We start from the raw sequence: 53,508 nt of genomic DNA, 5'->3' as shown, positions 1-53,508 counted from the left end.
TGCCTCCCTGCCCCGCCTCCCTGGCCCTGACCTGCGCGAATGATCGTCCAGGGAGGCAGGGAGGCCCGCAGGTCAGCACCCCTGAAACCCCCTCCACGGCGTCCCCGCAAGGGGGTGCCTCCGCCTCCCTGACCCATGCCCGGAAGGGATTCCGCATGCTGCCCGAACATGCCCGCCACACCCGCGCCGAGGCGCCCGTCGTCGTCCACCACCCCGCGCCGATACAGCACGTCCACGCCGCCCCGCTCGTCGCGGTGCAGCCGGGCCACGTCGCCGCCGTGCAGACCATCGTGCTGCCCGACGGACGCGCCGTTACCGGCTACGCGATCAACCCCGTCCACCCCGAGCCGGTCCCGGCCAAGCCGGTCGTCTCCCGGGCCGCGGTGAACATCGCCCTTGGGGGCGTCGGCTTCCTCGCCGTCTGCGGCGGCCTGCTGCTGTTGACGACGTTCATCGCCGCGCTCGCCGCGCTCATCCACCAGCTCGTCATCCTCGCCGCCGTCATCTTCGGCGGCTGGGTCGCCGTGCAGGTGCTCGGAGCCTCGCGCGGCTCGACCACGGTCAACATCCGCAAAGCGATCTTCAAGCGCAACCACTTCCACGGCTGACCTGGAGGTCATCCCTCATGCCGACCACGCCCGATCCGGTCGCCTACCCGCAGGACGCGGCCGAGGCGATCCGCAAGTACAACCACGCCACCTACGCCACCACCACCAACCCGTTCCCGCTCCCGACCCCGGGGGAGGTGTACCGGGCCGTCGCCGCGTTCAAGGCCCTGGCCTACCGGCTGCCGCAGGCGTTCGAGCACACCGGCAACGCCCTGGACACCCTCGCCGACAGCGGCCGCCTCACCGCCACCCACGGCGACGTGAACCACCACATCGCCGCCGCCATCGACGCCCTGACCGAGGCCGAGGATCTCACCCGCGCTCTCGCCGCCGTCCTGGAAAGCGCCCACAGCGCGACCGGGGTGCTCGGCTACCGCGAACCCGACACCGACTCCTAGCTACGCCAAGGGCGGCCCCCGCTCACGCCAATGAATCGGGGCCGCCCTTGTCATCCAGCGCTTCCGACAGGACTGGAGACCTCCAGCATGACCCATGACCCCCGATCCGCGCTGCTGTCCGCAGCACTCGCCGCCGCAGAACGCGGCTGGCACGTCTTCCCCCTGCTCCCTGGCACCAAGCGCCCCGCCCTGCACGGCGAGCGCACCTGCGACCGCACGGGAGCGTGCGCGAGCGGCCACCTGAAGTGGGAGCAGCGCGCCACCACCGACCCGTCCCACATCCGTGCCGCGTGGACGCGAGCGCCGTTCAACATCGGCATCGCCACCGGCCCGGCCGGGCTGCTCGTCGTCGACCTCGACAAGCCCAAGGACAAGAGCAGTGCGGACGCGCCTGACGGCGCGGCAACCTTTGCAGCGCTCTGCGAGCGCGCCGGGCATGCCATCCCCGACACCTACCGGGTGCGGACCGCGAGCGGCGGAAGCCACCTGTACTTCACCGCCCCGCACGGCGTCCGGCTGACCAACACGGCTGGCACCGTGGGCGAGTTGGTCGATACCCGAGCGTGGGGTGGGTACGTCGTTGCGGCGGGCAGCACCACCCCCGCCGGACCCTACGAGGCGCTCAGCGCCCCTCAGGCGGCCCCACTGCCCTCCTGGCTCCAAAGCATCCTGCAACCCACCCCCAAGACGCCTCACGCCCCTTCTACGGCCGTACCGGGGCAATCCAGGGGATACGCGGATGTAGCGCTCGCCAACGAGACCCGCAACGTCGCTGCAGCCCAACAGGGCGGGCGGGAGGCGGCGTTGTTCCGGGCGGCGCGCGCCCTGGGGCGGTTCGTCGCGTGGGGCGACCTCCCCCGGCACACGGTTGAACAGGCTCTTCAGGAGGCGGGGGAGGCGGCCGGTCTGTCCCCGTCCGAGTGCCGCTCGACCCTGCGCAGCGCCCTGAACTGGTCCATCGCCCACAACGCGGTCAGGCGGGATGCGGCATGAGCCCCCGATCCCGCCCCCCACTGAAGAGCATCCCCGCCACACACCAGCCGCAGGACGCCACGCAGCCTGTGGACGCGGCGGCCGTGGGCGAGCCGACAGACGCCGCCCGTCAGGGCGTCGTCACTTCTTGTCGTCCTGACCCGCGCCGTGGCGACGGGCGGTACCCCATCGCGTGGCTGCACATCGTCGCCCCGCGCGGCGCCACCCCCACCGCCACCTCCCGCTGCGCCTGCGGACGCGACCGCTCAGCCGTCGGCCGCGCCCGGGTGCTCGCCCTCATCACCGACCACACCGCCCACCGCGACCTGTGCCCCCTGCGCACCCCCCAGGAAGGAAGGGCCGCCGCATGACCGACCAGCCCATCGACGGCGCCGCACTGCTCGACGAGGTAGAAGCCTTCCACCGCCGCTTCAACGTCTTCCCCACCGAAGCCGCCTACGTCGCCGTCGCCCTGTGGGACGCCCACGCCCACCTGCTCGACTGCTTCGACTCCACCCCCCGCATCGCCTTCCTCAGCCCCGAGCCGGGGTCGGGCAAGACGCGCGCCCTGGAGATCGTGGAAACCCTCGTCCCCCAGCCCATGACCGCCGTCAACGCGTCCGCCGCCGCGCTGTTCCGCTCCGTCTCCTCCGGCAACGGCAAGCCAACGATCCTCTTCGACGAGATCGACACCGTGTTCGGCCCCAAGGCCGGGGACAACGAGGAACTGCGCGGCTTCCTCAACGCCGGACACCGCCGCACCGGGGTCACCTACCGGTGCATCGGCGACGGCGGACAACAGACCGTGCAAGCGTTCCCGTCGTACTGCGCGGTCGCGGTCGCCGGACTCGGCTCACTGCCGGACACGATCCTCAGCCGCTCCGTCATCATCCGCATGCGCCGCCGCGCCCGCAACGAGCGCGTGGAGCCCTTCCGGGCCCGCGTCCACGAGGCGGAGGGGCACAAGCTCCGGGACCGGCTCGCCGCATGGGCCGAGCACGCCCGGGGCTTCGTGATGGGGGCCTGGCCCGAGATGCCCGACGGGGTCACCGACCGGCCGGCGGATGTGTGGGAACCGCTGCTCGCCATCGCCGACGCCATCGGCGGGCACTGGCCCGAGCGGGCCCGCGCCGCCTGCGTCACCCTCGTCACCGCCTCCCGCGCCAACGACAAAGGCAGCATCGGCGTCCGGCTCCTGACCGACCTGCGCGACCACGTCATGACCGGCATCGACCGCCTGCCCACCGTCGCCATCCTGGACCGGCTCAACTCCATGGACGACGCCCCCTGGGCCGACCTCAACGGCAAGCCGCTCGACAACCGGCGCCTGTCCAAGATGCTCGCCGACTACATGACCGGGGACAACGAGCCCATCGCCTCCCGCAACATCAAGACCGGCGCGAGCGTCCTCAAGGGCTACTACACGGCCGATCTCCACGACGCGTGGCAGCGCTACTGCCCCCCGCCCCCGGAAAGTCCGCTACCTCCGCTACCGGGCACCGAAGACGCTGCCTGACCTGCAACAACTCGGTAGCGGCAAGCCGTCGCGCTTGCCGCTACCCATCCGCTACCGCTACCCCATCCGCTACCTCCGACAGGGCCCCTGACCTGCGAGGTAGCGGCGGTAGCGGAAGTAGCGGACTCCTGAGAGGCCCCCACGGACTGCCCGAGGAGACACCCCGGATGAGCACCGCGATCGCTGCCCCCGTCGACCGACTCCTGTACAAGCCCGAAGAGGCTGCCGAAGCACTCGCGATCGGCCGCTCCACCGTCTACGAGCTGATGGCCGATGGCGCCCTGAAGTACATCAAGTTGGGCCGCACGCGCCGGATTCGGCGCAAGGACCTGGAGGCGTACGTGGAGAACCTCTCACCGCTGCCCGCCTGACCGAGCACGTCCCGAGGCGCCCCGAGCACTCCGCTCGGGGCGCCTCCCTCATGGAGAGGTCCACATGAGCCCGCGCAAGGCCAACAACGAATCATCCATCTACTTCGGCGCTGACGGCTGGTGGCACGGCCGCGTCACCATGGGCGTGAAGAACGACGGCAGCCCCGACCGGCGTCACCGCCGCGCCAAGACCGAGTCCGAGATCAAGAGCAAGGTCAGGAAGTTGGAGCGCCAGCGCGACGAGGGCCGCGCGACCAAGGCCGGTCGCGCGCCGACCGTCGCGAAGTGGATGGAGACCTACCTCACCGACATCGCGAGCCTGAAACTCAAGCCCCGCTCCCTGGATGACTACTGGTCCAAGACCCGCAACGACATCATCCCGGGGGTCGGACAGCACCGGATCGACAAGCTTCAGCCCGAGCACCTGGAGCACATGTACCGGGCGATGCTCGATGCCGGACACGCCCCCTCGCACGTCGTGAAGGTCCACCGCATTCTGTCCCGCGCTCTGAAGATCGCTCACCGTCGCCGCATGGTCAGTGAGAACGTCGCCACCCTGGTGGACCCGCCCAGCGTCGATGAGACCGAGGCGAACCCCTTCACTCAGGAGGAGTCCAAGGCGTTCCTTGAGGCGGCGGCGAAGCGCCCCTCCTTCATGCGGTGGATCGTCGGTGTCGGCATGGGCTTCCGGCAGGGCGAGACGCTCGGTTTGCGCTGGCCCTACGTCGACCTCGACGCGGAGCTGTTCCACCCCAAGTGGCAGCTACAGCGCCTCACATGGCGCCACGGCTGCACGGACCCGCACGCGTGCGGGGAACGCCTCCACCGCTTCGAGCCGTGCCCGCCGAACTGCACCACGCACAAGAACTACAAGCGTGGCTGCCCGTCGCCCTGCACCAAGACATGCACGAAGCACGCGAGCGCCTGCCCCAACCGCAAGGAAGGCGGTTTGACCTTCACCCGCCCCAAGACCAAGAAAAGCCAGAACCCCGTACCGATCCCGCCCGTCTTCCTCCCGTTCCTGCACGACCACAAGGCCCGCCAGGACGAGATGCGGGCCGCCGCTGGTGAGCTGTGGGAGGAACACCACGTCGTATTCTCCCGGCCGGACGGCCGCCCGCTCGACCCCCGGCAGGACTACGAGGAGTTCAAGGAGCTGCTGACCGAGGCCGGGATCGACGACCGCCGCCTGTATGACGGGAGCCGCCACACGGCGGGGACGATCCTTAATGAGCTTGGCGTAGACATGCCGACCATCATGGAGATTCTTCGGCACACCCAGATCAGCCAGACCCGCCGCTACGTGAAGGGCCGGTCTCACCTGTCGAAGGACGCAATGCGGCGTATGGGCGAGTTCTTTGTACCCGCGCCGAGCCCCGATCCGGCCCCACATTCCGGCCCGACTGAGACCACAACTGAGACCCCTGGCACCCGAGCGGCCCGCTCCCGCCGCCGTCGCCGCATCCGCTGAACGAGAAAACCCCAGGTCGGAGTCGTTCCGACCTGGGGTTCGGCAGAGCCCCCTGTCGGATTCGAACCGACGACCTACGCATTACAAGTGCGTTGCTCTGGCCATCTGAGCTAAGGAGGCAGCCCGTGCAGTGTAACCAACCCCGTGACCCGGTCCGTCGAATAATTCGGCGAATCCCACAGGCTCCGGAGTACTGACAGACCGGCCGTCCTGCGGGTACGGTCCGATCAGTTCACCCGCGTGGACTACACCACTGCTTCACGCCGCTGCGGCATCCGCCGCACCCGGCCCCGCCTTTACAACGGATCGTCCGGCACGTTCCTGCCGGTGAAGGGGGCTTCACAGCCATGGCATCTGTCACGTTCGACAAGGCGACCCGCGTCTACCCGGGTTCGACCAAGCCCGCCGTCGACGGCCTGGACATCGAGATCGAGGACGGCGAGTTCCTCGTCCTCGTCGGCCCGTCCGGCTGCGGCAAGTCGACCTCCCTGCGCATGCTCGCGGGGCTCGAGGACGTCAACGGCGGAGCCATCCGCATCGGCGACCGCGACGTCACGCACCTTCCGCCGAAGGACCGGGACATCGCCATGGTGTTCCAGAACTACGCGCTCTACCCGCACATGTCGGTCGCCGACAACATGGGCTTCGCGCTCAAGATCGCCGGCGTGAACAAGGCGGAGATCCGGCAGAAGGTCGAGGAGGCCGCGAAGATTCTCGACCTCACCGAGTACCTGGACCGCAAGCCGAAGGCGCTCTCCGGTGGTCAGCGTCAGCGTGTCGCCATGGGCCGCGCCATCGTGCGTGAGCCCCAGGTGTTCCTCATGGACGAGCCGCTGTCGAACCTCGACGCCAAGCTCCGTGTGTCGACCCGTACGCAGATCGCGTCGCTCCAGCGCCGCCTCGGCATCACCACCGTCTACGTCACCCACGACCAGGTCGAGGCCATGACGATGGGTGACCGTGTCGCGGTCCTCAAGGACGGTCTGCTCCAGCAGGTCGACTCGCCGCGCAACATGTACGACCGCCCGGCCAACCTCTTCGTCGCCGGCTTCATCGGCTCCCCCGCCATGAACCTGGTCGAGGTCCCGATCACGGACGGCGGCGTGAAGTTCGGCAACTCGGTCGTGCCGATCAACCGTGAGGCCCTCAAGGCCGCCTCCGACAAGGGCGACACCACCGTCACGGTCGGCGTCCGCCCGGAGCACTTCGACATCGTCGAGCACGGTGGCGAGGCCGCCAAGACCCTCACCAAGGACGCCACCGATGCCCCGGCGGGCCTCGCGGTCTCCGTGAACGTGGTGGAGGAGCTCGGCGCCGACGGTTACGTCTACGGTGCCGCGCAGGTCGGCGGCGAGCACCAGGACCTGGTCGTCCGGGTCAACGGCCGCCAGGTGCCGGAGAAGGGCGCGCAGCTGCACGTCGTGCCGCGTCCGGGCGAGACCCACGTGTTCTCGACCTCAACGGGTGAGCGTCTCTCCGACTGAGACCGGGCTGGACAGCACTACGACGACCGAGGGGCTCCGCGCCGACGCTGCGCGGGGCCCCTCGCGTATGCCCCTGGCGCGTGCAGTGTCGACAAATACCCCGGCAAGTAAGACATATGGGCCAGTGGCGTCAACGCGTAAGCAAAGAAACCTACTTACCCGTCCCTCGGTCGAGTGACGAAATGTCGCCAAATCATCACTGACCGCTACGCTCACTCGCGTGACGCACTCCGCTGACTACACCCAGAAGCCGCGCCGAGCCCGGGGCCAGGGCCCCGCCCGCCGCGCCGCCCGCACGCTCGCGTTCGTCCTGCCGGTGATGCTGGTGCTCTCCGGGACCCTCGCGGTCACCCGAGTCAACTGGTCCGGGAACGACGCGGACTCCATCCTCACGGCTTCCTCACACGATGTCTCCGCCCGCGCCAAGTCGCGCGCCCCGCAGGACGTCCTCCGGGACCGGCTGCTCCAAGAGCTCCAGGAGGACAACCCCGGGATCGCGCTGACCCATCTCCAGCAGGAGGTCGACCGACGCCCGTCCCTCGCCAAGCACTGCATGTCGATCGCGAAGGCCCTGGGCCGCGCCGCGGTGCAGGCCTACGGTCCGGCGCGCGCCCAGTCGTACGCGCGGCCGGTCTGCGACACCTCCTTCGCGTCGGGGGTGGCCGGGTTCCGGGCCTGAACCACCTGCCGTCCGCAGCTCCCGGCGGGCCGTGCGCACGTACAGTTCCGGTCATGACGACCGTTGAACCGTCCGCGCACGGCCCGCATTCTTCTGCCCACCGCCCCACCCAGGCCGTCGTCCTCGCGGGTGGCCAGGGTTCGCGGCTGCGCCCGTACACCGACGACCGGCCGAAGCCGATGGTGGAGATCCCGGGCACGGGGACGCCGATCATCGGGCATCAGCTGGCCTGGCTCGCCGAGGAGGGCGTCACGGACGCCGTCGTCTCCTGCGGGCATCTCGCCGAGGTCCTCCAGGAGTGGCTCACCAAGGCGGACCTGCCCCTGCGCGTCACGACGGTCGTCGAGAAGGAGCCCCTCGGGCGCGGCGGCGGCCTGAAGTTCGCGGCCCGGCACCTGCCGCATCAGGACCGGCCCTGGTACGCGACGAACGGTGACATCTGGACCCGGTTCTCGCTGCGCGACATGGCCGACTTCCACCACGAGCGCGAGGCGACGGCGACGCTCGCCCTCGCCCGTCCCCGTATCCCGTGGGGCGCCGTCGAGACGGACGCGTTCGGCCACATCACGGACTTCGTCGAGGCGCCGCCGTCGCCGTACCTGATCAACGCGGGGCTGTACGTCCTCTCCCCCGAGTTCGCCTCGCTGCTCCCGGACACCGGCGACCACGAGCGCACCACGTTCCCGCGCCTGGCCCGCGCCAAGCGCCTCGCCGGTTTCCCGATCCCGCAGGGCGCGTACTGGCGGGCGATCGACACGGCGAAGGACCTCAGCGAGGCGGCGAAGGAGCTCAAGGCGCTCAGCCGCTGAGAAGGAGTTGCCGATACGTACGAGGAAGGGGCCCCGCACGGTGATCGTGCGGGGCCCCTTCCTCGTAGGGGTGGGGAGGCCCGGTCAGCCGAGCAGGCCGCCCACCAGCCTGCCGCCTCCGCTGCTGCCGCCTTCCTCGGGGCCGCCACCGCCGCCACCGCCGCCACCACCGGAGGAGGACGTGCCGCCGTCCGACGTGGCGCCGCCCTCGCCGCCGATGGTGCCGCCGCTGGTGGCCGGGCCCGCCGTGGTGCTGGCCGGGGGCTGCTGCGGGGTCGTCCGGCGGGGCGGGGCCTGGCCGGCCGTGGCGCCCTGGGTCGGGGTGGTCGTGGTGCCGCTGACCGTGCCGGACTCGCGGGCGGCGCCGGGTGAGCTGGCCGCGCCGGACGGGCTCGCGCTGGTGCCGCCCCGCGCCGGGGAGCTCGACGAGGCCGACGGGGAGGAGTGCGAGTGGCGCTGCTTGGCGCCCGGGGCGGACGGGAGCGGGGAGCCCGGCTGCTCGTTGCGCGGGGCGTCGCCCGGCCCGGGGGCCGTGACGCGGTCGGCGTCGCGGACGGCGCTGCCGAGCAGGGAGCCGACGAGCAGCGTGGAGCCGATGACGAGGGTGGCGATGACGGTGCCGCGGCGCAGCACGTAGCGGCGCAGGTTCCACAGGGCGGTGCGGGGTCCGAGGCGCCGCCAGGCTCCCGCGGCGAGGCGGCCGTCGACCGAGTAGACCGGGGCGCCCGCGATGATCAGCGGGGACCAGGCGGCGAGGTAGATGATGTCGGGCGCGTCGTAGGCGGGGACGGTCTTCCAGCTGACGGTGAGCAGGAGCGCGGCCGAGAGCAGGGCGCCGAGGACGGCGGCGATCCGCTGCCACAGGCCGAGGACGGTGAGCACACCGACGATGACCTGGGCGAAGGCGATGACGAGCCCGGCGCCGACGGGGTGCTGGAGCGCCCAGTCGCGCATGGGTTCGGCGAGCGCCCACGGGTGCAGCGAGTTCAGCCACTTGACCATGGAGCCGCGCTCGCCGCCGTCGAAGTAGACGGGGTCGCAGAGCTTGCCCATGCCCGCGTAGATGGAGATGAAGCCGAGGAAGACGCGGAGGGGGAGGAGGACGACGCCGAGGTTCATCCGGCGGCCGGGGTAGTAGGCGTGCCGGACGGGGCCGTAGCGCCGGGCGGCGGTCGTCTCGTTCGCCGTCTCCTCGTCACCGCGGGAGCCGCCGAAGCCGTCGTTGCCGTCGAACTCCTCGTCCTCGTAGGAGATTTGCTGAAGCTCGCCGGTCTCCTCGAACGCGGCGCCGGACTGGCGCATCTGCGGCAGGATCCGGGTGCCGGGGCCGCCGCCCTGGCGGCCGATGACGACGGGCGTCTCCTCGGTCGCCTCGCCCGCGTACATCTCGTCGCTGAGGTCGCGGTCCATGTCGACGCGGGGGATGACCTGTGTGGCACCACCGTCGTCCGGCTCGCCCACGCGGCGCGCGGACTGCAGCAGGCCGCTGGCGGCGAGGTCCTGGGCGCCGCGCATGACGACGGGGCGGCGCCGGGCGCCGGGCGTGCCTGCGCCGGTGATGACGGGGATACGGGTGGTCGACGCTTCGGCTCCGGCCATCCCCATGGCGCTCAAGTGCCGTGCGATGTGCGGGAGTTGCGTCTGCTGCGCCCTGGGAAGCTGCACGCGGAAACTCGCGTGGTTGACGATGACCTGCGCCGGGTCGCACGGAACCTTCACCATGCTCAGCGCGGGAGCGTCGTCGAATCCCGACGATTGGTCCCCCGAGGGTGTGCGGGGCGTTCTGGTGTCCACACTCATCTAACCGAGTGATGTGTGTTTAGGACACTGCCTTGACCGCACCGAAATGTCCGGGCCCCGTCAAAGCCGCCGAAGCCGGGGCAAAGGGGCGGGGCCCGGAGCGAACGCGCCGGTCAGGCGCGGCGGCGCGACGCCTCGTACAGCACGACACCGGCGGCGACACCGGCGTTCAGCGACTCGGCGCCGCCCGGCATGGGGATGCGGACGCGGTAGTCGCAGGTCTCGCCGACCAGGCGGGACAGGCCCTTGCCCTCGCTGCCGACCACGATGACGACGGGCCCGGAGAGCGCTTCGAGGTCGCCGACCTCGTGGTCGCCGTCGGCGGCGAGGCCCACGATCGCGACGCCCGCCTTCTTGTACTGCTCCAGGGCGCGCGTCAGGTTGGTGGCGCGGGCGACGGGCGTACGGGCGGCGGCACCGGCCGACGTCTTCCACGCACCGGCGGTCATCCCGGCGGCCCGGCGCTCGGGCACGACCACGCCGTGGCCGCCGAACGCGGAGACGGAGCGGACGACGGCGCCGAGGTTGCGCGGGTCGGTGACGCCGTCGAGGGCGACGATCAGCGGGTCCTGGCCCTCGTCGAAGGCGGCGGCGACGAGGTCCTCCGGGTGCGCGTACTCGTACGGCGGGACCTGGAGTACGAGGCCCTGGTGGTTGAGGCCGTTGGTCATGCGGTCCAGCTCGGGGCGGGGGGCCTCCATGAGGTGGATGCCGCCGCGCTCACCGGCGAGCTGGAGCGCCTCGCGCACGCGCTCGTCGTTGTCGATGAACTGCTGGACGTAGAGGGTGGAGGCGGGCACGCCCTCGCGCAGCGCCTCGACGACCGGGTTGCGGCCGACGACCATCTCGGAGGCCGACTTGGAGCGCGGGCCGCCGGTACGGCTGGTGGGGCGGCGGGCGGCCTGCCTGGCCTGGGCGCCCGCGATGCGGTTCTTCTTGTGGCCCTTGCGCGCCTCGGCGGGCGGGGTGGGGCCCTTGCCTTCGAGACCCTTGCGCCGCTGGCCGCCACTGCCGACCTGCGCGCCCTTCTTGCCGGACATGCGGCGGTTGTTGTTGGCGGCCATGACCTACCTGTTCTCTTACGTCAGTGTGTGCGTCTATGCGTGTACTTCTATGAAGTGTGCCGCCCGACGGCGCGGGCGGCACATCCGGGGGGTCAGCGGGGGCCCAGGCTCCAGCGCGGTCCGCTCGGGCTGTCCTCGATGACGAGCCCGGACTGGCCGAGCTGGTCGCGGATGGCGTCGGCGGTGGCCCAGTCCTTGCGGGCGCGGGCCGATTCACGCTGGTCGAGCACGAGGCGGACGAGGGTGTCGACGACGCCGTGCAGGTCCTCGCCCCGGTCGCTCTCGCCCGCCCAGTGCGGGTCGAGCGGGTCGAGGCCGAGGACGCCGAGCATGGCGCGGACCTCGGCGAGGCGGGCCACGGCGGCTTCCTTGTCGTCGGCGGCGAGCGCCGAGTTCCCCTGCCGGACGGCGGTGTGCACGATGGCGAGCGCCTGCGGGACGCCGAGGTCGTCGTCCATGGCCTCGGCGAACGCGGGCGGCACCTCGTCGGCCGGGTCGACGACGCCGCCCGCCTTCTCGGCGACGCGCTGGATGAAGCCTTCGATACGGGCGAACGCGGACTCGGCCTCGCGCAGCGCGTCCTCGCTGTACTCGATGGTCGAGCGGTAGTGCGGGGTGCCCAGGTAGTACCGCAGGACGATGGGCCGCCAGTGCTTGACCATCTCGGAGACGAGCACGCTGTTGCCCAGCGACTTCGACATCTTCTCGCCGGCCATGGTGACCCAGGAGTTGTGCACCCAGTACTTGGCGAACTCGTCGCCGTACGCCTTGGCCTGCGCGATCTCGTTCTCGTGGTGCGGGAAGATCAGGTCGATGCCGCCGCCGTGGATGTCGAAGGCGGAGCCCAGGTACTTGTGGGCCATCGCCGAGCACTCCAGGTGCCAGCCGGGCCGGCCGCGGCCCCACGGGGTCTCCCAGCTGGGCTCGCCCTCCTTGGCCGCCTTCCACATGGCGAAGTCACGGGGGTCGCGCTTGCCGGTGACGCCTTCCTCCGAGGGCTGGCGCAGGTCGTCGATGTCCTGGTTGGACAGCTCCAGGTAGCCGGGGAAGGAGCGGACGTCGAAGTAGACGTTGCCGTCGGCCTCGTAGGCGTGACCGCGCTCGATGAGGCCGCGCATCATCTCGACCATCTCGGTGATGTGGCCGGTGGCGCGCGGCTCGTACGTGGGCGGCAGGCAACCGAGGGCGGTGTAGGCGTCGTTGAACGCCCGCTCGTTCTCGTACCCGATCGACCACCAGGGGCGGTTCTGCTCGGCCGCCTTCTTGATGATCTTGTCGTCGATGTCCGTCACGTTGCGCACAAACGTCACGTCATAGCCGCGGTACGTGAACCAGCGGCGCATGATGTCGAAGTTCAGGCCCGAACGGATGTGGCCGATGTGCGGGGCCGCCTGCACGGTGGCGCCACACAGGTAGATCGAGACGCAGCCCGGCGTGAGCGGGGAGAAGTCACGAGTCTGCCGGGCGCTGGTGTCGTACAGGCGAATAGTCACCCCTCCAGGGTAGTGGGCCCGGAGGGGTGCCATGGGCCCGCTGATGTCACAGGCCGCCTACGACTTTGCGCGCCCGGACCCGTACGACGACCCGCTCGCCGTCCTGGGCGGAGGCCGGGTTGAACTCCGCGTACTTCTTGCCGGTGTACTTGACGGACAGCTCGTCGATGAGCTCCTGGCCGCCCTCGGTGCTGATCTCGGCGGTGCCGCGGATCTCGGCGTACGTGTACGGGTTGTCGGCGGGCTGCACCACGACCGTCACACGGGGGTCGCGGCGCAGGTTCTTCTCCTTGCGGCGGTCGACGGTCGTGGAGAAGAGGACGTCGTCACCGTCGCGCTTGGCCCAGACCGGGGAGACCTGGGGGCTGCCGTCGGGCTGGATCGTGGCGACGTTGATGAAGACCTTGGTGTCGAGCAGCGCCTTGAGCTCGTCGGACAGGTGGGCGGACATGGCCTCACTCCTCTATGGACGGTGACGGGGATCGCGTACCCGATCCTGCGCCAACACCATGCGGCTGGGCGGCATTTACGTGACCGGAGCGCCCTGATGTCACAAGTCGACCGATTCCCGCCGCCGCCAGCGGCACCGCCGCGAGCGCCGTCCACAGGGCGGGGGCAGGCAGCGAGAGGAGCGCGCCCGTGGCCGCGCTGCCGCCCAGGACGGCGAGTCCGGAGACGGAGGAGAGGGCGCCGGTGGCGAGGCCGAGGTGCCGCTCGTCGACGAGATCGGGGACGAGGCCGCGGGCAGCGGGGACGAGCAGCATCTGGCCGAGAGTGAGCAGGACGACGAGGAGCCCGGCGGGGAGGTAGACGTACGCGCCCCGTCCTGGCAGCCAGGCGACCGCCAGGAACCCGACGGCTACGAGGAGGAGCCCGGCGGTGAGCGCGGTACGCGGCGCGAGCCGCCCCGCCGCCCAGCGGGTGACCGGCAGCTGCACCCCGACGACGAGCAGCGAGGACAGCGCGAACAGCGCGCCGACCCCGTCCTGGGAGCCGGTGGCGCGGGTCAGCTCGACGGGGAGGGCGAGGTAGAGCTGGTTGTACGCGATGAGGTAGCCGCTGTAGGCGAGGCAGAGGGCGAGGAAGCGGGGGCGGGTGAGGACCGAGCGGAGGGCTCCGCCGGCCGGGCCGTCGCCCGTCGCCGCCTTGCCGGGTCCCCTGCGGGGCATCGAGCGGGCGTGGAAGATCAGTACGGCCACGAACACGCATGCGCCCGCCAGGCACGCCGCGCGGAAGCCGGCGAACAGCAGGGCCGTGCCGAGCAGCGGGCCGAGGAAGGCGCCCGCCTGGCCCGCGGCCGAGAACAGGCCCAGGATCTGGGCGCGGGGGATGCCGGTGGCGCGTTCGTGCGCGACCGCCTCGCGGGCCGTCTCCGACTCGACGGCCGGGGAGAACAGCGCAGCGGCGAACCCGACCAGGACGACGGCCCCGATGACGGTGGCCGTGCTGTCGGCGAAGGCCAGCCAGGTGAACCCGGCGATGCGTAGCGCGCAGCCCGTCAGCACGACCGGGCGCGGCCCGAAGCGGTCCGTCAGCGCGCCGCCGACCATGAACAGGCCCTGCTGGCTGAAGGTGCGCAGACCCAGGACCAGGCCGACCGCCCATCCGGCCAGGGCGAGGCTGTCGGTCAGGTGGGCGGCCAGGTAGGGCAGGACCGCGTAGAAGCCGATGTTGAAGGCGAGCTGGGTCGTGGTGAGCAGTTGCAGGTAGGGCGGGATGTCGCGGATCCGGAGCCGGTGGGTGCTCACCGGGGACTCGCCGTGACCGGTCCGGTCGGTCGCCGGGCGCGGTTTCGTCGTGGCTGGTCGCGCCGTTCCCCGCGCCCCTGCGGGGCTGACGCCAGCGCCAAGCAGGCGCCCACGCACGCCAGTGCCAGCGCCGGGGCCAGCACCGACCACGGTGCTCGTTCGGCGTACGGGAGGTTCTCCATCAGGAGGCGGCCCCACTCCGGGGCCGGGGGCTGGGTGCCCAGGCCCAGGAAGCTGAGGGAGGCGAGGGCCAGGGTCGTGGGGGCCAGGCGGAGCGTCGCGTGGCGGGCCACCTGCGGGAGGACGCCGGTCAGGACGTGGTGGCGCAGGATGTGCCAGCGGCCGGCGCCGTGGACGAGCGCCGCCTCCACGTGGCCCGACCCCCGTTCCGTCTCGGCGAGGGCCGCCGTGTGCGCGGCCAGCGGCGCCCAGCCGACCGCCGCGACGGCGACGGCCGCGCCGGTCATGCCCGCGCCGAAGACGCCGGTGACCAGGAGCCCGGCGAGGATCGCGGGCATGGCGTTGGCGACCTCGGTCAGGCCCTTGGTCCAGCGGGCGAGGCCGAGCGCGACGCCGACGACGAAGCACGCCGCGCAGACCGCCGCCGCGACGGCCAGGGTCCGCAGGGCGCCGTGCCCGAGCCGGGCGAGCACGTCGCGGCCGAGCGCGTCCGTGCCGAACGGGTGCGCGGCCGTGGGCGGTGCGAGGCGCGCGGCGAGGTCGACGTGGAGGGCGTCCCGGGTGAGCCCCCAGACGATCACCGCGAGGAGTACGGCGGCCAGGGCGCAGGCCGCGTGGAGCCGTGCGCGTCCGCCGCCGGGGGTGCGGGCCAGGCCCGGGAGCGCGCCCGCCTTCAGCGCGGGGCCGAGCAGCCACCGGCGCAGCAGCCCGACCGTCACGGCCGCCGCCACGCCCAGCGCGAGCAGGACGATGAGGCAGCCCTGGAGGAGGGGCAGGTCGAGGTCGAGCGCTGCGGCGACCGCCGTCCCGCCGAGCCCGGGGATGGCGAAGACCGCCTCGACGGCCGCCGCCGCGCCGGTCAGCCCCACGACGGTGAACCCGGCCTGCGGGAGCACGGCGGGCAGGGCGCGGCGCGCCGCGTGCCGGGCGATGCGGGCGCGGGGCATCCCGCTGGCCCGCCAGGTCCGCACCCAGGGTTCGGCGAACGCGGCGGGCAGCGCGTCCTGCGCGAGCCGCCCGAGGACCGCCCCGGCGGGGATGCCGAGCGCGAGCGCGGGCAGTACGGCGGACGCGGGCGACTGCCAGCCCTGCGCGGGGAACCAGCCGAGCCGCACGGCGAACAGCGTGGCGAGGACGGAGGCGAGCAGGAACTCGGGGAGCGTGGCGAGGACCCCGGCGGCGGCCCCGCTCGGCGGCCGGGTCCGGGTCGTCCCGCGCCGCAGCGTCGGCAGGCACAGGGCGACGGCCAGGGCGACGGCGACCACCATCGCGTACGCCATGAGGGAGAGGGAGACCCCGAAGGCGGCGCCCACATCCGCGCCGACGTCGGCGCCGGTCACCCAGGAGGCGCCCAGGTCACCGTGGACGAGGCCGCGTACCCACTGGCCCAGGAACGTGAAGGGGCCTTCGCCGAGCCCCAGCTGGTCCCGCACCTCCGCGAGCTGTCGCGGTGTCGTGGGCGCGTCGCCGTACCGCGCGTGCAGGACGGTGAGCGCCGGGTCGGTGCGGGTCAGCCAGGGCAGCAGCGCGGTGAGCAGGAGCAGGCCGCCCGCCGCTGCCACGCGTCCGGCGACGACGCTCACGTTCCTCATCGCGCGCGGGTCTCCAGACCGACGAACTGTCGCTCGTAGGGGTCGAGGACGACTCCGCGCACCCCGGCGCCGACGCCCTGCAGATGTTCCTCGTGGACGACGGGAACGGCCGCGTCGGTGCGCAGGATCGCGGCCTCCGCGGCGAGTACGGCTCGCTGCCGCGCGGTGCCGTCGAGCGCGGCGGCCTCGCGCACGGCGGCGTCCACGGCCGGATCGCCGAGCTGGGAGATGTTGAAGCTGCCGCCGCTGGTGAAGTCGGAGGCGAGGTACGAGACGGGGTCGCCGGTGTCGAGCGCGGTGGAGCGCGACATCAGGAAGGCGTCGTAGTCGCCGTCGAGCGCCCCGGACTCCAGGCGCGCGTAGTCCTTGACGACGAGCCGCACGTCGAACCCGGCCCGTTCGAGCTGCTGCTCGAGCGCGGCGGCGACCTCGGGCAGCTCGGCCCGGTTGGTGTAGGTGGCGAGGGTGAGGCGCTGCCCGCGCGGCTTCGCCGCCTTCGCGCGCCCGGTGACGGGGAGCTGCTTGCCGTCGGCCCAGGCGAACCCGGGGCCGAGGAGCCCGGTGGCGCGCTCGGCGTAGCCCTCGTAGACGCTCTTGGCCAGCGCGGACGTGTCGGCGCCGGCGCGGACGGCGGCGCGGAGCCCGGGGTCGGCGAGCGGCCCGGTCCGCGTGTTCAGGTACAGGGTGGTGGTGCGCACGGTGGCGACCTTGCGGGCCCGGCCGCCGAGGATGAGCGCCTGCGCGGCGGGGACGAACTCGGCGAGCTCGATCTGTCCTGAGCGCAGCGCGTTGGAGCGGGCGTTGTTGTCGGCGACGAAGGTCACGTCGACCCCGCGCGCCGCCGCCCTGCCGCGCCAGTGCCCGTCGAAGCGGTCGAGGGTGGCGGAGACGGCACCGTCGAGGTGGGTGAGGGTGAACGGCCCGGTGGCGTGCCCGACGGGATCGACCAACCCGTCCTTGGCGGTCTTCTTCCCGTACGCGGCCGGGGAGAAGACCGCCAAGGACGGGTTCGCGAGCCGGGCGGGCAACAGCGGGTCGGCGGTCCTGGTGGTGATCCGCACGGCCCGCTCCCCCAGCGCCCGCACCTCCAGCTCCGTGTCGCTCAGCACACGCGGCTTCACCTTGGCCCGCCCGGCGGCCCGCAGCGCCCCCACGACGGCCTCGGCGGTGACCCGCTCACCGTCCTGGAACCGGGCGTCCCGCAGCGTGAACTCCCAGGTCGTGGCGTTCGTACGAGTCCACTTCGCGGCCAGGGCCGGATGGATGACGCCGTCGGTGTCCATCCGCGTCAGCCCGTCGACGACCGCGAGCCGGCTGAGAAGGAGACCGTCGTCGCCGTACGGGGACAGGCCCTGGGTCGGCGCGAAGGCGAGGTCGACGGCGATCCGGCCGCCGCGCGCGGTGCCGGTGAACGAGCCGCAGGCGCTGGTGAGCCCGGTCCCGGCCGCCGCGAGGAGGAAGCCGCGGCGGCGCATCACCGGGTGACGGCAGCGACGGGCGCGGGCAGCGGCAGTTCGAAGTGGACGATGCCCTGACCGCCGCCGGGCAGCTCCCGCTCGTCGCAGACCTCGTGCGCGAGGGAGCGCCAGAACGGTTCGGCGCCGGGCACGGCCGGGTCGGTGTGCAGGTAGAGCCGCTCGTAGCCGCCCGCCGTGGCGACGAAGCCGGTCAGCTCGCGTACGAGGTCGCGCGCGAGGCCGTTGCGGCGGTGCCCGGGGCGTACGTAGATGCGGCAGAGCTGGGCGGTGGAGCCGGAGGGGAAGCGGTCGGCGACCCAGCGCGGGTTCGGCGGGGAGGCGGGCCCGCGGTCGCGCACCGCGCCGGTGGCGACGATCTCCCCGCTCGCCACGTGCTCGGCGACGAGCAGGGTGCAGCGCTCGGGGCGCAGATAGGCGGTGGCCGGGTCGATGATGTCGGCGTGCCAGCGCGGCACGTACCCGGAGCGCAGGTCGCGGTAGACGGTGTCCAGCATGACGGCGCGGGCTCCGTCCACGTCGCCGTCCCCGGCCGCGCGGATCTCGTACTCACCCATTGCCTGACACTGCCTTCACGACGACCGACACTTGCCGGTCCACTCTAACTGCAAGCAATGTGCAGTAAGGCGGGCAGGGCGCGGGTGACCTGGATCTATGCGGCCCGGGTATACGCGAACCGGGCCTATGCGGCCTGTACTACGCGGCCTGGGTCTACGCGGCCTGGTCCTTCACCACGAGCGCGGTCGCGATCGCCATGAGCCCTTCGTCACGGCCGGGGAACCCGAGCCCGTCGGTGGTCGCTCCCGACACGGAGACCGGCGCCCCGGCCGCCTCGGAGAGCACCTTCTGCGCCTCGTCGCGCCGCTTGCCGATCTTGGGCCGTGGCCCGACGACCTGGACGGCCACGTTCCCGATGACGAAGCCCGCCTCGCGCACGATCCGCGCGGCCTCGGTGAGCAGCGTGAGGCCGCTCGCCCCCGACCACTCGGGGCGCCCGGTGCCGAAGTGCCGGCCGAGGTCGCCGAGCCCGGCGGCCGAGAACAGCGCGTTGCAGGCGGCGTGCGCGACGACATCCGCGTCGGAGTGTCCGGCGAGACCGGGGCCCTGGCCCTCCCACTTCAGCCCGGCGCACCACAGCTCGCGGCCGTCCTCGAAGGCGTGGATGTCGGTCCCGATGCCGACCTGCGGCAGCACCATCCGCGCCTCCTGGGGAAGGGCCCGCTGCTCAGAACCCATCGTTGGCCCTCCTGCGGGCGAGCACGGCCTCGGCGAGCACCAGGTCGAGCGGCCGGGTCACCTTGAACGCCTCTTCGTGGCCGGGCACGAGCACGACCTGGAGGCCGAGCTTCTCGACCATCCCGGCACAGTCGGTGACGTCGTCCGTGACGGTCTCGTGGGCGCGCACGAGCGTCGCGTACTCGAAGCCCTGCGGCGTCTGCACCGCGCGCAGGCGTGCGCGCGGCGGCGTGGCGACGACAGGCTCCGGGGAGCCGTCGGCGGTCGGCGTGACTTCCTTCACCGTGTCGGTGAGGGGCAGCGCCGGGACCACGGCGGGCGCTCCGTCACGCACGGCCTCGATGACCGCGTCGACCGTGTCGACCGGGACGAGCGGCCGGGCCGCGTCGTGCACGAGCACGATGTCGATACCGGCGGGCAGCGCGTCGAGCCCGAGCTTCACGGACTGCTGGCGCGTCTCACCGCCGGGCACGACAAGGAAGTCGGTCCTCCCCCAGCTACCGCTGGGGGGGCCTCCGGGGAGCGCGTGATCGGCGAGCAGCATCTTGACCTCGGCGGCGCCGTCCGGCGGCGCGACGACCACGACGAGGGAGACCGAACGGGACGCCGCCATCGCGCGCACGGCGTGGATCAGCATCGGTGTGCCGTTCAGCGCGCGGAGCGCTTTGGGGGCGCCAGGACCGAGGCGTACGCCCCGCCCGGCGGCCGGGATCACGGCCGCGGTGCGGGCGCCGCCGGCGACGGGACGCGTTTCGTCAGACATCGGTTCCGTTCAGGTTTGTACGCTCGGGGGTGGTGGGTATGGCCACATCGTGTCGGGCGCGACTTCTTGACCGGACCCTTCCGTGACACTGGTCGAGCCAGCTGTCCGGGCCCGGCACACCCACAAGAACATAGACGGGTACGAACATGCCGCAGCGCCCGGCGACACCATCAGGGTCATCGGGCACCACGGCATTGTTCTACGCGACGGCTGTGCCTGATCAGACTGCGCGAAAGGCTCCGCGTGTCAGTCAGGCTGCGCGTATCAGGACGCGAGAACCTCGTCGAGCAGGGCCTCGGCCTTGTCCTCGTTCGTGTTCTCCGCGAGAGCGAGCTCGCTCACCAGGATCTGGCGAGCCTTGGCGAGCATGCGCTTCTCACCCGCGGACAGTCCGCGCTCGCGCTCACGACGCCACAGGTCACGCACGACTTCCGCGACCTTGATGACATCGCCAGAGGCGAGCTTCTCCAGGTTTGCCTTGTAACGGCGCGACCAGTTCGTGGGCTCCTCGGCATACGGCGCGCGCAGTACCTCGAAGACCCGGTCGAGCCCGTCCTGACCGACCACATCACGCACGCCGACGAACTCCGCATTGTCCGCTGGCACACGTACCGTCAGGTCACCCTGGGCGACCTTCAGCACCAAGTAGGTCTTGTCCACGCCTTTGATCTGGCGAGTTTCGATAGCCTCGATCAGCGCGGCCCCGTGATGGGGATAGACCACGGTGTCGCCAACCTTGAACGTCATGTGACAGGTACCCCTTCCGTGGCTATCCAGGGTAACACGGAAACGGCGGGTTCTGAATGGCGTTTTCGCAGGTCAGGGCATATCTCGGGGCTTGACAACAACAACAGGAACGTGCTGCGGAGGGGTAGCGGAGCACGGTATTCGCAGGTCGGAGCGGCTCTCCGGCGGGCCCGAAACGTCGACGTCACAGACGCCGGAACAGGGCCAGGAGGGGAAGAACGTCCCGTTTTGCGTAGTTCGAAGCGCCGAAGATCCGCTACTCCGTTCGGGTTCACGGAGGTCCGTTCGAGCCGAATCCCCTTGAGATCACCGCGATCACGGAAATTGATCTACGTCATCCCGCCGCGATTCCGTGGGATTCCCGCAGTCGGATGATCGTTTTTCCGAACCGCCATGCATTCCTTACCGGAAATCCCCACGCGCGGGGCGCACAAGGGCGCGGGAAACGTTATGTGAAAGGTGAACGGGGCGCGCGAGAGACGGCGGCCGGTGCGGCTGACCGGGGGCGCGTCCGAGGCCCGGGGGCACGTAGGGGCGGGTCGGGTGCGGCGACCTGGGAACGGCTCGGTAGCCTAAGGCCGCTGACAGTCCCTTAGGACGGCTTTACAACTCGTGGATGCCGTCCGCTTCGCCCACGTTCAAGGAGATGCCGCCGCCGTGAGCAGCAGCCTTCGACGCGGCGCCCTCGCCGCCGCCGCCATCGCGTTCTCGATCGCCTCGCTCGCCGCGTGCGGTGCCGGCAACAACGCCCAGACACTCGAGGTCAAGCCGGACAACGCCGCGACCGCCGTCGGTGACATCAAGATCCAGAACGCCACGGTCATCACGCAGCCGGACCGCGACGCCGACGGCCCGGCCGTCGTCACCGCGACGCTCTTCAACAACGGCTCGACCGACCAGACCCTCGACTCCGTCAAGCTGGACGGCGTCGACACCGCCGCCGAGCTGACCGGCGCCAAGGGCGGCTCGAAGATCACGGTCCCGGCCGGTGAGTCGGTCGTCCTCGGCGGCAAGAACAACGCCTCCGCCGAGCTGCCCAACAGCGACGCCGCGGTCCTCGACGGCAACGCGCAGCTGATCACGTTCGGCTTCAGCAAGACCGGTGACGTGAAGCTGCGCGGCTTCGTCGTGCCGGCCGAGAGCTACTTCGAGAAGTGGGGCCCGACGAAGGCGCCCGCCACGCCGAACGAGGGCACGAAGCCGTCCACGTCGGCCTCTTCCTCCGCCTCCTCCTCGGCGGAGACCGGCACCTCGCCGGAGGCGGGCACGGAGGGCACGTCGAACTCCGCGTCCCCGTCGAACTCGGCGGACGGCAGCGGTGCGGCGGACGAGCAGACGGATTCGTCCGGCCACTGAGCCGCCGCACGAACGCACACGGCTGAGGGCGGGCCCCGGGGATCGGGGCCCGCCCTCAGCCGTGTGCGTTCGGCGCTGATGCGGTTTACGGCTCGAACTTGTAGCCGAGGCCGCGGACCGTCACCAGGTAGCGCGGGGCGCCCGGGTCCGGCTCGATCTTGGCGCGCAGCCGCTTCACATGGACGTCCAGGGTCTTGGTGTCGCCGACGTAGTCCGCGCCCCAGACCCGGTCGATGAGCTGCATACGGGTCAGGACGCGGCCCGCGTTGCGCAGCAGCATCTCCAGGAGGTCGAACTCCTTGAGCGGCAGGTCGACCTTGGAGCCGGAGACCGTGACGACGTGCCGGTCCACGTCCATACGGACCGGGCCCGCCTCCAGAGCCTGCGGGGCGACCTCCTCGGGCTCGCCGCGGCGGCGCAGGACGGCGCGGATGCGGGCGACCAGTTCGCGCGAGGAGAAGGGCTTGGTGACATAGTCGTCGGCTCCTATCTCCAGGCCGACGACCTTGTCGATCTCGCTGTCCTTGGCGGTCACCATGATGACCGGCACGTTCGAGCGGCCGCGCAGCTGGCGGCAGACCTCGGTCCCGGGCAGGCCGGGCAGCATCAGGTCGAGCAGTACGAGGTCGGCGCCGTTGCGCTCGAACTCGTCCAGGCCGTCGGGCCCGGTGGCCGCGATGGCGACCTCGAAGCCTTCCTTGCGGAGCATGTAGGACAGGGCGTCGGAGAAGGACTCCTCGTCCTCGACGACGAGCACTCGGGTCACGGAAGGACCTCCGGGGCGGCGGGGATGGTTTCGTAGGCGGTGGTGGTGCGGTCGGACCCGGGTGCGTCGTCTTCGTCGCGTTCGTCCGTCGGACCAGGTGAGGCTGGGTGGGTTCGCTTCTGCGGGGCGCGGGTCGCGACCGCCTCGGGCAGCCGCAGGGTGAACGTGGAGCCCTGCCCCTCCGAGCTCCACACGGTGACCTCCCCGCCGTGCGAGGCGGCCACGTGCTTGACGATGGCGAGGCCGAGGCCGGTGCCGCCGGTGGCGCGGGAGCGGGCCGGGTCGACGCGGTAGAAGCGCTCGAAGATGCGCTCCTTGTCCTTGTCGGATATGCCGATGCCCTGGTCGGTGACGGCGACCTCGATGAGGTCGCCGCCCGGGGCGGCCACCTGACGGGCGGCTATGCCCACGCGCGTGCGCGCGGGTGAGTAGTTGACCGCGTTCTCGACGAGGTTGCCGAGGGCGGCGGCGAGCTGGCCGCGGTTGCCCCAGATCTGCAGGTCGGCGGTGCCGCCGGCGGCCATGGTGATCTGTTTGGTGGCGGCGGGCTGGCGGCAGCGGTCGATGGCCTCGGCGACGAGTTCGTCGACGCGGACCGGTTCGGCGTCCTCGAGCGGGTCGTCGTTCTGCACCCGGGAGAGGTCGATGAGCTCCTGGACGAGGCTGGTCAGGCGGGTCGCCTCGATCTGCATGCGCCCGGCGAACCGCTCGACGGCCTCGGGATCGTCGGAGGCGTCCATGACGGCTTCCGACAGCAGCGAGAGAGCGCCGACCGGCGTCTTCAGCTCATGGCTCACATTGGCGACGAAGTCGCGCCGTACGGCCTCGATGCGCCGGGCCTCGGTCAGGTCCTCGACGAGGAGCAGCACCAGGCGGGAGCCGAGCGGGGCGACGCGCGCGGAGACCGCGAGGGCGTCGCCGCGGCCGGTGCCGCGCCGGGGCAGGTCCAGCTCGACCTGGCGTATCTCGCCGTCGCGCCGGGTGTCGCGGGCCATCTGCAGCATCGGTTCGACGGCGAGCTTCCCGCCGCGTACGAGGCCGAGGGCGTACGCCGCCGAGCTGGCCTTGACCACGCTGTCCGCCTCGTCGAGGACGACGGCGGAGGAGCGCAGGACGGACAGAACGGTGTCGACGCCGGGCGGAAGGACAGGGTCCGTGTGCAGGGAGGTGCGGGTTGGGCGTTTCTGGTCGCGTTCGCTCCAGCGGAACGCCAGCATGGCGATGACACCGGTGCACACTCCGGCGATCGCTGCCGCTGCGGCGACCGCCGCGTTCACGTCCATGTCTTCAACGATATGCGGCCCGAGCGGGTCCTCCACAGCCGTCCGAGTGGTCGCTCGAACACTCGTCGCCCAGAGTTCACCTTGGATACGGGGTCGGTTCACTTGAGGTGCCGGATTCGGACGCGTACGGGCCTGAACGTGGGACCGTGGGGCTGACCCGGCCCCATGGAGAGCCTCACGTACAGAGAGGGAACGTTCGTATGCGTGACGCGTACCACGAGGAACTTGACTCGATCGGCGAGGGCCTGGTCGAGATGGCCCGCCTTGTCGGGTCGGCGATCGGGCGCGCCACCACGGCCATGCTCGACGCCGACCTGAAGCTCGCCGAGAGCGTGATCGCCGCCGATCAGAAGGTCGACGATCTGCAGCACGACCTGGAGGCGCGGGCCATAGCGCTGCTCGCCCGGCAGCAGCCGGTGGCGACCGATCTGCGGATCGTGGTCACCTCGCTGCGGATGAGCGCGGACCTGGAGCGCAGCGGCGACCTCGCCCAGCACGTCGCCAAGCTGGCCCGGCTCCGCTTCCCAGACCATGCCGTCCCCCACGACCTGCACGCCACCATCCTGGAGATGGGCCAGCTGGCGCAGCGCCTCATGGCGAAGGCGGCGGAGGTCATCATCACCAAGGACGTCGACCTGGCGATGCAGCTGGAGCAGGACGACGACGAGATGGACCTGCTGCACCGCACGCTCTTCCAGCACCTCATGGACGAGAAGTGGAAGCACGGCATCGAGACGGCGGTCGACGTGACGCTGCTCGGCCGCTACTACGAGCGGTTCGCGGATCATGCGGTGTCGGTGGCGAAGCGGGTGGTGTATCTGGTGACGGGGGAACACGCGGACGTGCAGTCGTCGTCGGCGGGGTCCTCTGTGGTGACGGCGGTGGAGACGGCCTGAGATCCGGTTGTCTCCGGATGACGGGGCCCCGCAGGCGCGGTTGTGCGGGGCCCCCGATCTACTGGGCCGTGTCTTACCTGTCCTACCTGTCTTACCCGTCCTACCTGTCTGATCCGGGTGGTCGGTCAGCCGCAGCAGCCGCCGCACTGGCAAGGGGCGCCCGACTGGCAGCCACAACCGCAGCCCGAGCCGCAGCCACAGGCCCCGAGCAGCACCAGCCGGGGTGCCGGGCGGGGGGCTGGGGTGGCGGCGGACGCTTCGGGTGTCCGGTCGGGCCTGGGGGACTCGGCAGCCATGGGCTTCCCTCCTGAATGCGAATGCTCAACGGGTCTGTACCTATTGCATGCCCGGAGGGACGGGCGCATCAACGGCGCATACGCGCGCGAAGGTGCAGCGGAAACGCGTTGGCGGTCGCGCGGCCACCGGATCTACGGTGCGACGGTGACTGACGTGATCGTCCTGAACGGCGGCTCCAGCTCTGGCAAGTCGGGAATCGCCCGCTGCCTCCAGTCCGTGCTTCCTGACGCCTGGCTGACTCTGGGCACGGACACCCTGATCGAAGCGATGCCGGCATCGGGAGCAGGCATCGACCTCGCCCCCGACGGCTCGGTGACGGTGGGCCCGGCCTTCCGCGAGCTGGAGCGGGCGTGGATCGCGGGCGTGGCGGCGATGGCTGCGGCCGGGGCGAAGGTGGTGGTGGACGAAGTCTTTCTGGGCGGCGCGGAGTCCCAGTGCCGCTGGCGCACTGCCCTGCACGGCCTGGACGTGCTCTGGGTGGGAGTCCGCTGCGACGCGGAGACGGCGGCGGCCCGAGAGGTGGCCCGGGGCAATCGCATCACCGGCATGGCGGCGCAGCAGGCGGAGCTGGTGCACAAGGGCGTGACGTACGACGTGGTGGTCGACACGACCCGGACGGAGGCGCTGGACTGCGCCCGGGAGATCGCACGCCACGTCCCCTGAACCCCGTCAGTTCGCGTGCGGCCGCCCGTCCCGGACCCACGTCACGACGGTGAGCGCGGCGGTGACGTACATCAGGACACTGAAGGTGGCCACGGACTCGACGTACTGCTCGTATCCGCCCGCCCGCAACTGAAGCGCGAGGGCACCGAGTGCTGTCCCGAGCGCGGCGGTCGCGGTGGCCATGGCGACGAACGGGCCTTTCGTCATCGACACTTCCCCCAAGCAAGAAGACGGTTGGTCCCGAACGAGGTTACATGCAAGGGGCATTGAGCCGCCTGTGGTCTTCGGGCACGGCGCCACATCCGCGTCCTTGCTGATCGGGGCCTCAGTGCTCACGCCTCGAAGTCGTACTCCAGGATGTAGGAGGCGGCGTCCAGCGTCATCTCGTTGATCTCGACGGGGCGGCCCTCGGCCGTGTACGCGGTGCGGCAGACGAGAAAGACCGGTGTCCCAGTGGACATGCTCAGCTGTGTCGCCTCGTCCTTCGAGGGCATCCGTGAGCGGATCTCCTCACGGAAGTGCACCGGCTCGTAGCCGAGTTCAGCGAGCCTGGCGAACGTCCCGCCCGGCCCGGTGTCCTCCTGGGTGATCGCGGTTCCGGCCACCAGGGACGACGGAAGGTAACTCGTCGCCAGCAGTACGGGCTTGCCGTCCAGCACGAAGCGCCGGCGCCTCACGCACACCGTTTCCTCGGCGTCCAGGTCGAGGACGGGGCCGACGTGTTCGGGCGCGACCTCGTCCGACACCCTTACCTGGTCCACCTCCAGGTCACGGTCCTCGATATCCGCCGACCAGATGGAACGGCCGTTGCCCCACTGCTGTTGAGCCAGCCGCTGGATGCCTCGGCGGCGAAGCGGGCGGTATTCCCGGACGAACACACCGGCACCCTTACGGGCTTCGGCGACACCCTCGTCCCGAAGCACACCCAGGGCCTGGCGTGCCGTCATGCGGGCCACGCCGTACGTGGCCATGAGGTCGTTCTCCCCCGGGAGCCGATCACCGGGACCGTACTCGCCCGACTGGACCGCCTCACGCAGAGCGTCCGCGATCCGCTGGTACTTGGGCCGACGGTCGTGGTCGGTGTTGGCCATCCCACGGACCTCCTCTCCTCTCTAGACACCTTAGGCCACGGGTTGGCCGATTGCTCGCTGCGCGTAGCCGCACCGCTCGCCACATCAGAGCCCCTTGCCCTCTCTAGAGATGTACGCCACAGTGGGACATGTCTAGAGAGGCTGCGCAGCGGCCTTCGCTAAGGGACAGGGGTCTGAATGCCATCGTTCGAGCTCGATCCTCCCCGCGCAGAACACCCGTGCCTCGGCGCGATGGCGCTGCACCCTGTCGCGGAATCCGTGCCTCGGGCCCGGCGCTGGTTCCGGAAGTTCATCGCCCCGCACGACGAGGGCTGCCCGGTCGACGACTGCGTTCTCCTGATCTCGGAACTGGTGACCAACGCCGTCGTCCACGGCAGGTCGGACGAGCCCTGGGTCGTCCGGGTGCGGTGGTTCCGCGAAGGGACTTCCCTGCGCGTCGAGGTGCACAACCCGGGACTGCCGGGCAACGTTCAGCTCAGACGCCCCGACGCCGACGACTCGCACGGCCGCGGACTACTCCTGGTCGACGCCATCGCCGACTCATGGCACTCGGGCAGCAGCCGCTTCGGCGGCACGGTGGCCTCCTTCGAGATGGCCGGCGCCTGGCCGTCCTGAGAGCGGCCTCCACAGAAAAAGACCCCTGCCGGCGAAACTCACAGGCAGGGGCTTTAGATGCAGGACTACTTCTTCTTGCCCTGGTTCTTGACCGCCTCGATCGCCGCCGCGGCCGCGTCCGGGTCCAGGTAGGTGCCGCCCGGGTTCACCGGCTTGAACTCCGCGTCCAATTCGTACGAGAGCGGGATGCCCGTCGGGATGTTGAGGCCCGCGATGTCGGCGTCGGAGATGCCGTCCAGGTGCTTGACCAGGGCGCGGAGGCTGTTGCCGTGGGCCGCGATCAGGACCGTGCGGCCGGTGAGCAGGTCCGGGACGATGCTGTCGAACCAGTACGGCAGCATGCGGTGCACGACGTCCTTCAGGCACTCCGTGCGGGGGCGCAGCTCGGGCGGGAGCGTGGCGTAGCGCGCGTCGTGGAACTGGGAGAACTCCGCGTCCTCGGCCAGCGCCGGCGGAGGCGTGTCGTAGGAGCGGCGCCACAGCATGAACTGCTCCTCGCCGAACTCCGCGAGGGTCTGCGCCTTGTCCTTGCCCTGGAGGGCGCCGTAGTGGCGCTCGTTCAGGCGCCACGAACGGTGGACGGGGATCCAGTGGCGGTCGGCGGACTCGAGCGCCAGCTGCGCGGTGCGGATCGCGCGCTTCTGGAGCGAGGTGTGGACCACGTCGGGGAGCAGGCCGGCGTCCTTGAGCAGCTCACCGCCGCGGACCGCCTCCTTCTCGCCCTTCTCGTTCAGATTGACGTCCACCCAGCCGGTGAACAGGTTCTTCGCGTTCCATTCGCTCTCGCCGTGGCGGAGGAGGATCAGCTTGTACGGTGCGTCGGCCATGGTGCCAAGACTAATCGGCCGACTCGGGGCGTGCCGATTGACGGTCCCCGTCAATTGAGTGGCCCGACGAGACACCCCAGTCGTAAGTTGTGTCGTGCTGCCGCACCGCTTACATCGACGCCATTTCGCCCCGGGGGACGCACCTATGTCAATCAGCGCGCTCAGACGTGCCGCCACACAATCCGTCGGCGGCCTCCCCCGCGCCTTCTGGTGGCTGTGGACCAGCACCCTGGTGAACCGGCTCGGGGGGTTCGTTCTTACGTTCCTCGCGCTCTACCTCACCGCTCAGCGCGGGTTCTCCGCCGCTTACGCCGGGCTCGTCGCCTCGCTCATCGGTCTCGGTGGCGTCATCGCCTCCATTCTCGGCGGGGTCCTCGCCGACCGGCTCGGGCGGCGGCCCACCCTGCTGGGGGCGCAGCTCGCGACCGCCGCGACCGTCGCCGTCCTCGCCTTCGTGCGCGACCCCGTCGCCATCGCCGCCACCGGCTTCGCGCTCGGGCTCGCCTCGAACGCGTCCCGGCCCGCCGTCCAGGCGATGATGGCCGACCTCGTCCGGCCCGAGGACCGGGTGCGGGCCTTCTCCCTCAACTACTGGGCCATCAACCTCGGGTTCGCCGTCTCGTCCGTGTACGCGGGGTTCCTCGTCGCCCAGAGCTACACCCTCGGGTTCCTCGTCGAGGCCGCCATGACGCTCGCCTGCGCCCTCGTCGTCTTCGTCAAGGTGAAGGAGACCAAGCCGGACACGACGCGTGGCACCGGCTCATCGGTCTCCTCCGACGCCGCTCCCGCCGTCACCATGGGGACCGTTCTGCGCGACCGGCGGTTCATGCTCATGGTCGGGTTGTCCTTCCTGGTCGCCGTCGTCTTCACGCAGAGTTCGGTGGGGCTGCCGATCGTCATGGGGCAGGAGGGTCTTTCCAGTTCGGACGTCGGGCTCGTCGCCGCGGTCAACGGCGTCATCATCGTCGCGCTCCAGATTCCGCTCACGCGCTTCATCGAACGCCGGGATCCGGGGCGGCTACTGACCGTCTCCTCGCTTCTCATCGGGTTCGGCTTCGCCCTCACCGCCTTCGCCGGGTCCGTCTTCACGTACGCGCTGACCGTCGCCGTGTGGACGCTCGGCGAGATGGTCAACGCGCCGACCCAGTCCGGGCTCGTGGCGAAGCTGGCCCCCGCCGAGGGGCGCGGTCGCTATCAGGGCGTCTATACGACCTCATGGTCCGCGGCGGCGCTCGTCGCCCCGCTCGCCGGTGGCTGGCTCCTCGACTCCGCGGGCGCGGACTGGCTGTGGGCCGCGTGCGCGGCGCTCGGCATCGTCACCTCGGTCGGGTACTGGGTGCTGATGCGCGGCCTGGACGGCGACGGGGAACGGATCGCGGCCGGGCAGGAGGCCGTCGTGGCCGAGCCCGCTGTCGCCGAGTACGTCATCCCCGTCGTCGCGGCACCCGCCGTCGCGGCACCCGCCGTCCCCGCCCCCGCCGAGCCCGCCCCCGCCAACGCCCCCGCTTGACCCGACCCCCCGACGGGTACGGACCCGTACATGTCCGAAGTCGCCAGAACCGACGGCACAGGCACAGACACAGACACAGGGACAGGGACAGGGACAGGGACAGGGACAGGGACAGGGACCGGCACAGGCACCGGCACCGGAAGAACCGACGACCCGCCCCGGACCCTCGTCGCCGGTGTCGAGGTCGACGTGCCCAACAGCATCCCCGCCATCCGCGCCGCGCTCCCCCTCAAGCGCCGTACGGAGTTCGACCGCGCCATCAACGAGGCGGGCGTCGACGAGATCCACTCCGTGATGCGCCACTGGATGCTGGAGGCCGTGCCCGACCCCGAGGCCGACGCGATCCTCGCCCGGCTCGCCCGGGACGAGGCGGAGAGGCGGGGCCCGGCTTGAGCCGTCGTCGCAGGCGCAGCGCCTGCCGCATCGCGTACGCGCCGCCCGCGGACGACACCCTGGCCAAGATGGCGGACGGGGACGCGTTCCGCGCCGAGATGAGCCGCACCCTCGCACACGATCCGTACGGGCACGGGTCCAGCTCGGTCGCCGGTGAACGGGACCGCCGCGAGGCCACGATCGGCGGCGCGATCGTCCTGTACTACGTGTCGGGGACCGTGCTGACCGTGACCGTCGTGCGGATGGTCGCGCTCGGCTGAGGCCCGACAGCGACAGTCATGCGGACGGGCGCTCGATCAAGTGCGTGAAGGCGTCCAGGTTGCGCGTCGGTTCGCCGCGCGACACCCGCCACTCGTACTCCCTGCGGATCGCGCTCGCGAAGCCGAGTTCGAGGAGGGTGTTGAACGCGCCGTCCGCCGCTTCCAGGACCGAGCCGAGCAGGCGGTCCAGCTCGGTCGGGGTGACGGCGGCCAGCGGGAGCTTGCCGGTGAGGTAGATGTCGCCGAGCCGGTCGACCGCGTAACCGACACCGTAGAGGCGGAGATTGCGTTCGAGGAGCCAGCGGTGGACCCCCGCCTCGTTCTCGTCGGGGTGGCGGATGACGAACGCGTTCAGACTCAGACTGTGCCGGCCGACGCGGAGCGAGAGCGTCGTGGAGAGCTTGCGCGTGCCGGGGAGCTTGACCACGTACGAGCCCGGTTCAGGGCTCTCCCACTCCAGCTCGGCGTCCTTGAGCACGGACTCGACGGTCGCCGCGGCGGTGGAGTGGTCAGCCATGGTGCGAGGGTACGTGACGGCGGTGTTCCTGCATGGCCGCCGTGTAGACGTCGGCGGTCTGCGCCGCCGACGTGTCCCAGCCGAAGTGCTGTGCGTGCCGGGCCGCCGCGGCGCCCATCGTGTCCACCAGGTGGGGGTGGTCGGCGAATTCCCGGAGCACGCGCGCGTAGCGGGCAGGTTCGTGGCCGTCGACAAGGAAGCCTGTTTCGTCGTGCCGTACGGCTACGGGCAGGCCGCCTACGGACGCGGCGAGTACGGGCGTCCCGGCGGCCTGCGCCTCTATGGCGACGAGCCCGAACGACTCGTTGTAGGAGGGCATGACGAGGACGGACGCGGCCCGGAACCAGTCCGCGAGCTGGTCCTGGCCGACCGGCGGGTGGAAGCGGACGACGTCCGCGATGCCCAGCCTGGCCGCGAGTTTCTGCAGGGCGGCGGGCTTGGCGAGGCCGCTGCCGCTGGGGCCGCCGACGACCGGGACGACGATCCGCGCGCGCAGTTCGGGCCGCTCGTCGAGGAGTACGGCGACCGCCCTGAGCAGGATGTCGGGGGCCTTGAGCGGCTGGATGCGGCCCGCGAAGAGCGGCACCAGGGCGTCCTGCGGCAGACCGAGGCGGGCACGGGCGGCGGCGCGGCCGTCGCCGGGGCGGAAGCGGTCCAGGTTCACGCCGGGGTGGACGACGGCGACCTTGCCGGGCTCGGCGTCGTAGTGCCGGACCAGTTCGTCGGACTCTTCGGCGGTGTTCGCGACCAGGCGGTCGGCGGCGCGCACGATCTGGGTCTCGCCGATCACGCGCGCGGGAGGCTCGGGGGTGTCGCCCTCGGCGAGCGCCGCGTTCTTGACCTTGGCCATGGTGTGCATGGCGTGCACGAGCGGCACGCCCCAGCGCTCGGCGGCCAGCCAGCCGACATGCCCGGAGAGCCAGTAGTGCGAGTGCACGAGGTCGTAGTAGCCGGGGCGGTGGCCCGCCCACGCCTGCATCACGCCGTGTGTGAAGGCGCAGAGCTGGGCGGGCAGCTCCTCCTTGGCGAGGCCCTCGTAGGGGCCCGCGTCCACGTGGCGGACCAGGACGCCGGGGGCCAGCTCGACCTCGGGGGGCAGGCCGCCGGTGGTGGCCCGCGTGAAGATCTCGACGTCGATGTTGATCGCGGCGAGGCGCTTGGCCAGCTCCACGATGTAGACGTTCATGCCGCCCGCGTCGCCCGTGCCGGGCTGGTGCAGGGGCGAGGTGTGCACACTGAGCATGGCGATCCGGCGGGGGCGCCGGGAGCCGCCGGGGAACCGCAGCCGGGCCGCGGGCGCCCCGGAACCGGACCGGCGGAACCTGGTCACGTACTGGCTCACGTGGCGGGCCCTCCTCGGTGGGGCGTACGAACGGTGGAGCCTGCGGAGCTCCGGGCGCGACTCGGGGAGGGCAGGGGCCCTCGTCCAAGAGCGGCAACACCGGAGGGTCCTCCTCCATTTCCAGTTTGCCGAATCATTACCGTTCGGGTCTCAACCAAAAGCCCTCCTTGCGCAGCGCATACCCTCGTAGCCATGAACCCGCGTACCCCTTCCCGTCCCGTGGGAACGGTGACGCGGGGAACCACCAACCCCAACCGGCTGCGCCGCATGGACCGCTGGATCGCCGCCACGCACGGCGCCGCGTTGCGCCGCGCCGCCGACCCGGTCGCCGTCGACCTGGGCTACGGGGCCGCGCCCTGGACCGCCGTCGAGCTGCTCGCCCGTTTGCGTGAGACCGCGCCCCACGCGCGCGTGGTCGGCATCGAGATCGAACCGGCGCGGGTCGCGGCCGCCAGGCCGTACGAGCGCGAGGGGCTCACCTTCCGCCACGGCGGCTTCGAGCTGCCCCTCGCCGCGCCGCCCGTACTCATCCGCGCCGCGAACGTGCTCCGCCAGTACGACGAGGAACAGGTCGCCGGGGTGTGGGAACGGCTGTGCGGGCGGCTCGCGCCGGGCGGCCTCCTGGTCGAGGGGACCTGCGACGAGATCGGGCGGCGGCACGTGTGGGTGGCGCTGGGTCCCGAGGGGCCGCGCACGGTGACGTTCGCGACCCGGCTCGGCTCCCTGCACACCCCCTCCGACCTCGCCGAACGCCTCCCCAAGGCCCTGATCCACCGCAACGTCCCCGGCGAGCCGGTCCACGCCTTCCTCCGCGACTTCGACCGGGCCTGGGCGGCAGCGGCCCCCTATGCCTCGTACGGGGCGCGGCAGCGCTGGATCCGCACGGCGCGGGCCCTGTCGGACGCCTGGCCTGTGGTGGACGGTCCCCGGCGGTGGCGGCAGGGGGAACTGACAGTGAAGTGGCAGGCGTTGGCGCCGCGCGGGCCGTTCACCGGATGACCTGCCCACGTTCACCCGTCCCGGGAACGAACAGCGCGTTCCGTTCGTCACACCGTGCGGGGTCTGTCGCATGTGGCGCTCACGTGGCACGATCCCCGGAGCGCACACAAGTTACTGACGGTAAATCAGGTGCGGTTCGGTTGTGTCGGTTGTGTCGGTCGTATCAGTTGGGTCGGTCGTGCCGGCTGTGGCTGTGGGGGCGGAGCGGATGAGCAAGCGGAGCACGATGACGATGGCGGCCGTGGCGGTGGTCTGCGCCGTGACCGTTCTGGTGGCGCCGGGCGCGGCGTTCGCGGCACCGGCTCCGCCCGCTTCCCCGGACCCGTCGTCGTCCCCGTCCGCGTCTGCGTCTGCACCCCCGTCCGCCTCGGCCCCGGTCGAGACCAAGGACCTCGAAGCCGTCCGCAAGAAGATCGAGAAGCTCTACCACGACGCCGCGGTCGCCACCGACGCCTACAACCTGGCGGAGGAGAAGGCCGACAAGCAGTCCGTCGAGATCGTGAAGCTGGCCCAGAAGATCGCGGCGGGCCAGGAGAAGCTGGACCGCCTGGAGGCGAGCGCGGCCGCGGCGGCGCGCGAGCAGTACCGCACGGGCGGGATCCCGCGCGAGGCACAGTTCCTGCTCTCCGGCGACCCGCAGCAGTTCCTCGACAACGCGGGGCGGATGCACCAGGGCCAGCTCGCCACGAAGAACCTGCTCGGACAGATGGAGCGGACGCAGAAGGACCTCTCCGAGTACGCCGCCGACGCCTCCGCCAAGTGGAAGGACCTCGAGCAGGGGCGCAAGAAGAAGGCGGCGGCGAAGAAGAAGGTCGAGAAGCAGATCAAGGAAGCCCAGGCGCTGGAGAGCAGGCTCGAGAAGAAGGAGCTCGAGCGGCTCGCCAAGCTGGAGGCGGAGGCGGCGCGGAAGGCGCAGACGGCCTGGCTCTCCTCGGGCGTCCTGAAGGACATCGACGGCAAGGCGACGCAGGCCGGCAAGGAAGCGGTGAAGTTCGCCACCGCCCAGATCGGCAAGCCGTACGTGTGGGGCGCCGAGGGCCCGAAGTCGTTCGACTGCTCCGGGCTGACCTCGCAGGCGTGGGCGGCGGCCGGGAAGCCGATCCCGCGCACGTCGCAGGAGCAGTGGAAGCAACTGGAGCACATCGACGTCAAGGACATGCGCCCCGGCGACCTGGTCATCTACTTCGACGACGCCAGCCACGTGGGCATGTACGTGGGCGACGGTTCGATCATCCACGCACCCCGCCCGGGGCGGAACGTGACGGTGGCGGGCGCCGGGACCATGGACATCCTCGGAGTCGTACGGCCGGACGCCTGAGCCGCATACTCCCCTTCCGCGCGTTCCGCGCGTTCCGCGCGCGGGCGCCTTGGAGCGGGGCCCGGGAGCGGTGACCCGGGACACGTGACCGATCACACTCGCACGCGTACGGTTCCGGCGGCGCGGCGTGATGTTCGTCATCCCCCGGCAACCACGCAGGTCCGCAACCTGCCCAATTCCGGTACTCCTTGCGGCATATGACGCTGGCCGTTTGCCGTTCACCATTCCGTTGCGGCGCCGGGTACCGCTAAGGTCCCGGTCTGGTGGACGAGGACCTTCGTCCCACCGCGCCCTCGGGGGAGGGAAGGAAACCGAGCGATGCCCGTACCCGTACCGCGGCAGAGAGCGATCCCCGCCGTGGAAGGCGGTCAGGCTCACGCTGCGCCGACCAGAGCGACCACGAACACACAGGCCGCAGAACCGCCCCGACCGAAGACCACCGCCGGCCGCACCGCGCACGCGGCCGGCACGGCGAGCGCGCCGAACGCGCCGAACCCGACAACCGTGACAGCCGAATCCGTCCTGACACTCCTCGTCATCGAGGACGACCCGGCCGGCTCGTTCAGCATCCCGGAGATGCCGGACGCCGCGGGCCGGCCGATACGGGTGCGCACCGCCCGCAACCTCACCGAGGCCGAGCGGCTGCTCACCCACGACGTGCACTGCGTCCTGCTCGACCTCGCGCTGCCCGCGCCCGGCGGCGCCAAGGCCGGAGCGGTCGCCGACGCCGGGGCCGACGCCGACGAGCTGGAGACCCTCCGGCACGTACTGCGTCTCGCGCCGCGCCACGCCGTGCTCGCGCTGACCACGTCCGGCGACGCCGAGCGCGCCGCCGAGGCGGTCCGGGTCGGCGCCCAGGACTACCTGTTCCGCGACGAGCTGGACGCGCGCCTCCTCGGCCGCGCCGTCCGCTACGCCGTCGAACGCAAGCGCGCCGACATCGCCCAGCGCAAGCTCACCGAGTCCCGCATCCGCGCCCAGGAGAACGCCCGCCTGGAGCGCGGCCTGCTGCCGACGCCGCTGCTCGAAGGATCGCCGCTGCGGTTCGCCGCGCGCTACCGGCCCGGCCGCTCCCGGGCGCTGCTCGGCGGCGACTTCTACGACACGGTCCGCACCCCGGACGGTACGGTCCACGCGATGATCGGCGACGTCTGCGGGCACGGCCCCGACGAGGCGGCACTCGGCGTCGAACTGCGCATAGCGTGGCGGGCGTTGACGTTCGCCGGGCTCTGCGGCGACGAGCTGCTCTCCACGCTCCAGCAGGTCCTGGAGCACGAGCGCGAGAACGACGAGATCTTCGCGACCCTGTGCACGGTGGACATATCGCCCGACGGACGCCGCGCGGGCCTGTGCCTGGCAGGCCACCCGTCACCGCTGATCGCGAGCCCGGGGCGACCGGCGACGCTGCTCCCGTACGAGAACAGCGGCCCGGCGCTCGGACTGCTGCCGAAGGCGCGCTGGCCGCGTATGCAGGTGGAGCTGGGGCCGTCCTGGAGCCTGATGCTCTACACGGACGGCCTGATCGAGGGCCGGATCGGCGAGGGCAACCAGCGCCTCGGCCAGGAGGGCATGGTCGAGCTGATCCGGCGGCGGCGGGCGGACGGCCTCGGCGGCGAGGAGCTCCTGGAAGCCGCGATGAACGAGGTCCGCGACCTCAACGGCGGCGATCTGACGGACGACGTGGCGGTCCTGCTCCTGGACCGCTGAACAGCGGACGTTTCGAAAAGGCTGGACTCAGCGGCCGCCGTTGTACGGACCGTACGGGCCGTCGCTGCTGGATCCTCGCCCCTTGCGGCCCCCGCCGCCGGTGATCTGCCGGACGGCGGGCCGCACGTCCACCATGTACACGATGGTCGCGATGAGCCCGATGATCGGCAGGAACGACAGGATCGGGAAGAGCAGGTTCACGACGAACGCGATCCCGAGAACGACCAGCCAGAACGGCTTCGTCTTCTTGTCGGCCGCGCGGTAGGCGTCCTCGCGCCGGATGGCGGCGTCGACGAGCGCGAAGCCACTGAAGACGATCAGCGCAAGGCTCAGCAGCCACATCACATTGGCGAACCCCTGCATCAGCACAACGCCACCACCAAAATCGTCTGACAGTTCCATCCCGTGACCTGCGGCCACCGTACCCGCACAACGAGCCGGGCACGCGCCTCGTGCCCGGCTCGTAATGGTGCGGGTCGCGCTACTGGGCGCCCTCGCCGCTCTCCGTGCCCTCCGCGCCCTCCGCGCCCTTCTTCGCGGTGGCCGTCTTCTTGGCCGGCGCCTTCTTCGCGGCGGGAGCCTTCTTCGCGATCGCGGGCTTCTCGGCGGCCGGAGCGGCGGCGCTCGCCGTCCCGGTCTCCGGCTCCGGGTCGGGCTCGACGGCCACGGCGATCTCGTTGATCTCCTCGGCGGCCTCGCCGCGCCACGCCTTCACGGCCTCCTCGCCGTGCTCGGCGACCTTCTCGTACGCCTCACGCGCCTTGACGGCGGCCTCGGCGGCGAGACCGACCCCGCGCAGGGCGAAGTCCTGGGCGTTCTCGCCGAGCTTCTTCAGGTCGGTGTCGAGGGTGGCGACGAACTCGGAGAACTTCGAGGTGACGACCGCCTGCGCCTCCTTGGCGCGGGCGGCGGCCTTGTCCTGCACGTCCTTGGGGTCGGTGTTGCGTACGGCCTCGAACCGCGCGGGCGCCTCGGCCCGCAACTGCTCCACGAGCCCGGGCACCTTCTTCGCCTGCTGGAACGCGAGCTCGGCCGTCCCCGCGGCGAAGTAGAGCGGGGTCGGGTCGGAGAAGGTCTTGCGCAGGTCGTCCTTGATGGCCATTGCGTGGTCCTCCCGGATCACATCTGCTTACGTCGTCGAGGGCTTGGCATCACTGTCGGAACCGTGGTCGTCGTCGCCGCCTGCGCGGTGGTCGCTGGTCCCGTTCTCGTGCCGGAACGAGTCGTATATCTGCAACAGCACCTGTTTCTGGCGCTCGTTGAGCGAGGGGTCGGCGAGGATCACCGCACGCGTCTCCACGTCGTCCCGCTCCCGCTCCGCGTCGAGAATGCCGGCGCGCACGTACAGCGTCTCGGCGGAGATCCGCAGCGCCTTCGCGACCTGCTGCAACACCTCCGCGCTCGGCTTGCGCAACCCGCGCTCGATCTGACTCAGGTACGGGTTGGACACACCGGCGGCCTCGGCGAGTTGACGGAGCGAAAGCTGCGCGTTTCGGCGCTGCTCCCGCAGGTACTCGCCGAGATTGCCGACGACGTTGAGCGATGCCATACGCCGATGGTGCCGCACCCGCGCTAACTTTTGCAAGCGACTGCTTGCAAAAGTGTTCCACGCCACGCGCGTTGACCTTTCACGACAAGTCAGACCGCCCCGTCGAGCGCCGTGCCGTACAGGCGCGTCACCTTGATCCGGATGACGACCCGGCGTTCGGCGACCATCTCCGCGTAGAACTCCTCCTCGGCGCCATCGGCAACGAACTGCCGCGCGACAGCGAGGAGTTCGCTGCCGACCGCGTCCCCGGGTGATGTGCTCGGGGGCGTCACCTCCGCCTCCCCCTCGGCCACGGCGAAGGTGAAGTCGTCACGTCCGACGTGGAGTGCGGCGTGCGGGTCGGCGCGGTAGTGGCGTGGTTTGAGGCGGTCCTGGGTGGTGGAGACGCGGAGCAGGCGCTCGGCCGAGCTCCAGTGGTAGAGGACCGTGGACAGGTGCGGGTGGCCGGTGGAGCGGACGCTCGCGAGGGTGCCGAAACGACCGTCCTCCAGGATCTTCGACAGCTCGGGCTCGGTGAGGGAACGGGGTGCGGGGCCGGGCATCAGGGTGCTCCTTCTCTTGACTGCCGGCGGGGCTCAGGCGACGACGGGCGCGGCCGTACGAGCGTCTTCCTGCACAGGCCGCGCGGGCCCGCGCAGCACCAGCAGCGCCACCACGAACGCCACCCCGATCAGTCCGGCCCCGACGGTGAACGCCAGCCGGTAGCCGCTGGTCAGAGCCGCTTCCCGGGTGGCGCCCTCGGCGAGCAGCGTGCCGGTGCGGGAGGCGGCGAGGGTGGACAGGACGGCGACGCCGAGCGCCATGCCGATCTGCTGGGTGGTGTTGAAGAGGCCGGAGGCGAGGCCCGCGTCCCCCTCCCCTGCCGCGGACATGCCGAGCCCGGCGAGCGCCGGCAGGACGAGTCCGCCGCCGGAGATCAGCAGCATCACGGGGAGCAGATCAGGGACGTACGAGCCCTGCACGGGCACCCGCGCGAGGTAGCCGAGGGCGCCCGCGAGCAGCACCAGCCCGGCCAGGAGCACCTGCCGCTCTCCGAACCGGTTCGCGAGCCGCGCCGAGAACCCGAGGGACACCGCCCCGATCATGACGGCGGCGGGCAGCATCGCGAGGCCGGTGGCCAGGGCCCCGTAACCGAGTACCTGCTGCATGTAGAGCGCGGCGAGGACCTGGAAGGCGAACATCGCGGCGAGCGTGAGGATCTGCGTCACGCCCGCGCCGATGACGGCCCGCGAACGCAGGACGCGCAACGGCATCAGCGGGGTACGCGCCCGCGCCTGCCGCACGACGAACCCGGCGACCAGGGCGAGCGAGCCGCCGATCAGCCCGAGCGTCGGCCCGGAGAACGCCCCGTACTCCTCGATCTTCACGACGCCGTAGATCCCGAGCATCAGCCCGCCGGTGATCAGCAGGGCGCCCCACGCGTCGGCGCCCGCCCGCAGTCCGAGGCCGCGGTCCGCGGGGAGCGCGGGCACGGCCAGGGCGAGGACGGCGGCGCCGATGGGCAGGTTGATGAAGAAGATCCAGTGCCAGTCGAGGGCGTCGGTCAGTACGCCGCCGAGCACCTGACCGATCGAGGCCCCGGCGGCGCCGGTGAAGCTGAACACGCCGATGGCGCGCGCCCGTTCACGCGGGTCGGTGAAGAGCGTGACGAGGATGCCGAGCCCGACTGCGGCGGCCATCGCGCTGCCGATCCCTTGCAGGAACCGTGCGGCGAGCAGGACGGCGGGGCTCGTGGCGAACCCGGCGAGCAGCGACGCGGCGGTGAACACGGCGGTGCCGGTCAGGAACATCCGCTTGCGGCCCACGAGGTCGCCGAGGCGGCCGGCGAGAAGGAGCAGGCTGCCGAAGGCGATGAGGTAGGCGTTGACCACCCAGCTCAGCGCGCCGGAAGAGAAGCCGAGGTCGTCCTGGATGGCGGGCATGGCGACGGTGACGATCGAACCGTCGAGGATGATCATGAGCGTTCCGGTGGCGATGACGCCGAGGGCGAGCCAGCGGGAACGGGTGCGGGGCGCGCGCGGCGCGCCGAGGGTCGCGGGTGTGGCGGACACGGCGAACGGTCCTCCTGGGTCGGGCCACCACCCCCACCGGGCGGCGACGACAGCACGACCGTAACAGATAGTTTTGTTGCAGACTATCTTCGACGGAACTGGGATCGGAAAAGCGACTACCCTGAACCCCATGACCGCCATGACGCCCGCCCCCACCCGGACCAGGCCCGATCTCTCCTACCTCCTGGACCACACCAGCCACGTGCTTCGTACGCAGATGGCGGCGGCGCTCGCCGAGATCGGTCTGACGGTGCGCATGCACTGTGTGCTCGTGCACGCGCTGGAGAAGGAGCGCACGCAGAACCAGCTGGCCGAGATCGGCGACATGGACAAGACGACGATGGTGGTGACCGTCGACGCCCTGGAGAAGGCGGGCCTCGCCGAGCGCCGCCCGTCCAGCACGGACCGGCGGGCGCGGATCATCGCGGTGACCGAGGAGGGCGCGCGGACGGCGGCCCGCAGCCAGGAGATCGTCGACGGGGTGCACGAGGAGGCGCTGGCGGCGTTCCCGCCGGCCGACCGGACAACGTTCCTCCGCCTCCTCACCCATCTGACGACGGGCCACCTGGCCACCCCCACCCCGGCCCCGGCCCGCCGCCCGAGGCAACAGGGCCGGTAGCGCGGCCAGTGCGTGGCGCCCCGCGTCAGATCCCCGAGGTCAGGCGGCGGCCGCGCGCCGCCACGCCGGGGTCTGCGCGACCAGCGTCCACATGTCATCGAAGTGCTTGGCCCACTGGGCGATCGCCCGCTCGTCCTCGACCCCGTGTTCCCCGGCGAAGACCGACAGATCGGTGTCGTAGCCCTTCGGGTCGTAGTAGTCCGGGCCGCGGAACGGCATCCGCGCCGAGAGGTCGTACAGACCGTGCAGCACGCGCTTGCGGTTGAAGATGCAGAGCTTGTACAGCGGCGGACCAGCGTAGACGCGGTACTCGCAGTGCACCTGGATCCGTCCGAGGGTGGTGAGCCGTACCGCGAGGTCGGACAGGATGGCGTCGTACTCCTGGCACTTCTCCCCCACCCGCCGCCGGAACGCGGGATCGTCCTCGGGCAGTTCGTCCGGACCGACCCTGGCCGGCATGTACATCGGCCGCGCGAAGTCCGGAACGATGAAGCGGACGGTGACCCGACGCGTCGTGCCGGGATTGTGCGCGAGCCGCTCCAGGCGGTGGTAGAGCTCGTTGTAGAGCGTCTCGCCCGTGTAGCCGAAGAAGCTGATCTCCACGTGCCGGGCGCTGAACGCCTCGGCGACGAACGTGCCGAGCGCACGCGATTCGACCAGCCCCCGGTCGGGGAGCCGGGACGAGGCGGTCAGCTCCTTCAGCGCGTCGTAGAGGAGGTAGGCGACGAGGCTGAGCAGCGCCCCGCCCAGGAACACCTTGCCTTCCAGGGCGTCCCCCAAGGGCCGGACGAACTGAGCCGTCAGGCCGGTGACGAAGACCGCCAGCAGCAGACAGCGCACGAACGTCGGCTCGACCCGCTGCTGGAAGCGCTTGAGCGCCTGCCTCACACCACCCGTGTCCGTACCGCCTCGTCCACCGTCGACCATGCTCGTCCTCCCCCGGGTACGGAAGGCACGCGGCGCTCAGTCGGCCGCAAGCGCCCCCGGCGCACCCCCGTCCTCATGGTCCGCGTGCGGCAGGGCGAGGGCAAGGTACGGGTTGACCGCGTTCCGCGAACTCGGCGGCATGGCCAGCCACTTGTGGGCCTTGTGGAGCGTTGTGGTGTACGAGCCCACGGCGCGCCGGACGTTGGGGGCGTCGAGGCCGGACCCGGTGACGAGCCGGTCCAGGTCCACATAGGCGGAACGGACGACTTCCAGCCCTTGGTACGCCGGAACGTCCCGCTCCCAACCGGACGTGAGGCGCTCCGGCAGCAGCCGCTCCCAGCGGGAGTACATGCGGTCCCGGATCTCCCGGGTCGTCGGCGTCAGATGGATGTGCCGCACGAGGTCGTAGAGCGGGTCACCCACCATGGCCATCTCCCAGTCGATGAGGGTGAGGCCGAAGCCACGCTCGCTCCGCACCAGGTTCCACGGGTTGAGGTCGCCGTGGAGCAGGGTGTACGGGCGCTCCCGTACCTCGTGCCGGCGCAGCCGCCGCTCAAGATCGTCGGCGTCCGGCAGACCGAGCCGCCAGGCCAGGTCTTTCGAGGTACGCGAGAGCCCTCTCACCATGTCGACGAGCTGGTCGCAGAGCCATCCGTAGAAGCCGGCGGCCCCCTTCGTGTCCTGTGCCAGCAGCCATGGGTCCACCTCGGTCAGCAGGCTCAGCTGGTCCACGAGGTCATGGGCCTCGCCCGGCAGCAGTCCGTGCACGGGGTGGGCGGGGCGGCGGGCGGTGTCCGACGGGCCCACATACGTGTGGATCGTGAAGGGCTCCTCGAAGTTGCTCTCGCCCAGCGCCAGGACCTTGGGCACCCGGACGCCCACCCCCGAGTCCTCGATGGCCCGCAGAACCGCGTGCTCGTCGAGGAACCTCGGCTCGATCGGGCTGTCCGTGCCCACCTTCCTGCGCACCATGACGGGGGAGGCGTAACCGCCCACTTCCACGACCGTGCCCAGGTGGGCCGTGCCCTTGAAGACCTGTCGCGCCGTCGCCGCGCCCTCGGCCCACAACGCCTCCTCGACCTCCGCGTCCGAGAAGGGCGCGCGCAACGGCACCCGGACGTCGCGCCGCCATTGGATGGCCGCGGAGAGTCTGCCCCGGTGACGGGAGCCCCTGGCCACCCGCCACCGGAAGAGCAGCGGCTCGATCGCGGCCGCGTCCATCACGTCGCGGAGTCTGAGCGGGCGCCGGGCCACGACCAGGGCCCGGTGAACCTCCTCCGACGCCGCTTCCAGATCACTCTGCGAGAACGTGTCACCCAGCGAACGGACCGCTCTGATCACATCCGGATACACGGACTGGGCCCGCTCGAAGTCGATGTAGTGCCGCAGATCGTCGTCGAGCCCTTCGACCGCCGCCGGGCGCACCCGGAGCATCGCCTCCCGCCAGCGCTCGACCACCTCCGCCCACTGCTCTCGCGGATACCGCATGCGTACCAGGTGCACTGCCAGGTCGTGCAGCGGATCGCCGTACGTCGCCAGCTCCCAGTCCACGCACATCAGCGGAGGCACGCCGTCATAGGTGACGATGACGTTGTCGCGGTGCAGGTCACCATGGAGCAGGCTGAACGGACGCGGAGTCAGCTTCGGCGCCCAGTGGCCGTACAGCCTCAGTGCGTTCTCCGGTACGCCCAAGGCCACGAACAGTCCACCGAACTCAGCCCAATTGGGCTGGCGCACCTGTTCGTCGGCGGTCAGCGCCAGTCTCCGTAAGAAACCCCGGCAGTCGTGGTCGCGGGGCCAGTACAACGGCCTTGCCGGCAGCAGTTCCTCAGGTACGCGCGTCATGTCGGCGAGCAGACCGGCGAAGGCGTCGATCAGCAGCGAGTCGACCGGTTTCCCGTCCCGGCATACGCCGGACAGGGGTGTGCCCTCCATGTAGCTGTGAATGGCGACGTCGTCGCGGTGCGCCAGACACTGCGGTACGTGGTCGAGGGTGCCGCCGATCGCGTCCAGGACCGCCCGCTCGTCCTGCCAGGTCCTCATCACCACCGAGGGCGCGTCCTTCTTCCGGCGTCTGACCATGACCCGGGAACCGGCCGGGCGGCCCAGGACGGCCGCGTCCCCGGCGGAGAGCTGCACCACCTGGTTGTAGTTGTGGTGTCCGCTCAGCTTCTCGCCACGGCGCCGCGCGCCTTCGACGACGCCGTCCCACAGCCAACGCGTCCGTACCTCACGGACCACTTCGGGCTGCTGGGGCCTCAGGGCGAGATCAGCGCCCACCGGTCACTCCTGGATACTCATGCGCACGGCCGTAACAGGGCCACAGCGTAGACCCGGCCGCTCGAGTCCACGACCGGAGACCGCTAGTGCCGGGTATGGGCGCCGTAAAGACACTCTTCCGGGACCCCGCGTTCGGACGACGACCGATTCAGTACGCCAAGCCGGTCCAGACCGAGTCGAACCACGCCTGCCACGCCGCCATGAAGACCGACCCGCGCGAGTCCGGATTATCGTCCTTGAGATAGTGCGTAAGCATCGCGCCCAGGCCGAGCACGTCCAACGCCTCGACCGTCTCCTTGTCGCTCAGGACGATGGGCCGCTCGATCACCTCGTACGGGCCGTGCAGGGCCTGCACACCGTTGATCAGGTACAGCTTGAAGGCCGGTGCCAGATCCACATGGCGTACCTCGATCCGCGCCGACCCCACCATGCCTTCGGCCTCCAACTGCCGAAACTGAGCCTCCAGCGAACTGCTGTGCCGGTGCGTGATGCCGAGCAGCCTCTTCTGCAGCCGCGCCGTCAGACGGCCGCCCGGGTCGTCGAGCGCTCGCGGATACGGCAGGTCGAGGGATTCCGAGGGCAGCAGCATCCGGACGCTGATGCCGCGCGGCGGCGTCTCCCCGGACCTGATCCGCTCGATCTGCCCCCGCACCTGCGTGTCAAGGGATTCCGACGTCAGGGTGAAGACGTCGAGCGCCACCTCTTCCCGGGCGAACGCCTCGTCGAAGAACTCCCGCAGCGTCACCCGGCCCTCTCTGGCCGCCTTCGCCGTGTACGACTGGACCTGCTGGGTCTTGATCACGCGGGTACCGCTGCCCTGCCGGGACTCGACCCAGCCTTCCTCGCGAAGTTGCTGGAGAGCCTTCTGCACGGTGTCGCGCGACACGTCGTAGCTGCGCGCCAGCTCCCGCTGCGGAGGCAGAGGTGAGCCGAGCGGAAGAGCTCCTCCCGCCATCCGCGCACGTAGATCCTCGACGACGCGGAAGACCGCGCTGCCACCGCTCGAACCGCTCCGGCCGTTCGCCACGGGGGCAACGTACCTCCGGCAGCCCAACAGCACACCGCTTTCAGTCAAATTCCGTTCCAGTGCGGTCCGTTGCTTAACGATCTGCCCGCACGGGGAGGACCTATCCAAGTCGGTCCAGTCCAATTGGACCAGTAAATGTAGGCAGTGACATCGCATCGCTAGGGGTGGGGCCCATGAATCCGCTGTGGCAAGTCCTGACGCCCGTGCTCGGCTTCGGCGCGGAGCAGTTCCTGCAGTCCAGGTACGGGATCTTCGGCGTTCTCGCGCTGGCCTTCCTGACCCTCCTCTGGTCGGCCGAGCGGAAATCCACCCCCTGGGCCTTCGCCGGGGTCGTACTGGCTCTGCTGGCCCTGGCTCAGGCCTGACCTCTCGCCACGTGCTCCCACACCCCGTCGAACATCGACTGTTCAGCGTCGACGAAGGCGGCCTCGTTCCCGCCACACTCGGCGTCGAACACGAACATCGGCGTATCGAACCCCTCCACATCACACAACGCCACCGGATTCGCCCCCTCGTAATCCTCCACCTCGCGCATGAACCGGCCCGGGATGTAATGGCCGACCAGGGCCACGCGCCGGTTGAGGAGGTATGCCTTCCGGGTGGGGGTGCCGAGGGTGTGGCGGAATTCGACGCGGGCGTCGATTCCGCTGCGGCGCAGGCCCGTCACCGTGTTGGTGAGGACCGTCCGCTGGGCCGCGCGCTGGGCGCGGCTGCGTTCCTTGACGGCGCGGTCCAGGGCTTCGTCGCGGCCCCAGCCCTTGTCGGGGGAGGGGTAGTCGAGGTCCTGGCCGAGGAGGGGGAGCAGGACCCGGAGGTGGACTGATTCTGGGCGGTCGGTGCCCTCGTAGACGCGGCGCAGGGGTTCGCCGAGCGCTGTCATCAGGGTCTCCGCCGTCAGGCAGGCGACATCGACCCGCACCCGCGGCTGCCCGAAGGCGGCCACGAGGCGCGGGCCGAGGATGGAGCGGGCGGCCCGGGAGCCGCCGGGGCCCTGGGCGGCGGGGGCGGCGGCGATCTGGGGCGGGCTGCCCTTGCTCACGTTGGTCAGCAGGCCGTCCGAGCGCAGGCGCTGCAGCGCGTGCCGGACCGTGCCGCGCTCCACGCCGAACTGTTCGGCGAGCGCGGCCTGCGTGGGCAGCCGGTCGCCCGCCTTGAGGTCGCCCCCTCTGATGCGTTCGCGCAGAGCGCCGGCGATCTCGTCGGCGGTGGCTCTGGGGGTGGGGCTGCTCATGCCGTTCACCGCGTTGCTCTTGCCGTTCACCGCGACGTACTCCCGTCCCGCCTCGGCAAGATTCCGCCTTGCCAAGTTGAGTCAACTCTACGTCAGTTGGTCGCCAACTCCACCTGACGTGCGCGGAACTTCGGGGTCCGCGGGGGGGCACGGTCCACACGAAGCCCAGCGGGCCTACGGGCCTACGGGCCTACGGGCCTACGGGCCTACGGGCCTACGGGCCTACGGGCCTACGGGCCCCGCAGGATCGTCAGGAGCGATTCAAGCGAGCTGACGACGTGGCGGGCCCCGGCCTCCCGCAGCGGCTCGGCCTTGCGTTCGTTGCGCGCGTAGCCCAGGAACGGGACGCCCGCGGCGCGCGCGGCGAGCAGGTCCGTGGGCGCGTCGCCGATCATCAGGGCCGCGGCCGGGGCCGCCCCCATCGCGCGCAGGGCGAGGTTCAGGCAGTACGGGTCCGGCTTGAGGAGACGCAGGTCCCGGGTGCGGCCGTAGATGTGCGGCTCGAAGCAGGGCGCCAGGTCGCGGCCCTCGATGTAGCGCCGGGCCGCCTCGGGTGAGTTGTTGGTGGTGATGGCGAGGCGGACGCCGACCGCTGACCAGGTGCGGATCAGCGGGTCGGCGTAGTCGGTGGGCCAGGCCGAGCGGACCGCCCTCAGCTCCTGCTCGGTGAGACGTTTCTCCATCTCGATGACCAGGTCGCTGTCGGGCCGTTGCAGGCCCAGGCTGCGCAGGGCGCTGTGCGGGTCGTCGTCGGCGCGCTCCGCCGGGGTCAGCGCCTCGCCGAGGCCTTGCGCGTCCAGCCAGTCGACCTGCTCGCGGGCGATCACGGGGGCCGGGCGCCCCGCGAAGAGGCGGCAGATCGGCCCGTCGAAGTCGAAGAGCACATGGCGTGCGCCCTTGACCAGATCGGTCAGCGACCGGTCCGAACCGTTCAAATCACGTGCTGCTCCCGTCACTTCGGCCACGGGAACGCTCTGTTTCGTCGCATCTGAAGTCACTAGGAGAGTGTCAGGTCGGAGGTGATGGTTTCCCAGAGGGCGGTGAACCACTTCTGCGACTCCTCCACGAACGACCGGTCCCGCTGGCCCGCGCGCTGCTCGAAGGAGAACAGCAGGGCCTGGGAACCGGTGGCGGCGTACATCTCCAGCTTGGTGCCGCTGTCGATCTCCTCCTCCCGGCGCGTGACCATGTAGTACGAGAGGAGCGCCTCCGCGTCGTTGAGCAGGTACAGCTTGACCGGCGGGGTGAACGGCAGGGCCCGGAACGTGACCTGGACGTCGATGCCGTGCGAGGAGCGCAGGGACCGCAGATTGTGGCGCAGGACCTGGCCCTGGGCGTTGCGCGTGGCGAGCCAGCGCTCGTGGACCGCCTCGTCGTCCGCGCGGTCGGTGCCGTCCGTGCCGTCGGGGACCGGCACCGGGAAGGCGAGGTCGATCTTGCGGCTCGGCAGCAGGATGCGTACGTCGATGGACTCGGGCCGCATCCGGCCCTCGTGGATGAGGCGCAGCGGCTCGCCGAGGGCCAGCATCAGCGTCTCGGAGGTCATGCAGACGGCGTCGATACGCACTTTGGGCTGCGCGAACGCCTGCACCAGGCGGGGCGCCAGCGCGACCATGGTGGGCCGTGGTTCGTCGCGGGCCAGGGTCGCGGGGGCGATACGTGGCGGGCTGCCCTTGCTGATGTTGCTCAGGAGGCCGTCCGACTGGAGGAGATGCAGCGCCTGGCGGACCGTGCCGCGCTCCACGCCGAACTCGACAGCGAGCGCGGCCTGCGTGGGCAGGCGCTCACCGGCTCGGAGCCGGCCCGCCCTGATCCGCTCCCGCAGGTCGTCGGCGATCTCATGGGGCGACAGCCTGCCCCCGCCGTTCAGTGTCGCGTCTGCCATGTCAGCCATGTCTGCCACGCTCCCCAGTCACGAACCAAATGGTACAACTCCCTGTCACTTGGCGGCACTTGTTGTTGACTTGTTTATGGCCTGGGACCAAGTGGGGACAACCATAGTAGAGTTGGTCGCCAACTCGGGCCAACAAGTACAGCCATCTTCTCCGCCGTAGCTGATGAAGGAGGAAACGTCATGCCCTTCCTGAGCCTCCTCTCCGCGGTGTTCGTGATCACCTTCGAGCAGCTCGTCCAGTGGCACTACGGACCGGCCGGCATCGCCGGTCTGCTCCTGCTGGCCATCGGCGCAAAGTCGCGGAACGCCACGTGCAGTTCCATCGGCGGCGTGCTGCTCGCGATCATGGTGGCCGGACCCGCCCTCGCTTGAGGAACCGGGCGGGACCGCGCGCTCAGCGCTGTGCGCTGAGCGTCAGGTCCCCGCTGATCGTGTTCCACAGGCTGTTGAACCAGAGCTGGGACTGTTCCACGAACGTCGTGTCCCGCAGCCCCGCCCCCTGCTCGAACCCGAACAGCTTCTGTGACACGCCCTGCGCGTCGTAGACGTCCACCCGCTCGTGGTCGATCTGCGTACCGCGCCGCGACAGCGTGTAGTACGCGAACAGCGCCTCGACGTCGTTGAGCAGGTACAACTTGACCGGTGGCGTGAACGGCAGGGCGCGGAACGCCACCTCGACGTCGATGCCGTGCGTGCCCCGCAGCCCGAGCAGGTTGTGGCGCAGGACCTGACCCTGCGCGTTGCGCTGCTCCAGCCAGTAGCGCTGCAGCCGGTCGCCCGTCACGCCGTCCGCCTCCACCTCGGCGTCGGCCGGGGCCGGGAAGGCGAGGTCGATGTCGCGGCTCGGCAGCAGCACCCGCACCCGCACCTTGGCCGGTTTTATGCGGCCCGCGTGAATCTCGCGCAGCGGTTCGCCCATGGCGAGGGTCAGCGAGACGGACGTGAGGCAGAGGGCGTCGATCTCCACGTCGGGTTGGCGGAACGCCGCCGAGACCCGCTGCGCCAGCGCGACCATCGTCGGCTGCGGCAGGGCGCCCGGACCGTTCGGCGCGGCCCTGCTGGTGTCCGCGACGGTGGCCGGACTGCCCTTGGAGACGTTGGCCAGCAGCTGCTCGGACTGCAATATGCGCAGCGCTTGGCGCACGGAGGAGCGGTCCACGCCGAAGTCGTCCGCCAACTGCGCCTGCGTGGGCATGCGTTGACCAGGCCGGAGCGACCCGGAACGGATCCGGGCGCGCAGCTCGTCGGCCACGTCGCGGTACGTCCACTGCGTCCGCCGCGGCTCCGGCCGTCCATTGACGGCGGCATGTTCCGCACTCACAGACCAAGGCTACAACTTCCCGCCATCTTCGGGGAGTTGAAAGAAAGGTGGTTATGAGTCGCGCTTCAGCGGAGATAAGTACCAGTGAGTTGGTGACCAACTTGAGCGACATGGTCGGACAACCTCGGGGGTTGGCGTCGGTCACACAGGTTGGTCTACGTCACCGGTATGGCGCCGGAGTTGGTCACCACTCGGACCTAAGGGGGTAAGTCCAATGCCGGTCTTCGCCATCCTCATCGCCGCGCTCGCCATCGGATTCGAGCAGCTCATCCAGTGGAAGTACGGCCCGATGGGCATCATCGCCTTCGTCGTGCTCACCATCGGGCTCAAGGCCAGGAACACCATGATCAGCGGCATCGGGGCGGCCATCCTCGTCCTGCTGCTCGCCCAGAGCGGCTGACCGGGCTCCCTTCCGGAGGGGAGCCGGGAGCCCGGTCGGTCTTTCGACCTCGTACGCGGACACCCGCCCGGCCGCCAGGGTCAGAACATGTCGAGGCACCACGGTCGCCTCGGGGTACGGAACAGGGCGTCGGCCAGCGCGGCGGCGCCCTCCGTCTCGGGTGCGGGTGCGTTGTGGCTGGTCGGGCTGTTCGCCGCGCGCCGGGTGGGGGGCGCTAGTTGCCGTTTACCAGCAAGTCGTCCACCTGGGCCTCGCCCTCCCTGTAGCGGCGGGCGATTTCCGTGCTGCAGTTGTCCGCTGTGTGCTGGAGGTGCTGGCGGCGGCGGGAGACCTGTTGTTCGTAGCGGGTGAGGCGGCCCATCGCCGTGTGGAGTTCGTCGTCCGTGCGGGCCGCCAGGTCGGAGAGTTCGACCTCGGAGAGCATGTCGGCGGCGAGGCGGCGGAACTCCTCGCTGTGCGGGGTGCCCAGGGTGACGTGGCGGGCCGAGGAGCGCTGGCGGGTCGGCTGGTCGCGGAGGATCTCCGAGAGCCGGTCCACGACGGGCGTCTCGGGGTCGCGGCGCCGCCCCAGCTCGGCGCGCAGGATGTCGATACGGCCCTGGAGCAGGCGGCGTACGTAGCTCAGGTCCGCCTCGTCCTGCTGCGAATCGCGGCGCACCCGGCGCAGCTCGGGCAGGCCGAGCCGGGCCAGGTCGTGCTCGGGTGCGGCCGGCAGTTCGGGGCTGTCGACGCGCTGCACGGGCGGCCGGGCCATCGCGGCGCCCGGGTCCCCGGACCGCCGCGTACTAGGTGTGTGGCTCATGGCGTGGGCATCCATGGTGTGCTTACCGTCCCCTCGACCGGACCGCCGCCGCGCGCCATCGGCGCACCGCGTGTGAGCATGGTGCCACCCCCGGTGCCCGCTCTGTGCGCGAGTACCCCATATCCGCCCCGGATGGGGGGTTCTGGACCATGGCACGGGGCACGGCATGATGGGCCCATGCGAGCAGTTGTTCAGAGGGTTGATGGCGCCAGCGTCGTCGTGGACGAGGAGATCGTCGGCGAGATCAAGGGCGAGGGGCTCTGTGTCCTTGTCGGGGTCACCCATGAGGACACCGCGGAGAAGGCCGCTCAGCTCGCCCGCAAACTGTGGTCCGTGCGGATGCTCTCCGACGAGAAGTCGTGCAGCGACATCGACGCGCCGCTACTGGTCATCAGCCAGTTCACGCTCTACGGCGACGCCCGCAAGGGGCGCCGCCCCACCTGGAACGCCGCGGCGCCGGGCCCTGTCGCCGAGCCGCTGGTCGACGAGGTCGTGGCGCGGCTGCGGGCGCTCGGCGCCACCGTGGCGACGGGCCGGTTCGGGGCCCAGATGCGGGTGTCGCTCACCAACGACGGCCCGTTCACCGTGCTGCTGGAGATCTAGCGGCACACGCGTCTACGGCTCGACCACCACCTCCTGCGCCGCCGCCGTCGTCTCGGCCATCAGCTCCGCGTCCACCGGCACGTTCCGCTTCACCAGGGCGAGGGCGATCGGGCCCAGCTCGTGGTGGCGTACGGACGTCGTCACGAAGCCGATCTTGCGGCCCTCGGGGCCGTCGGCGGCGAGCCGGACGTCGGCGCCGTGCGGCGGCAGGTGCACCTCGCTGCCGTCGAGGTGGAGGAAGACGAGGCGGCGCGGCGGCTTGCCGAGGTTCTGCACGCGGGCGACGGTCTCCTGCCCGCGGTAGCAGCCCTTCTGCAGGTGGACGGCGCTCTCCAGCCAGCCCAGCTCGTGCGGGATGGTGCGGTGGTCGGTCTCGAGGCCGAGCCGCGGCCGGTGCTGCTCGACGCGCAGCGCCTCGTAGGCGAGGAGCCCGACCGCGGGGCCGTTCTCCTTCGCGTACGGTTCGAGGTCGCCGCGCGGCAGGAAGAGGTCGCGGCCGTACGGGGTCTCGCGCACGGTCACCCCGTCAGGCACCGGGGCGATGGAGCCGGCGGGCAGGTGAACGACGGCGAAGTCGGCGGTGCGGTCGGCGACGTCGACCCGGTAGAAGAACTTCATCGACTCCAGGTACGTGACGAGGGCGTCCTGGGTGCCGGGCTCCACGTGCGCCCACGTCGTCGTACCGTCGTCGACGAGGTACAGGGCGTGCTCGATGTGGCCGTTGGCGGAGAGGATCAGCGCCTCGGTGGACTGCCCGGGGGGCAGCTCGGTGACGTGCTGGGTCAGCAGCAGGTGCAGCCAGCTCAGCCGGTCGTCGCCGGTGACCGTGATGACGCCGCGGTGGGAGAGGTCGACGACGCCGGACCCGTCGGCGAGGGACCGCTGCTCGCGGAACAGGTCGCCGTAGTGCGCGGCGACGCCTTCGTCCACGCCCTCACCGGGGACGGCGCCGGGCAGGGTCAGCAGGGGGCTGCTCGTTGAGTGTCGCTGCATGTTCACCAACACTACGACGAGGAGCCGGGGCCGCTTATTCCTGCGCCCGGTCCTCTTCCCCGGAGGCCGTGCACTTCGCGCACCGGCCGAAGATCGCGAAGTGCTTCAGGTCGGTGTCGAAGCCGAACTCGGCGCGCAGCTTGGCGGTGAACTCCGCCGCCACGTCGACATCGGCCTCGATCACGTCCGTGCAGTCCCTGCACACCATGTGGATGTGATGGTGGCGGTCGGCGAGGTGGTAGGTGGGCGCGCCGTGCCCGAGGTGGGCGTGGCTGACCAGGCCCAGCTCCTCCAGAAGCTCCAGGGTCCGGTACACCGTGGAGATGTTGACGCCCGACGCCGTCCTGCGCACTTCGCTCAGGATGTCGTCGGGGGTCGCGTGCTCCAGGGTGTCCACGGCCTCGAGAACAAGCTGGCGCTGCGGCGTCAGCCGGTAGCCGCGCTGCCGCAGGTCGCTCTTCCAGTCGATTCCCTCGGTGCTCACCACACCGTCCAGTGTAGAAGCCATGCCGCTCCTTCAAGGGCTTGCCGGCAGACGCCCCGTCATCAGCGGCTCCGAGAGGGTTTCCCGCAGCTCGGAGGTGACCCGCACGATCTCCGCGTGTGCCCTGATCTTCTCATCGACGGCCTTGAGCGCGGCCCCGATCTCCCTGTCCCGGCCGCTCGGCGCTCCAGCCATTCGGTGACCCGGCGGTTGAGCGTAGTCCTTCGCCCTGATGCCCTCGACGGCAACCGCCCTGCTCAGCGCCTCGGTCCCGGGGAACGCCCGGGAACCGCGCAGGGCGCAGAGGGCGGTGAGACAGTTGATGGCCCCGGCGCGGATTCGCGCGGAGCCATCCATGTGCCGTCGCTGCGGACGGCCGGGCCTACTTGAAGAAGGCGATACCGTCGTCCGGCATGTCCGGGAGGTTGCGCGCCATCTCGGCGACCTCCTCGGGGGAGACGACCTTCTTGAGCTGGGCCGACATGTAGGGGCGCAGCGGGACCTCGGGGGTCTGCTTCTCTCCGACCCACATGAGGTCGCCCTTCACATAGCCGTAGAGACGCTTGCCGCCGCTGTACGGGCCGGATGCGGCGGTGCGGGCGACCGCGTCGGTGGCCAGGTCGATCTGCGGCTTCTTGTCGGCCAGCTCGCCGTACCAGACCTCGACGACGCCGTCGTCCCGGACCATGACGACCTCGACCTTGCGGTCCTTGTCGACGCGCCAGAAGCCGGACTCGGACTCCAGCGGCTTCACCTTGTTGCCGTCGCTGTCGAGGATCCAGCTGTGCGAGTGGAACTCCAGGAAGTCCCGCCCGTCATGGGTGAAGGAGACCTCCTGACCGAAGTTGGCCTTCTCGGCGCCCGGGAAGTCGGTGACGCCGGCGCCTGCCCAGTTCCCCAGGAGGAACGCGAGCGGAAGGAGGTCGGGGTGCAGGTCGGACGGGATCTGGATCATGGAGTTACTCAATCAGTGGGATAGGTCAGCGCTGGCCCTGGTACAGCTTCTTCACAGTCAGACCTGCGAAGGCGAGGACGCCGACGCAGACCAGGACAAGGAGGGCGGAGAAGAAGGCCTCAAGCA

At 70.9% G+C, this 53,508-nt stretch carries 60 protein-coding genes and 1 tRNA gene; 25 read left to right on the top strand and 36 right to left on the bottom strand.

The window, feature by feature from the left end; translation table 11 throughout:
• Positions 1–155 precede the first annotated feature (155 nt).
• From ACH4RC_RS36020 to ACH4RC_RS35990, 7 genes are all read left to right on the top strand, one after another.
• Positions 156–608 carry a hypothetical protein gene (locus ACH4RC_RS36020; RefSeq protein ID WP_398208352.1) on the top strand — a complete coding sequence of 151 codons (453 nt, stop codon included), beginning with the start codon at positions 156–158 and terminating at the stop codon, positions 606–608.
• 17 nt (positions 609–625) lie between these two features.
• Positions 626–1,006 (top strand): hypothetical protein, encoded by a 381-nt coding sequence (locus tag ACH4RC_RS36015; RefSeq protein ID WP_398208350.1) that lies wholly within the window; start codon positions 626–628, stop codon positions 1,004–1,006.
• 87 nt (positions 1,007–1,093) lie between these two features.
• Positions 1,094–1,999, top strand: coding sequence for a bifunctional DNA primase/polymerase (locus tag ACH4RC_RS36010; protein WP_398208349.1), 906 nt, complete (start codon positions 1,094–1,096; stop codon positions 1,997–1,999).
• Positions 1,996–2,349, top strand: a complete 354-nt coding sequence (locus tag ACH4RC_RS36005) for a hypothetical protein (RefSeq protein ID WP_398208348.1) — start codon at positions 1,996–1,998, stop codon at positions 2,347–2,349. The genes ACH4RC_RS36010 and ACH4RC_RS36005 overlap by 4 nt, the downstream gene beginning before the upstream one ends.
• Entirely contained in the window at positions 2,346–3,494 is a 1,149-nt protein-coding gene (locus tag ACH4RC_RS36000; RefSeq protein ID WP_398208347.1) for a DUF3631 domain-containing protein, read from the top strand. The genes ACH4RC_RS36005 and ACH4RC_RS36000 overlap by 4 nt, the downstream gene beginning before the upstream one ends.
• A gap of 167 nt (positions 3,495–3,661) precedes the next feature.
• Positions 3,662–3,865 (top strand): helix-turn-helix domain-containing protein, encoded by a 204-nt coding sequence (locus ACH4RC_RS35995; protein WP_398208346.1) that lies wholly within the window; start codon positions 3,662–3,664, stop codon positions 3,863–3,865.
• 64 nt (positions 3,866–3,929) lie between these two features.
• Entirely contained in the window at positions 3,930–5,336 is a 1,407-nt protein-coding gene (locus tag ACH4RC_RS35990) for a tyrosine-type recombinase/integrase (RefSeq protein ID WP_398208344.1), read from the top strand.
• A 46-nt stretch (positions 5,337–5,382) separates the two neighbouring features.
• Here the strand turns inward: ACH4RC_RS35990 and ACH4RC_RS35985 are convergent.
• Positions 5,383–5,456: transfer RNA gene (locus tag ACH4RC_RS35985), tRNA-Thr, on the bottom strand.
• A gap of 227 nt (positions 5,457–5,683) precedes the next feature.
• Here ACH4RC_RS35985 and ACH4RC_RS35980 point away from each other — a divergent pair.
• From ACH4RC_RS35980 to ACH4RC_RS35970, 3 genes are all read left to right on the top strand, one after another.
• On the top strand, positions 5,684–6,820 hold the full coding sequence (locus ACH4RC_RS35980; protein ID WP_398208342.1) for an ABC transporter ATP-binding protein: 1,137 nt from the start codon (positions 5,684–5,686) through the stop codon (positions 6,818–6,820).
• Positions 6,821–7,040: 220 nt separating this feature from the next.
• Entirely contained in the window at positions 7,041–7,499 is a 459-nt protein-coding gene (locus ACH4RC_RS35975) for a hypothetical protein (protein WP_394432922.1), read from the top strand.
• A gap of 53 nt (positions 7,500–7,552) precedes the next feature.
• Complete coding sequence (locus ACH4RC_RS35970; protein WP_398208339.1) at positions 7,553–8,308, top strand: NDP-sugar synthase; 756 nt, start codon at positions 7,553–7,555, stop codon at positions 8,306–8,308.
• Between the two features lie 84 nt (positions 8,309–8,392).
• Here the strand turns inward: ACH4RC_RS35970 and ACH4RC_RS35965 are convergent, their stop codons facing one another.
• The 11 genes from ACH4RC_RS35965 to ACH4RC_RS35915 all read right to left on the bottom strand — a co-directional run bounded on the left by ACH4RC_RS35965 (position 8,393) and on the right by ACH4RC_RS35915 (position 20,406).
• The gene (locus ACH4RC_RS35965) at positions 8,393–10,102 is read right to left on the bottom strand and encodes a DoxX family protein (RefSeq protein ID WP_398208407.1); all 1,710 of its coding nucleotides are present in this window, start codon (positions 10,100–10,102) and stop codon (positions 8,393–8,395) included.
• Between the two features lie 119 nt (positions 10,103–10,221).
• The gene (gene rlmB, locus ACH4RC_RS35960) at positions 10,222–11,172 is read right to left on the bottom strand and encodes a 23S rRNA (guanosine(2251)-2'-O)-methyltransferase RlmB (RefSeq protein ID WP_398208338.1); all 951 of its coding nucleotides are present in this window, start codon (positions 11,170–11,172) and stop codon (positions 10,222–10,224) included.
• 92 nt (positions 11,173–11,264) lie between these two features.
• Positions 11,265–12,665 (bottom strand): cysteine--tRNA ligase, encoded by a 1,401-nt coding sequence (gene cysS / locus ACH4RC_RS35955; protein WP_398208337.1) that lies wholly within the window; start codon positions 12,663–12,665, stop codon positions 11,265–11,267.
• 46 nt (positions 12,666–12,711) lie between these two features.
• A complete protein-coding gene (locus ACH4RC_RS35950; RefSeq protein ID WP_398208335.1) occupies positions 12,712–13,116 on the bottom strand; it encodes a PPOX class F420-dependent oxidoreductase in 405 nt (134 codons plus the stop codon).
• Between the two features lie 4 nt (positions 13,117–13,120).
• Entirely contained in the window at positions 13,121–14,413 is a 1,293-nt protein-coding gene (locus ACH4RC_RS35945) for an MDR family MFS transporter (protein WP_398208334.1), read from the bottom strand.
• Complete coding sequence (locus tag ACH4RC_RS35940; protein WP_398208333.1) at positions 14,410–16,185, bottom strand: ABC transporter permease subunit; 1,776 nt, start codon at positions 16,183–16,185, stop codon at positions 14,410–14,412. The genes ACH4RC_RS35945 and ACH4RC_RS35940 overlap by 4 nt, the downstream gene beginning before the upstream one ends.
• A complete protein-coding gene (locus ACH4RC_RS35935; protein WP_398208405.1) occupies positions 16,182–17,660 on the bottom strand; it encodes an ABC transporter substrate-binding protein in 1,479 nt (492 codons plus the stop codon). Before ACH4RC_RS35935 ends, ACH4RC_RS35940 begins: the two co-directional genes overlap by 4 nt.
• Positions 17,660–18,217, bottom strand: a complete 558-nt coding sequence (locus ACH4RC_RS35930; protein WP_398208331.1) for a GNAT family N-acetyltransferase — start codon at positions 18,215–18,217, stop codon at positions 17,660–17,662. Before ACH4RC_RS35930 ends, ACH4RC_RS35935 begins: the two co-directional genes overlap by 1 nt.
• A gap of 154 nt (positions 18,218–18,371) precedes the next feature.
• The gene (ispF, locus tag ACH4RC_RS35925) at positions 18,372–18,896 is read right to left on the bottom strand and encodes a 2-C-methyl-D-erythritol 2,4-cyclodiphosphate synthase (protein WP_398208330.1); all 525 of its coding nucleotides are present in this window, start codon (positions 18,894–18,896) and stop codon (positions 18,372–18,374) included.
• Positions 18,886–19,659 (bottom strand): 2-C-methyl-D-erythritol 4-phosphate cytidylyltransferase, encoded by a 774-nt coding sequence (gene ispD, locus ACH4RC_RS35920; RefSeq protein ID WP_398208328.1) that lies wholly within the window; start codon positions 19,657–19,659, stop codon positions 18,886–18,888. The genes ispF and ispD overlap by 11 nt, the downstream gene beginning before the upstream one ends.
• A 264-nt stretch (positions 19,660–19,923) precedes the next feature.
• Positions 19,924–20,406, bottom strand: a complete 483-nt coding sequence (locus ACH4RC_RS35915) for a CarD family transcriptional regulator (RefSeq protein WP_003953493.1) — start codon at positions 20,404–20,406, stop codon at positions 19,924–19,926.
• Between the two features lie 657 nt (positions 20,407–21,063).
• Between ACH4RC_RS35915 and ACH4RC_RS35910 the strand changes: the two genes are divergently transcribed.
• Positions 21,064–21,762, top strand: a complete 699-nt coding sequence (locus ACH4RC_RS35910; RefSeq protein ID WP_398208327.1) for a DUF461 domain-containing protein — start codon at positions 21,064–21,066, stop codon at positions 21,760–21,762.
• 85 nt (positions 21,763–21,847) lie between these two features.
• On the opposite strand, the gene ACH4RC_RS35905 is transcribed toward ACH4RC_RS35910, so the two are convergent.
• On the bottom strand, positions 21,848–22,528 hold the full coding sequence (locus ACH4RC_RS35905; protein WP_018527980.1) for a response regulator transcription factor: 681 nt from the start codon (positions 22,526–22,528) through the stop codon (positions 21,848–21,850).
• Complete coding sequence (locus ACH4RC_RS35900) at positions 22,525–23,811, bottom strand: sensor histidine kinase (protein ID WP_398208325.1); 1,287 nt, start codon at positions 23,809–23,811, stop codon at positions 22,525–22,527. Before ACH4RC_RS35900 ends, ACH4RC_RS35905 begins: the two co-directional genes overlap by 4 nt.
• Positions 23,812–24,011: 200 nt before the next feature.
• Between ACH4RC_RS35900 and phoU the strand changes: the two genes are divergently transcribed.
• Positions 24,012–24,707, top strand: a complete 696-nt coding sequence (phoU, locus tag ACH4RC_RS35895) for a phosphate signaling complex protein PhoU (RefSeq protein WP_398208324.1) — start codon at positions 24,012–24,014, stop codon at positions 24,705–24,707.
• Between the two features lie 450 nt (positions 24,708–25,157).
• Entirely contained in the window at positions 25,158–25,667 is a 510-nt protein-coding gene (gene cpt, locus ACH4RC_RS35890; protein ID WP_398208403.1) for a chloramphenicol phosphotransferase CPT, read from the top strand.
• A 6-nt stretch (positions 25,668–25,673) separates the two neighbouring features.
• Here cpt and ACH4RC_RS35885 read toward each other — a convergent pair whose 3' ends face one another.
• A complete protein-coding gene (locus ACH4RC_RS35885) occupies positions 25,674–25,874 on the bottom strand; it encodes an SCO3870 family protein (RefSeq protein WP_398208322.1) in 201 nt (66 codons plus the stop codon).
• Between the two features lie 125 nt (positions 25,875–25,999).
• The gene (locus tag ACH4RC_RS35880) at positions 26,000–26,758 is read right to left on the bottom strand and encodes a GntR family transcriptional regulator (RefSeq protein ID WP_398208320.1); all 759 of its coding nucleotides are present in this window, start codon (positions 26,756–26,758) and stop codon (positions 26,000–26,002) included.
• A gap of 231 nt (positions 26,759–26,989) precedes the next feature.
• Between ACH4RC_RS35880 and ACH4RC_RS35875 the strand changes: the two genes are divergently transcribed.
• Positions 26,990–27,373 carry an ATP-binding protein gene (locus tag ACH4RC_RS35875; protein ID WP_398208319.1) on the top strand — a complete coding sequence of 128 codons (384 nt, stop codon included), beginning with the start codon at positions 26,990–26,992 and terminating at the stop codon, positions 27,371–27,373.
• A 65-nt stretch (positions 27,374–27,438) separates the two neighbouring features.
• On the opposite strand, the gene ACH4RC_RS35870 is transcribed toward ACH4RC_RS35875, so the two are convergent.
• Positions 27,439–28,200 carry a phosphoglyceromutase gene (locus ACH4RC_RS35870; RefSeq protein WP_398208317.1) on the bottom strand — a complete coding sequence of 254 codons (762 nt, stop codon included), beginning with the start codon at positions 28,198–28,200 and terminating at the stop codon, positions 27,439–27,441.
• A 145-nt stretch (positions 28,201–28,345) separates the two neighbouring features.
• On the opposite strand from ACH4RC_RS35870, the gene ACH4RC_RS35865 reads away from it, so the two are divergent.
• The 3 genes from ACH4RC_RS35865 to ACH4RC_RS35855 all read left to right on the top strand — a co-directional run bounded on the left by ACH4RC_RS35865 (position 28,346) and on the right by ACH4RC_RS35855 (position 30,363).
• Positions 28,346–29,710: an MDR family MFS transporter gene (locus tag ACH4RC_RS35865; RefSeq protein WP_398208315.1), complete on the top strand. Its 1,365-nt coding sequence runs from the start codon at positions 28,346–28,348 to the stop codon at positions 29,708–29,710.
• A gap of 189 nt (positions 29,711–29,899) precedes the next feature.
• On the top strand, positions 29,900–30,103 hold the full coding sequence (locus ACH4RC_RS35860; RefSeq protein ID WP_398208313.1) for a hypothetical protein: 204 nt from the start codon (positions 29,900–29,902) through the stop codon (positions 30,101–30,103).
• Positions 30,104–30,171: 68 nt separating this feature from the next.
• Positions 30,172–30,363, top strand: a complete 192-nt coding sequence (locus tag ACH4RC_RS35855; RefSeq protein ID WP_398208401.1) for a hypothetical protein — start codon at positions 30,172–30,174, stop codon at positions 30,361–30,363.
• A 16-nt stretch (positions 30,364–30,379) separates the two neighbouring features.
• Here ACH4RC_RS35855 and ACH4RC_RS35850 read toward each other — a convergent pair whose 3' ends face one another.
• Positions 30,380–30,880 carry a YbjN domain-containing protein gene (locus tag ACH4RC_RS35850; protein WP_398208311.1) on the bottom strand — a complete coding sequence of 167 codons (501 nt, stop codon included), beginning with the start codon at positions 30,878–30,880 and terminating at the stop codon, positions 30,380–30,382.
• Entirely contained in the window at positions 30,873–32,222 is a 1,350-nt protein-coding gene (mshA, locus tag ACH4RC_RS35845; RefSeq protein ID WP_398208309.1) for a D-inositol-3-phosphate glycosyltransferase, read from the bottom strand. Before mshA ends, ACH4RC_RS35850 begins: the two co-directional genes overlap by 8 nt.
• Positions 32,223–32,414: 192 nt before the next feature.
• Here mshA and ACH4RC_RS35840 point away from each other — a divergent pair, with 192 nt between their 5' ends.
• The 3 genes from ACH4RC_RS35840 to ACH4RC_RS35830 all read left to right on the top strand — a co-directional run bounded on the left by ACH4RC_RS35840 (position 32,415) and on the right by ACH4RC_RS35830 (position 36,246).
• Entirely contained in the window at positions 32,415–33,221 is an 807-nt protein-coding gene (locus tag ACH4RC_RS35840; protein WP_398208307.1) for a class I SAM-dependent methyltransferase, read from the top strand.
• 208 nt (positions 33,222–33,429) lie between these two features.
• The gene (locus tag ACH4RC_RS35835; protein ID WP_398208305.1) at positions 33,430–34,539 is read left to right on the top strand and encodes a C40 family peptidase; all 1,110 of its coding nucleotides are present in this window, start codon (positions 33,430–33,432) and stop codon (positions 34,537–34,539) included.
• 318 nt (positions 34,540–34,857) lie between these two features.
• Entirely contained in the window at positions 34,858–36,246 is a 1,389-nt protein-coding gene (locus ACH4RC_RS35830) for a SpoIIE family protein phosphatase (RefSeq protein ID WP_398208303.1), read from the top strand.
• 27 nt (positions 36,247–36,273) lie between these two features.
• Here the strand turns inward: ACH4RC_RS35830 and ACH4RC_RS35825 are convergent, their stop codons facing one another.
• From ACH4RC_RS35825 to ACH4RC_RS35805, 5 genes are all read right to left on the bottom strand, one after another.
• Positions 36,274–36,609 carry a DUF2516 family protein gene (locus tag ACH4RC_RS35825; RefSeq protein WP_398208399.1) on the bottom strand — a complete coding sequence of 112 codons (336 nt, stop codon included), beginning with the start codon at positions 36,607–36,609 and terminating at the stop codon, positions 36,274–36,276.
• 118 nt (positions 36,610–36,727) lie between these two features.
• Positions 36,728–37,348: a hypothetical protein gene (locus tag ACH4RC_RS35820; protein WP_398208301.1), complete on the bottom strand. Its 621-nt coding sequence runs from the start codon at positions 37,346–37,348 to the stop codon at positions 36,728–36,730.
• Between the two features lie 27 nt (positions 37,349–37,375).
• Positions 37,376–37,795: a helix-turn-helix domain-containing protein gene (locus ACH4RC_RS35815; RefSeq protein ID WP_398208299.1), complete on the bottom strand. Its 420-nt coding sequence runs from the start codon at positions 37,793–37,795 to the stop codon at positions 37,376–37,378.
• 89 nt (positions 37,796–37,884) lie between these two features.
• Positions 37,885–38,337 (bottom strand): TIGR03618 family F420-dependent PPOX class oxidoreductase, encoded by a 453-nt coding sequence (locus tag ACH4RC_RS35810; protein WP_398208297.1) that lies wholly within the window; start codon positions 38,335–38,337, stop codon positions 37,885–37,887.
• 33 nt (positions 38,338–38,370) lie between these two features.
• Positions 38,371–39,846: an MFS transporter gene (locus ACH4RC_RS35805; RefSeq protein WP_398208295.1), complete on the bottom strand. Its 1,476-nt coding sequence runs from the start codon at positions 39,844–39,846 to the stop codon at positions 38,371–38,373.
• Positions 39,847–39,976: 130 nt separating this feature from the next.
• Between ACH4RC_RS35805 and ACH4RC_RS35800 the strand changes: the two genes are divergently transcribed.
• Positions 39,977–40,465 (top strand): MarR family winged helix-turn-helix transcriptional regulator, encoded by a 489-nt coding sequence (locus ACH4RC_RS35800; RefSeq protein ID WP_398208293.1) that lies wholly within the window; start codon positions 39,977–39,979, stop codon positions 40,463–40,465.
• 39 nt (positions 40,466–40,504) lie between these two features.
• Here ACH4RC_RS35800 and ACH4RC_RS35795 read toward each other — a convergent pair whose 3' ends face one another.
• The 3 genes from ACH4RC_RS35795 to ACH4RC_RS35785 form a co-directional block, all read right to left on the bottom strand.
• Positions 40,505–41,392 carry a hypothetical protein gene (locus tag ACH4RC_RS35795; RefSeq protein ID WP_398208291.1) on the bottom strand — a complete coding sequence of 296 codons (888 nt, stop codon included), beginning with the start codon at positions 41,390–41,392 and terminating at the stop codon, positions 40,505–40,507.
• Between the two features lie 36 nt (positions 41,393–41,428).
• Positions 41,429–43,672, bottom strand: coding sequence for a phosphotransferase (locus tag ACH4RC_RS35790; protein WP_398208289.1), 2,244 nt, complete (start codon positions 43,670–43,672; stop codon positions 41,429–41,431).
• 148 nt (positions 43,673–43,820) lie between these two features.
• Positions 43,821–44,699 carry a winged helix-turn-helix domain-containing protein gene (locus tag ACH4RC_RS35785; RefSeq protein ID WP_398208287.1) on the bottom strand — a complete coding sequence of 293 codons (879 nt, stop codon included), beginning with the start codon at positions 44,697–44,699 and terminating at the stop codon, positions 43,821–43,823.
• A 173-nt stretch (positions 44,700–44,872) separates the two neighbouring features.
• On the opposite strand from ACH4RC_RS35785, the gene ACH4RC_RS35780 reads away from it, so the two are divergent.
• Positions 44,873–45,064 carry a hypothetical protein gene (locus tag ACH4RC_RS35780; RefSeq protein WP_398208285.1) on the top strand — a complete coding sequence of 64 codons (192 nt, stop codon included), beginning with the start codon at positions 44,873–44,875 and terminating at the stop codon, positions 45,062–45,064.
• Here the strand turns inward: ACH4RC_RS35780 and ACH4RC_RS35775 are convergent.
• The 3 genes from ACH4RC_RS35775 to ACH4RC_RS35765 form a co-directional block, all read right to left on the bottom strand.
• On the bottom strand, positions 45,055–46,005 hold the full coding sequence (locus tag ACH4RC_RS35775) for a winged helix-turn-helix domain-containing protein (protein ID WP_398208283.1): 951 nt from the start codon (positions 46,003–46,005) through the stop codon (positions 45,055–45,057). The genes ACH4RC_RS35780 and ACH4RC_RS35775 overlap by 10 nt on opposite strands.
• Positions 46,006–46,160: 155 nt before the next feature.
• Positions 46,161–46,865, bottom strand: a complete 705-nt coding sequence (locus ACH4RC_RS35770) for an HAD family hydrolase (RefSeq protein ID WP_398208281.1) — start codon at positions 46,863–46,865, stop codon at positions 46,161–46,163.
• Positions 46,866–46,927: 62 nt separating this feature from the next.
• Entirely contained in the window at positions 46,928–47,824 is an 897-nt protein-coding gene (locus ACH4RC_RS35765; protein ID WP_398208279.1) for a winged helix-turn-helix domain-containing protein, read from the bottom strand.
• A 180-nt stretch (positions 47,825–48,004) separates the two neighbouring features.
• Between ACH4RC_RS35765 and ACH4RC_RS35760 the strand changes: the two genes are divergently transcribed.
• Entirely contained in the window at positions 48,005–48,196 is a 192-nt protein-coding gene (locus ACH4RC_RS35760) for a hypothetical protein (RefSeq protein WP_398208277.1), read from the top strand.
• Positions 48,197–48,218: 22 nt separating this feature from the next.
• On the opposite strand, the gene ACH4RC_RS35755 is transcribed toward ACH4RC_RS35760, so the two are convergent.
• Positions 48,219–49,145, bottom strand: coding sequence for a winged helix-turn-helix domain-containing protein (locus tag ACH4RC_RS35755; protein WP_398208275.1), 927 nt, complete (start codon positions 49,143–49,145; stop codon positions 48,219–48,221).
• A 214-nt stretch (positions 49,146–49,359) separates the two neighbouring features.
• Between ACH4RC_RS35755 and ACH4RC_RS35750 the strand changes: the two genes are divergently transcribed.
• Positions 49,360–49,545, top strand: a complete 186-nt coding sequence (locus ACH4RC_RS35750; RefSeq protein ID WP_398208273.1) for a hypothetical protein — start codon at positions 49,360–49,362, stop codon at positions 49,543–49,545.
• Positions 49,546–49,759: 214 nt separating this feature from the next.
• Here ACH4RC_RS35750 and ACH4RC_RS35745 read toward each other — a convergent pair whose 3' ends face one another.
• Entirely contained in the window at positions 49,760–50,347 is a 588-nt protein-coding gene (locus tag ACH4RC_RS35745; RefSeq protein WP_398208271.1) for an ABC transporter substrate-binding protein, read from the bottom strand.
• 177 nt (positions 50,348–50,524) lie between these two features.
• Between ACH4RC_RS35745 and dtd the strand changes: the two genes are divergently transcribed.
• The gene (gene dtd, locus ACH4RC_RS35740) at positions 50,525–50,950 is read left to right on the top strand and encodes a D-aminoacyl-tRNA deacylase (protein ID WP_398208269.1); all 426 of its coding nucleotides are present in this window, start codon (positions 50,525–50,527) and stop codon (positions 50,948–50,950) included.
• A 12-nt stretch (positions 50,951–50,962) separates the two neighbouring features.
• Here dtd and ACH4RC_RS35735 read toward each other — a convergent pair whose 3' ends face one another.
• Genes ACH4RC_RS35735 through ACH4RC_RS35720 form a run of 4 tightly spaced genes read right to left on the bottom strand, consistent with a single transcriptional unit; the run spans position 50,963 to position 53,382 of the window.
• Positions 50,963–51,943 carry a YgfZ/GcvT domain-containing protein gene (locus ACH4RC_RS35735; RefSeq protein ID WP_398208267.1) on the bottom strand — a complete coding sequence of 327 codons (981 nt, stop codon included), beginning with the start codon at positions 51,941–51,943 and terminating at the stop codon, positions 50,963–50,965.
• Between the two features lie 34 nt (positions 51,944–51,977).
• Positions 51,978–52,451, bottom strand: a complete 474-nt coding sequence (locus tag ACH4RC_RS35730) for a Fur family transcriptional regulator (protein ID WP_398208265.1) — start codon at positions 52,449–52,451, stop codon at positions 51,978–51,980.
• Positions 52,452–52,460: 9 nt separating this feature from the next.
• Positions 52,461–52,784, bottom strand: coding sequence for a hypothetical protein (locus ACH4RC_RS35725; protein ID WP_398208263.1), 324 nt, complete (start codon positions 52,782–52,784; stop codon positions 52,461–52,463).
• Positions 52,785–52,809: 25 nt separating this feature from the next.
• A complete protein-coding gene (locus ACH4RC_RS35720) occupies positions 52,810–53,382 on the bottom strand; it encodes an FABP family protein (protein WP_398208261.1) in 573 nt (190 codons plus the stop codon).
• Positions 53,383–53,508: the final 126 nt, after the last annotated feature.

The sequence above is a fragment of the Streptomyces sp. NPDC016845 genome, from assembly GCF_044332585.1.
Lineage (GTDB): Bacteria > Actinomycetota > Actinomycetes > Streptomycetales > Streptomycetaceae > Streptomyces.
The sequence above is the reverse complement of the archived record's forward strand: the minus strand, read 5'-3'. Positions and strand labels throughout refer to the sequence as shown.

What these genes read in the sequence shown, in the direction of transcription:
- ACH4RC_RS35810 (WP_398208297.1), bottom strand. Translation starts at nt 38,337, where the DNA reads ATGCCCGGCCCCGCACCCCGTTCCCTCACCGAGCCCGAGCTGTCGAAG.
- ACH4RC_RS35940 (WP_398208333.1), bottom strand. Translation starts at nt 16,185, where the DNA reads ATGAGGAACGTGAGCGTCGTCGCCGGACGCGTGGCAGCGGCGGGCGGC.
- ACH4RC_RS35935 (WP_398208405.1), bottom strand. Translation starts at nt 17,660, where the DNA reads ATGCGCCGCCGCGGCTTCCTCCTCGCGGCGGCCGGGACCGGGCTCACC.
- ACH4RC_RS36020 (WP_398208352.1), top strand. Translation starts at nt 156, where the DNA reads ATGCTGCCCGAACATGCCCGCCACACCCGCGCCGAGGCGCCCGTCGTC.
- ACH4RC_RS35780 (WP_398208285.1), top strand. Translation starts at nt 44,873, where the DNA reads ATGAATCCGCTGTGGCAAGTCCTGACGCCCGTGCTCGGCTTCGGCGCG.
- ACH4RC_RS36005 (WP_398208348.1), top strand. Translation starts at nt 1,996, where the DNA reads ATGAGCCCCCGATCCCGCCCCCCACTGAAGAGCATCCCCGCCACACAC.
- ACH4RC_RS35820 (WP_398208301.1), bottom strand. Translation starts at nt 37,348, where the DNA reads ATGGCCATCAAGGACGACCTGCGCAAGACCTTCTCCGACCCGACCCCG.
- rlmB (WP_398208338.1), bottom strand. Translation starts at nt 11,172, where the DNA reads ATGGCCGCCAACAACAACCGCCGCATGTCCGGCAAGAAGGGCGCGCAG.
- ACH4RC_RS36010 (WP_398208349.1), top strand. Translation starts at nt 1,094, where the DNA reads ATGACCCATGACCCCCGATCCGCGCTGCTGTCCGCAGCACTCGCCGCC.
- ACH4RC_RS35995 (WP_398208346.1), top strand. Translation starts at nt 3,662, where the DNA reads ATGAGCACCGCGATCGCTGCCCCCGTCGACCGACTCCTGTACAAGCCC.
- ACH4RC_RS35720 (WP_398208261.1), bottom strand. Translation starts at nt 53,382, where the DNA reads ATGATCCAGATCCCGTCCGACCTGCACCCCGACCTCCTTCCGCTCGCG.
- ACH4RC_RS35855 (WP_398208401.1), top strand. Translation starts at nt 30,172, where the DNA reads ATGGCGGACGGGGACGCGTTCCGCGCCGAGATGAGCCGCACCCTCGCA.
- ACH4RC_RS35800 (WP_398208293.1), top strand. Translation starts at nt 39,977, where the DNA reads ATGACCGCCATGACGCCCGCCCCCACCCGGACCAGGCCCGATCTCTCC.
- ACH4RC_RS35930 (WP_398208331.1), bottom strand. Translation starts at nt 18,217, where the DNA reads ATGGGTGAGTACGAGATCCGCGCGGCCGGGGACGGCGACGTGGACGGA.
- ACH4RC_RS35730 (WP_398208265.1), bottom strand. Translation starts at nt 52,451, where the DNA reads ATGGCTTCTACACTGGACGGTGTGGTGAGCACCGAGGGAATCGACTGG.
- ACH4RC_RS35795 (WP_398208291.1), bottom strand. Translation starts at nt 41,392, where the DNA reads ATGGTCGACGGTGGACGAGGCGGTACGGACACGGGTGGTGTGAGGCAG.
- ACH4RC_RS35835 (WP_398208305.1), top strand. Translation starts at nt 33,430, where the DNA reads ATGAGCAAGCGGAGCACGATGACGATGGCGGCCGTGGCGGTGGTCTGC.
- ACH4RC_RS35815 (WP_398208299.1), bottom strand. Translation starts at nt 37,795, where the DNA reads ATGGCATCGCTCAACGTCGTCGGCAATCTCGGCGAGTACCTGCGGGAG.
- dtd (WP_398208269.1), top strand. Translation starts at nt 50,525, where the DNA reads ATGCGAGCAGTTGTTCAGAGGGTTGATGGCGCCAGCGTCGTCGTGGAC.
- ACH4RC_RS35745 (WP_398208271.1), bottom strand. Translation starts at nt 50,347, where the DNA reads ATGAGCCACACACCTAGTACGCGGCGGTCCGGGGACCCGGGCGCCGCG.
- ACH4RC_RS35750 (WP_398208273.1), top strand. Translation starts at nt 49,360, where the DNA reads ATGCCGGTCTTCGCCATCCTCATCGCCGCGCTCGCCATCGGATTCGAG.
- ACH4RC_RS35825 (WP_398208399.1), bottom strand. Translation starts at nt 36,609, where the DNA reads ATGCAGGGGTTCGCCAATGTGATGTGGCTGCTGAGCCTTGCGCTGATC.
- ACH4RC_RS35765 (WP_398208279.1), bottom strand. Translation starts at nt 47,824, where the DNA reads ATGGCTGACATGGCAGACGCGACACTGAACGGCGGGGGCAGGCTGTCG.
- ACH4RC_RS35980 (WP_398208342.1), top strand. Translation starts at nt 5,684, where the DNA reads ATGGCATCTGTCACGTTCGACAAGGCGACCCGCGTCTACCCGGGTTCG.
- ACH4RC_RS35735 (WP_398208267.1), bottom strand. Translation starts at nt 51,943, where the DNA reads ATGCAGCGACACTCAACGAGCAGCCCCCTGCTGACCCTGCCCGGCGCC.
- ACH4RC_RS35725 (WP_398208263.1), bottom strand. Translation starts at nt 52,784, where the DNA reads ATGGATGGCTCCGCGCGAATCCGCGCCGGGGCCATCAACTGTCTCACC.
- ACH4RC_RS35885 (WP_398208322.1), bottom strand. Translation starts at nt 25,874, where the DNA reads ATGACGAAAGGCCCGTTCGTCGCCATGGCCACCGCGACCGCCGCGCTC.
- ACH4RC_RS35880 (WP_398208320.1), bottom strand. Translation starts at nt 26,758, where the DNA reads ATGGCCAACACCGACCACGACCGTCGGCCCAAGTACCAGCGGATCGCG.
- ACH4RC_RS35865 (WP_398208315.1), top strand. Translation starts at nt 28,346, where the DNA reads ATGTCAATCAGCGCGCTCAGACGTGCCGCCACACAATCCGTCGGCGGC.
- ACH4RC_RS35970 (WP_398208339.1), top strand. Translation starts at nt 7,553, where the DNA reads ATGACGACCGTTGAACCGTCCGCGCACGGCCCGCATTCTTCTGCCCAC.
- ispD (WP_398208328.1), bottom strand. Translation starts at nt 19,659, where the DNA reads ATGTCTGACGAAACGCGTCCCGTCGCCGGCGGCGCCCGCACCGCGGCC.
- ACH4RC_RS35875 (WP_398208319.1), top strand. Translation starts at nt 26,990, where the DNA reads ATGGCGCTGCACCCTGTCGCGGAATCCGTGCCTCGGGCCCGGCGCTGG.
- ispF (WP_398208330.1), bottom strand. Translation starts at nt 18,896, where the DNA reads ATGGGTTCTGAGCAGCGGGCCCTTCCCCAGGAGGCGCGGATGGTGCTG.
- phoU (WP_398208324.1), top strand. Translation starts at nt 24,012, where the DNA reads ATGCGTGACGCGTACCACGAGGAACTTGACTCGATCGGCGAGGGCCTG.
- ACH4RC_RS35990 (WP_398208344.1), top strand. Translation starts at nt 3,930, where the DNA reads ATGAGCCCGCGCAAGGCCAACAACGAATCATCCATCTACTTCGGCGCT.
- ACH4RC_RS35840 (WP_398208307.1), top strand. Translation starts at nt 32,415, where the DNA reads ATGAACCCGCGTACCCCTTCCCGTCCCGTGGGAACGGTGACGCGGGGA.
- ACH4RC_RS35830 (WP_398208303.1), top strand. Translation starts at nt 34,858, where the DNA reads ATGCCCGTACCCGTACCGCGGCAGAGAGCGATCCCCGCCGTGGAAGGC.
- ACH4RC_RS35900 (WP_398208325.1), bottom strand. Translation starts at nt 23,811, where the DNA reads ATGGACGTGAACGCGGCGGTCGCCGCAGCGGCAGCGATCGCCGGAGTG.
- ACH4RC_RS35870 (WP_398208317.1), bottom strand. Translation starts at nt 28,200, where the DNA reads ATGGCCGACGCACCGTACAAGCTGATCCTCCTCCGCCACGGCGAGAGC.
- ACH4RC_RS36015 (WP_398208350.1), top strand. Translation starts at nt 626, where the DNA reads ATGCCGACCACGCCCGATCCGGTCGCCTACCCGCAGGACGCGGCCGAG.
- ACH4RC_RS35850 (WP_398208311.1), bottom strand. Translation starts at nt 30,880, where the DNA reads ATGGCTGACCACTCCACCGCCGCGGCGACCGTCGAGTCCGTGCTCAAG.
- ACH4RC_RS35950 (WP_398208335.1), bottom strand. Translation starts at nt 13,116, where the DNA reads ATGTCCGCCCACCTGTCCGACGAGCTCAAGGCGCTGCTCGACACCAAG.
- ACH4RC_RS35760 (WP_398208277.1), top strand. Translation starts at nt 48,005, where the DNA reads ATGCCCTTCCTGAGCCTCCTCTCCGCGGTGTTCGTGATCACCTTCGAG.
- ACH4RC_RS35915 (WP_003953493.1), bottom strand. Translation starts at nt 20,406, where the DNA reads ATGACGTTCAAGGTTGGCGACACCGTGGTCTATCCCCATCACGGGGCC.
- ACH4RC_RS36000 (WP_398208347.1), top strand. Translation starts at nt 2,346, where the DNA reads ATGACCGACCAGCCCATCGACGGCGCCGCACTGCTCGACGAGGTAGAA.